We start from the raw sequence: 41,840 nt of genomic DNA on the forward strand, positions 1-41,840 counted from the left end.
CCTGGCGGACCCGGTCGGCCTGCTCGCGCAATTCTTCCTGGCTGAAGCCGTCGGCGGCCAGCGCGTAGATGGTGCCGTAGACATCGCCGAACTCGTCGTTGAAGAAAGGCCCGATCACGCCCTGCGGCAGCGTGGGCCGCATGTCGCCGATCTTCTTGCGCACCTGGTACCAGGCGTCCGGCACTTCCTTGGGCGGCGTGTTGTCCTTCAGCAGGAAGATGGTGAGCGACTCACCCGGCTTGGTGTACGAACGGATCTTGTCCGCGTGGTTCACCTCCTGCAGCGTCTTCTCGATCTTGTCGGTGACCTGGTCGGCCACCTGCTGGGCCGTGGCGCCCGGCCAGAAGGCCTGCACCACCATCGCCCGGAAGGTGAACGGCGGGTCCTCGTCCTGCCCGAGCTGGAAATAGGCGGCAAAGCCCATCAGCATCAGCACCACCATCAGGTAGCGCGTCAGCGCCGGGTGCTCCAGCGCCCACCGGGACAGGTTGAAGCCCGTGGATTCGTCGTCCTGGATCATGCGTGGCCCCGGTCAGTGCGAGGCTGCGGGCGCGGCCGGTGCAGGCGCAGCAGCGCGTGGCGGCTGATAGCGCTTGACCTTCTGCCCCGGCGACAGCGTGTGCACACCGGCCACCACCACTTCCTGGCCCTTGCTCAGGCCAGCGGCAATCACCACATCATTGCCATCGGCACCGGCGGGCTGCACGGGCACGGCATTGACCGTCATGCTGGAAGGGTCCAGCACCCAGACCACGGACTTGCCGCCCTGCTCGGTCAGCGCCGTCGTCGGCAGCTTGATCACGTCGTCCGCCGCCGGCAGGTCCAGCACCACCGTGGCGGTCTGTCCCAGCTTGGCCTCAACGCGGCCCAGGTCGGCCTTCACAAGAAACGTGCGCGTCACCGGATCGGCCGCCGCCGCGACCTCGCGCAATTGCACGGGCACCGCGTCGTCACGGCCCCAGAGACGAACCTTGAGCGCGCCGGGCCGGCTGGCCACGGCCCGCAGTTGGGCCACCCGGTCCTCGGGCACCGAGAACACCACGTCGCGCGGGCCATCCAGCGCCACGCGCAGCACCGGCTGGCCGGCTGGCAGCACCATGCCGGGTTCAGCCTCCACGCCGGTCACCACGCCGGCGACGTCGGCCACCAACTGCGCATAGGCGGCCTGGTTGACCTGGGCATCGGCCTGCGCCCGCGCCTGGTCGAGCTGGGCCTGGGCGGCCTTGAAGGCACTGTCACGCCGCTCCAGCTCGGCAGCCGAGATGAAGCCCTTTTGCTGCAACTCGACGAAGCGCTTGTAGTCAGCCCCGGCTTGATCGCGCCCGGTACGGGCGGCGGCCACGGCGGCCTCGGCAGCCCCACGGGCGAGGACCAGGTCCTTGCTGTCGATGCGCGCCAGCACCTGGCCCGCTTTCACGCTGTCGCCCAGGTTGACCTCGCGCTGCAGCAGCTTGCCCGGCACCCGGAAGGCCAGCCGCGACTCGATACGCGCCCGCACCTCGGCCGCATACTCATGGGACTGCGCGGCCATGCCCGACGCGACCACCACGGTCCGAACGGCCCGCAGGGGCTCGGGCTGGGCTGGCGGCTTGCCGCAAGCTGCCAGGATGGCGGCAGCCAGCAGGACCAGCACAATCTTGAAACTTTGCATGCGCGACCTTGTCGTCTCGCACCGGGCAGCGATGCCCCGGCGCGAAGCCCTGAAAAATAAATGACCGGCGGGTCAGTAATGTATTCAGCGCTCGCCGGCAGTGTCAAACCCCCAACCCGCGATGGCATCTGCAGCCCCGTGAGCGTCGACCACTACGAGAACTTTCCCGTCGCGTCGTGGCTGTGCCCGCCACAGCTGCGTCCCGCCGTGGTGGCGCTGTATCACTTTGCCCGCACTGCGGACGATATCGCCGACGAAGGCGACGCCAATGCAACAACAAGGCGGCAATTGTTGGCTGACTACCGGGCTGATCTGGCCCGGGTGTATGCCGGCCAGCCCCCGAGTGAGCGCTGGCGTGAGCGCGTCTTTGCTGCCGTGGCGCAGGAGCGGCACCGCCTTGACCCTGCCCTGCTGACCCTGCTGGTCGAAGCCTTCGAGCAGGATCTGGAGCCACCGCGCTACCAGGACCGCGCCCACCTGCTCGACTATTGCCGCCGCTCGGCCAACCCCGTGGGCCGTCAGTTGCTGGCGCTCTATGGGCAGACCGATCCCGACAGCCTCGCCCAGTCCGACGCGATCTGCAGCGCGCTGCAGCTCATCAACTTTTGGCAGGACTTCAGCCGCGACGGCCCGCGTGGCCGGCTCTATGTGCCGCAGTCCGACCTGGATGCCCATGGCGTGTCGGCCGACGACATCCTGGCCTGCCGCGACAGCCCCGCCGCGCGCGCCCTGACCCAGGCCCTGTGCCAGTGGGCCCGGGCGCTGATGCAACAGGGCGCACCGCTGGCGCTGCGCCTGCCGGGCCGTGCCGGCTGGGAATTGCGCTTGGTTGTGCAAGGTGGGCTGGCAATCCTGGCCAAAATCGAGGCCATGCACTTCGCCAGCCTGCTTCGCCGTCCGCGCCTCACCGCGTGGGATGCCCCCGCCCTGCTCTGGCGTGCCCTGAGGATGCGTGCATGACCCCGGAGCAGTACGTGCAGGAAAAGGCCGCCGCCAGCGGGTCGAGCTTTTATTACGCCTTCCTCTTCCTGCCACCGCCCAAGCGCGCAGCCATCACGGCCTTCTATGCGTTCTGCCGCGAGGTCGATGACGTGGTGGACGAAGCCAGCGACCTGGGCGTCGCCGCAACCAAGCTGGCCTGGTGGCGCCAGGAGGTGGCGCGCGGCTTTGCTGGCACGCCGCAGCACCCGGTGATGCAGGCCCTGATGCCGCAGGTGAGCCTGTACGGCCTGAAGGCCGAGCAGTTGCTGGCGGTGATCGAAGGCTGCGAGATGGACCTGCAGCAGACCCGCTACCTCGACTTCGCCGGCCTCGCCCGCTACTGCCATCTGGTGGCCGGTGTGGTGGGCGAGGTGGCCTGCCAGATCTTCGGCCAGCCCTCGGCGCAGACCTTCGCCTACGCCCACAAGCTGGGCCTGGCGATGCAGCTGACCAACATCATTCGCGATGTGGGCGACGACGCGCGGCGCGGCCGCATCTACCTGCCCGTGGATGAGCTGCAGCAGTTTGGCGTCAAGGCCAACGAGATCCTGCTGCGCACCGCGCCCTGGGGCTATAGCGACCGCTTCACCGCCCTGATGCGCTTCCAGGCGCAGCGTGCCCACGCACTGTTTGACGAGGCGCTGGCTCTGCTGCCCAAGGACGAGCGGCGCGACCAGAAGACCGGCCTGATGATGGCCCACATCTACCGCGCACTGCTGCGCGAAGTGGAGCGCGAGAACTTCCAGGTGCTGCACCAGCGCATTTCGCTCACGCCGCTGCGCAAGCTCTGGATCGCGATGAAGACGAATTGGACCGCGTGAAGGTCGCCGTCATCGGCGGCGGATGGGCGGGGCTTTCGGCAGCGGTCAGCCTCGCCGAAGCCGGTCACTCGGTCACCCTCTATGAAATGGCCCCGCAGCTTGGCGGCCGCGCCCGCAGCGTACCGGGCGAGCCGGTCTGCGACAACGGCCAGCACATCCTGATTGGCGCCTACGTCGAGACCCTGGCGTTGATGCGGCGCGTGGGCGTAGACGTCGAAGCCGCCCTGCTGCGCACACCGCTGCACCTGCCCTACCCCGGCGAGCCCGGCCTGCGTTTGCCCGGCGGGCAGCCGCTGGTGAGCTTCACGCGCGGGGTGCTGGCCAACAGCCAATGGCCGCTATCCGCGCGCCTGGCCTTGCTGGTGCGTGCCGGGCGCTGGCTGCTGCAAGGCTTCAAGGCGCCAGCTGACCAAACCGTGGCTGCGCTGGCTGCCGGCCTGCCGCCAGTGTTGGCACGCGACCTCGTCGAGCCACTTTGCGTGGCGGCGCTGAACACGCCCGCCCATCAGGCCAGTGCCCAGGTGTTTCTGCGCGTGCTGCGCGACGCCCTCTTCAGCGGCCCCGGCAGCGCCGACCTGCTGCTGCCCCGCCAACCGCTGTCAGACCTGCTGCCCGCCCCGGCGGAGCGCTGGCTGCTGGCGCGCGGTGCCACGGTACGCGCTGGCGCCCGGGTGCATGCGCTGGCGCGCCACCACGCGGCCTGGATGGTGGACGGTGAAGCGGCCGATGCCGTCGTGCTGGCCTGCAGCGCCCGGGAGGCTGCGCGGCTGACCGCCGACATCGCGCCCGCCTGGTCGGCTGAGGCAGCAGCGTTCGAGTACCAACCCATCGTCACCGTCACCTTGCAAAGCCCAGGCAGCCGCCTGGAAGCGCCCATGGTCGCGCTGCGCGAGGGCCCCGACGCACCCGCCCAGTTCGTGTTCGACCACGGGCAGCTCGGCCTCGCACCGGGGCGCTTTGCCTTTGTCGTCAGCGGTGCGGCGACCTGGGTGGCACGTGGTGACGTGGCCGAGCGGGTGCGCGATCAGGCCCTCGCCGCCCTGCCCTGGGCCGAGCCGCCGGTGATCGAGCGCGTGCTGATCGAGAAGCGCGCCACCTTTGCCTGCACACCCGGGCTGCGCCGGCCGCCAGCCGCCATCGCACCCGGCCTGGTAGCCGCAGGCGACTACGTGGCCGGCCCCTACCCCGCCACGCTGGAGGGCGCGGTGCGTGCCGGCCGCGCCGCGTCTCGCTTGGTGGCAAGCGCTTCCGTCATGCAAAATCGGTCGCCATGAAGGACAAACCGCCGCAGACACCCGCCATCCAGGTGCTGGAGCGCATGTTCTCGCTCTTGGACCTGCTCGCCAGTCATCAGGACCCCGTCTCGCTCAAAGCCTTGAGCGAAGCCACGGGCCTGCACCCGTCCACCGCCCACCGCATCCTGAACGACCTGACCATCGGCCGCTTCGTGGACCGCCCCGAGGCCGGCAGCTACCGGCTGGGCATGCGCCTGCTGGAGCTGGGCAACCTCGTCAAAGCACGGCTGGACGTGCGCGACGCCGCCCTACCGGCCATGCGCGAGCTGCACAAGTTCACCCACCAGCCGGTCAACCTCTCAGTGCGCCAGGGCGACGAGATCGTCTACATCGAGCGCACTTACTCTGAGCGCTCAGGCATGCAGGTGGTCCGCGCCGTGGGCGGCCGGGCGCCGCTGCATCTCACCTCGGTGGGCAAGCTCTTCCTCGCCAGCGACGACCCGCAACGCGTGCGCGCCTATGCCACGCGCACCGGCCTCGCCGGCCACACACGCAACAGCCTGACCGAACTCGGCAGCCTGGAGCGGGAGCTTGCACTGGTGCGCCAGCGCGGTGTAGCCCGCGACGACGAAGAGCTGGAACTGGGCGTGCGCTGCATGGCCGCCGGCATCTACGACGACCAGTCCAAGCTGGTAGCGGGCCTGTCCATCTCGGCGCCCGCCGATCGGCTGGAAGAAGCCTGGATCGCCCGCCTCAAGGAAACCGCCGCGCAGATCTCCAGCGCGCTCGGCTACCGGGGCTAAGTCAGCTATTGCCGGCGGGTTGCTGCAGCACCTGGGTGCTGAGCCACTTGCGAACGCGCTCGGCGTCAGCAATCCGCGAGGCCTTGCCGCTGGAATCCAGCAGCACCATGATCAGCTTGCGCCCGGCCACGCGCGCCTGCATCACCAGGCACTTGCCGGCCTCGTTGATGAAGCCGGTCTTTTGCAGGCCGATGTCCCACAGCGGGCTGCCGATCAGGCCATTGGTGCTGTGGAACTGCACCAGGCGCTTGCCCAGCGCCACACGCGCCTGCCGCGAGGTGGAGAAGTCGCGCAGCAGCGGCACTTCGCTCGCGGCCTGGACCAAGCGAGCCAGGTCCTGCGCGCTGGATTGGTTGCTGCTGGACAGCCCGGTGGGCTCGACGTAATGCGTGTCCAGCATGCCGAGCGCTGTCGCCTTGGCGTTCATGGCCTCGACGAAGGCCTGCAGGCCGCCGGGGTAGTGGCGGCCCAGCGCATTGGCCGCGCGGTTCTCGCTGGACATCAGGGCCAGGTGCAGCATCTCCTCACGCGTCAGCACGGTGCCGGGCTGCAGGCGGGAGCGGGTGTTCTTCTCGGTGTCGATGTCCTCGCGGCCGATGGTCAGCTTCTCGTCGAGCGGCAGGTCAGCCTCGACGACCACCAGGGCCGTCATCAGCTTGGTGATGGACGCGATGGGCAGCACGGCCTGCGGGTTCTTGGAGAACAGCACCTCGTCGGACTCCTGGTCCACGACGAGCGCCACGCTGGACTTGAGCGCGAGCGGGTCGTCCGCCGCGTGCAGGCCGTAGAGCTGGCCAAAGGTGGGCACGGCCGGCAGGGCCGCCGGCTTGCGCACGACCGAGCGCGTGGACTTGGCGGGCGCTTTGGCGGAGGCCTTGGCTGTCTTGGCCGCAGCCGGCGGCCGCTTGGCGGCGCTGGTTTCAGCCGCCAGCGCAGCTTGGCTCACGGCCAGGGCGGCACACAGGGCAATGAGGCGGGAAGCGCTGAAAACGGGTCTCACGGACATCCTCCGGGCAGGGCGCCAAGTCTACGTGAGGCCTGGCCGCCCATGCACGGGAATCAGTGACTTAGGCCCGCCTGTTCAAGCATTTCCTCGGGTTACCCCGGGGTTTCAGCCCTGGGCCAGGACCTTCTCGGCCTTGCTCTGCAGCTTGTTCAGGGCCGCGAGGTAGGCCTTGGCCGAGGCCACGACGATGTCGGGGTCAGCTCCCACGCCATTGACCACGCGCCCGGCGTGCTGGAGGCGCACAGTGACCTCGCCTTGCGACTCCGTGCTGCCCGAGGTGATGGCATTGACCGAGTACAGCAGCAACTCAGCGCCCGACTGCGCGACCGACTCGATGGCCCGTAGCGAAGCATCCACCGGGCCATTACCTTCGCTCTCGGCGCGGTGCTCCTGGCTGCCAATGGAGAAGCAGATCTCGGCGTGCGGGCGCTCGCCTGTCTCGCTGCGCTGAGACAGCGACAGCAGCCGGTAGTGCTCGACCTCGGCAGTGACGGACTCGTCCATCACCAGCGCAATGATGTCCTCATCAAAGATCTCGGCCTTGCGGTCGGCCAGGTCCTTGAAGCGCACGAAGGCGGCATTGACCTCGGTTTCCGAATCGAGCTCGATGCCCAACTCTTGCAGGCGCTGCTTGAAGGCGTTGCGGCCCGAGAGCTTGCCCAGCACGATCTTGTTGGCGGCCCAGCCCACGTCCTCGGCCCGCATGATTTCGTAGGTGTCACGCGCCTTGAGCACGCCGTCCTGGTGGATGCCGCTGGCGTGTGCAAAGGCATTGGCGCCCACCACCGCCTTGTTGGGCTGGACGACGAAGCCGGTGGTCTGCGACACGAGGCGCGAGGCCGGCACGATCTGAGTGGTGTCGATGCCGACATCCAGGCCGAAGTAGTCGCGCCGGGTGCGCACCGCCATCACGACCTCTTCGAGCGAGCAGTTGCCCGCACGCTCGCCCAGGCCATTGATCGTGCACTCGATCTGCCGCGCGCCGCCGATCTTGACGCCCGCCAGCGAGTTGGCCACGGCCATGCCCAAGTCGTTGTGGCAGTGCACGCTCCAGATGGCCTTGTCCGAGTTCGGGACCTTGCTGCGCAGGGTCTTGATGAACTCGCCATAGAGCTCAGGGATGCCGTAGCCGACGGTGTCCGGGATGTTGATGGTGCCAGCGCCCTCGCGGATCACGGCTTCGACCACGCGGGCCAGGAAGTCCATGTCGGAGCGGTAGCCGTCCTCGGGCGAGAACTCGATGTCGCCGCACAGATTGCGCGCAAAGCGCACCGCCTGCGTCGCCTGCTCCAGCACCTGCTCGCGCGTCATGCGCAGCTTCTTCTCCATATGGAGTTCACTGGTGGCGATGAAGGTGTGGATGCGCGAGCGGGGTGCGTCCTTGAGGGCTTCGGCGGCGCGGGCGATGTCGCGGTCATTGGCGCGGGCGAGCGAGCAGACGGTGCTGTCCTTGATGACGCCGGCGATGGCACGCACGGCCTCGAAGTCGCCATTGCTCGACGCCGCAAAGCCCGCCTCGATCACGTCCACGCGCATGCGCTCGAGCTGGCGCGCGATACGCAGCTTTTCTTCGCGGGTCATGGACGCGCCGGGCGATTGCTCGCCGTCACGCAAGGTGGTGTCAAAGATGATGAGTTTGTCGGTCATCGCACGGTCTCCAAATCGGCGCGCATTGTCGCGCGGGCGCGGGTCAAGGCAGAGCAAACGGCCTTGAGCGAGGCCTGGACGATGTTGGCGTCGATACCGACGCCGTGCAGGGTCTGCGCGCCCACACGCATCTCCAGGTAGGCCACGGCGCGCGCATCGGCCCCGCTGCCGATGGCGTGCTCGTGGTAGTCGAGCACGCGAACGGGGTCAGCCAGTGGCGCGGACAGGGCCTGCACGAAGGCGTCGATGGGGCCATTGCCTTCGCCCACCACACGGCGCATCTCGGCGCCCAGCTTGAGGTCAGCCTCCACCCGGGTGCGGCCATCCGGCTGAGCACTGAGGCGTGCCCACGGCGCGGGCGCCTGGAGCGCGAATTCCGCCTCGAAGAGCTGCCACAGGTCGGCGGCCGTCAGCTCCTTGCCGGCCTCGTCCATCACGCGCTGCACCACCTGGCTGAACTCGATCTGTAAGCGGCGCGGCAGCTCCAAGCCGTACTCGGTCTCGAGCAGGTAGGCGATGCCGCCCTTGCCCGACTGGCTGTTGACGCGGATCACCGCGTCGTAGCTGCGGCCGAGGTCCTTGGGGTCGATGGGGAGGTAGGGAATGGCCCAGACGTCACCCTCGCGCCGCGCGGCAAAGGCCTTCTTGATGGCGTCCTGGTGCGAGCCGGAGAAGGAGGTGTAGACCAGGTCGCCCGCATAGGGGTGGCGCGGGTGCACGGGCAGTTGGTTGCAGTGCTCGACACAGCGGCGCACCTCGTCGATGTCCGAGAAGTCGAGCCCCGGGTGCACGCCTTGGGTGTAGAGGTTGAGCGCGACGTTGACCAGGTCGAGATTGCCAGTGCGCTCGCCATTGCCGAAGAGGCAGCCTTCGACGCGATCGGCCCCGGCCTGCAAGGCCAGTTCGGCGGCCGCAACGCCGGTGCCGCGGTCGTTGTGCGGGTGGACGGAGACCACGGCGCCCGGGTGGCGATGCAGGCGGCGGCACATCCACTCGATCTGGTCGGCAAAGATGTTGGGCGTGGCGCCCTCCACCGTGGACGGGAGGTTGAGGATGATGGGGCGTCCCGGCCCCCAGGCCTCGATGGCCGTCTCGCAGGCCTGGAGCGACACCTCCAGCTCGGCCGACGAGAAGGTCTCGGGCGAGTACTGCAAGACCCACTCGGTCTCGGGGGCAGCGTCGGTAAGGCGGCGGATCTGAGCCACGTGCTGGCGCACGAGGGCCATCACGCCCGGCACATCGAGGCCGAAGACCACCTCGCGCCAGACCGGCGCCACGGCGTTGTAGACGTGGACGATGGCCCGCCGTGCGCCGCGCAGCGACTCGACGGTCCGGGCGACCAGTTCCTCGCGCGCTGGCGTCATCACCTGGATGGTGACGTCATCGGGGATGCGCCCCTCGTCAATCAAGCGGCGCACGAAGTCGAACTCGGTCTGCGACGAGGCCGGGAAGCCAACCTCGATCTCCTTGAAGCCGACCCGGACGAGCAGCTCGAAAAAGCGCAGCTTGCGGGCCGCGTCCATGGGCTCGATCAGGGCCTGATTGCCATCGCGCAGGTCGGTCGAGAGCCAGATCGGCGCGCGCTGGATCACGGCGTCGGGCCAGGTACGGTCGCGCAGGGCGACGGGCGGGAAAGGTCGGTACTTCTGCTGCGGATGTTTCAACATGGCTGGGGCTCCTGGTGGAAAGGACCCGCAGCGACTTGGAAAAACAAAACGGCCCGCTGCAGGTTGCATACGGGCCGTTGGGTCAGAAGGGGGAAATGCGTTTTGCGTGCGCGACTGACTAGCGAACCCGTGGGTTGGCTAGGCCTAGTAGTTGAAGAGCGCGTGCGCGGTGCATGAGGGTGGAATCTAGCAGAAGTTGTCAGCCGTCGTGCAAACCGCGTTCATCGGGCTCGTCGGTGGAGGTGGAAATCACCGAGACCGGCTTGCCCTTGGCCTTGCGGTAGGCGTAGATCACATAGCCCGAGACGCCGTAGGCGCAAAAGGCCACAAACAGCACCTGGGCCGGGTACATGGCGACGAGGCCGATGCACAGCATGATGCCCACCAGCACGATGAAGGGCACGCTGCGCTTGTCGAAAACCTTGAAGCTATAGAACGGCGCGTTGGTGACCATGGACAGGCCGGCGAACATCGTGATCGCATAGGCCGCCGCATTGGCCCAGCGCGCGGGCGCAACGCCCTGGCTTTCAGAGGCGTCGACCACGCTCCAGATCAGGCCAATCACCAAGGCCGCCGCCGCCGGGCTGGGCAGACCCTGGAAGTAGCGCTTGTCCACCACGCCGATGTTGACGTTGAAGCGGGCCAGCCGCAGCGCGGCGCCTGCGATGTAGACAAAGGCCGGGATCCAGCCCGGCTTGCCCATGTCCTTGAAGGCCCACATGTAGACGATGAGGGCAGGCGCGGCGCCAAAGGCCACCATGTCGGACAGCGAGTCCATCTGCTCGCCGAAGGCGGACTGGGTGTTGGTCATGCGCGCCACGCGGCCGTCGAGGCTGTCGAGCACGGCGGCCGCGAAGATAGCCATGCAGGCTGTCTCGAAGCGGCCATTCATCGCCATCACGATGGCATAGAAGGCGCTGAAGAGCGCGCCGAGCGTGATGGCGTTGGGCAGCGCGTAGATGCCCTTGCGGCGGGGGCGGACGCTGAGACTGATGTCGTCGTCCGGAGGTTCACGGTTCATGGGCGGCAGAATAGCGCAGCAGGCAAGAGAAAAGGCCGCGCCCCTGGCGGGTGCGCGGCCTTGACAGGGGCTTGAGCCGATCAGTTCTTGGACTTGTCGACCAGCTTGTTGGCCTTGATCCAGGGCATCATGGCGCGCAGCTTCTCGCCGACGACTTCGATGTCGTGCTCAGCGGTCAGGCGGCGGCGGCTGATCAGGGTCGGGGCGCCGGCCTTGTTCTCCAGGATGAAGGACTTGGCGTATTCGCCGGTCTGGATGTCCTTCAAGCACTGGCGCATGGCGTTCTTGGTGTCCTCGGTCACGACGCGCGGGCCGGTCACGTACTCACCGTACTCGGCGTTGTTCGAGATCGAGTAGTTCATGTTGCCGATGCCGCCTTCGTAGATCAGGTCGACGATCAGCTTGAGCTCGTGCAGGCACTCGAAGTAGGCCATCTCGGGGGCGTAGCCGGCTTCGACCAGGGTCTCGAAGCCCGCCTTGATCAGCTCAACGGTGCCGCCGCACAGCACGGCTTGTTCGCCGAACAGGTCGGTCTCGGTCTCTTCGCGGAACGAGGTCTCGATGATGCCGGCCTTGCCGCCGCCATTGGCAGCTGCGTAGGACAGGGCGAGGTCACGCGCCTTGCCGGTCTTGTCTTGGTAGATGGCGATCAGGTGGGGCACGCCGCCACCTTGGCGGTAGGTGCCGCGCACGGTGTGGCCAGGGGCCTTGGGAGCGACCATCCAGACGTCGATGTCAGCGCGGGGCTGGACTTGGCCGTAGTGGACGTTGAAGCCGTGCGCGAAAGCCAGCGATGCGCCGGGCTTGAGGTTGGGCGCAACTTCCTTGTTGTAGACATCGGCGATCTGCTCGTCGGGCAGCAGGATCATGACCACGTCGGCGGCCTTCACGGCCTCGGCGATCTCGGCGACCTTGAGGCCAGCGCCTTCAGCCTTGGCCCAGGACGCGCCACCCTTGCGCAGCGCGACGGTGACCTTGCAGCCGCTGTCGTTCAGGTTCTGCGCGTGGGCGTGGCCTTGCGAACCGTAGCCAATGATGGTGACGTTCTTGCCCTTGATGAGGCTCAGGTCCGCGTCTTTGTCGTAGTAAACATTCATGGTGGTGTGCTCCAGGGAGTGAGGTTCAGGGAACGCAATCGAGCTGATGCCGCCCCAAGCTGATTGCGTGCCCCCAGGGGGATGCCAGCCACAGGGCCGGCCGGGGCGGCTGGGTTAGACGCGCAGGATGCGCTCGCCGCGCCCAATGCCACTGGCACCGGTGCGGACGGTTTCGAGGATGGACGCGCGGTCAATCGCGTCGATGAAGGCGTCGAGCTTGCTGGAATCACCGGTGAGCTCGATGGTGTAGGACTTCTCGGTCACGTCGATGATGCGGCCGCGGAAGATGTCTGCCGTTCGCTTGACCTCTTCGCGCTCCTTGCCGACGGCGCGGACCTTGATGAGCATCAGCTCCCGCTCGGTGTAGCTGCCTTCCGTCAGGTCCACCACCTTGACCACCTCGATGAGGCGGTTCAGGTGCTTGGTGATCTGCTCAATGATCTCGTCAGACCCGGTGGTGACGATGGTCATCCGCGAAAGCGAAGCGTCCTCGGTGGGCGCGACGGTGAGGCTTTCGATGTTGTAGCCCCGGGCGGAGAACAGGCCCACGACGCGCGACAGCGCGCCGGGTTCGTTCTCAAGAAGCAAAGCAATGATGTGTCGCATGGTGGTTTCGTCCTTCGTCCGCATCAAGCTCGGGGGCGGTAACCCCCGGGATCTGGCGGCGTCGTTCGATAAAAGTCGAAGCGTCTTTGGGGTCGCTCGTCGAGACTGCTTGCCATCGCTTCATCAGGGGCGGTAACGCCTGATGAGCCCTTGGCTGGCAGCCTTCAGAGGTCTTCGGACCCCAGCAACATCTCCGAGATGCCCTTGCCCGCCTTGACCATCGGCCAGACGTTCTCGGTGGGATCGGTGCGGATGTCGAGGAAGACCGTCCGATCCTTGAGGCGCATGGCCTCGATCAGCGCCGGCTCGACATCGCTGGGCTTTTCGATCTTGAGGCCCACGTGGCCATAAGCCTCAGCGAGCTTCACGAAATCGGGCAAAGCATCCATGTAGCTGTGCGAGTAGCGGCCCTCGTAGTCGAGCTGCTGCCACTGGCGCACCATGCCCAGGTAGCGGTTGTTGAGCGCCAGGATCTTGACCGGCGTCTTGTATTGGAAGCAGGTCGACAGCTCCTGGATGCACATCTGGATGCTGCCCTCGCCGGTGACGCAGAACACGTCCGAGTCAGGCTTGGCCAGCTTGATGCCCATTGCGTAGGGCAAGCCCACGCCCATGGTGCCCAAGCCGCCGGAGTTGATCCAGCGACGTGGCTCATCAAACTTGTAGTACTGGGCCGCCCACATCTGGTGCTGGCCCACGTCCGACGTGATGTAGGCATCGCGGTCACGCGTCAGGCGCCACAGGGTGTCGACCACCATCTGCGGCTTGATGACCTCGTCCGAGCCCTTGAAGGACAAGCAGTCCTTGCGGCGCCACTCGTTGATCTGGCTCCACCAGGCGTTCACGGCGGCGGCATCGGGCTTGGCCTGCGCTTCCTTGATCTGGTGGATCAGTTCCTGCAGCACGTCCTTGACGTCGCCCACGATGGGGATGTCCACGCGCACGCGCTTGGAGATCGACGAGGGATCGATGTCCACATGGATGATCTTGCGTTCGACCGAGCCGAAATGCTTGGGATTGCCGATCACGCGGTCATCGAAGCGCGCGCCCACCGCCAGCAGCACGTCGCAGTGCTGCATGGTCATGTTGGCTTCGTAGGTGCCGTGCATGCCCAGCATGCCCAGGAAGCGCGGATCGGTGCCGGGCATGGCGCCCAGGCCCATCAAGGTGTTGGTGCAGGGGAAGCCCAGCAGGTCCACCAGCTCGCGCAGCTCGGCCGAGGCCTCGCCCAGGATCACACCGCCGCCGGTATAGATGTAAGGCCTCTTGGCTTGCAGCAGCAACTGCACGGCCTTGCGGATCTGGCCACTGTGGCCCTTCTTGGCGGGGTTGTAGGAGCGCATCTCGATGCGCTCGGGGTAGCTGAAGCTGGTGCGGGCCAGCGAGACATCCTTGGGGATGTCCACCACCACGGGCCCGGGCCGGCCGGTGCGCGCGATGTGGAAGGCCTTCTTCATGGTCAGCGCCAGGTCGCGCACGTCCTTGACCAGGAAGTTGTGCTTCACGATGGGGCGCGTGATGCCGACCGTGTCGCACTCCTGGAAGGCGTCGAGCCCGATGGCGGGTGTCGGCACCTGGCCGGTGATCACGACCATCGGGATCGAGTCCATGTAGGCGGTCGCGATGCCGGTGATGGCATTCGTGACGCCCGGGCCCGAGGTGACGAGCGCGACACCGACTTCGCCGGTCGCCCGAGCAAAGCCATCGGCGGCGTGCACGGCGGCCTGCTCATGCCGGACCAGCACATGCTGGATGCTGTCCTGCTTGTAGAGCGCGTCGTAGATGTAGAGCACCGCACCACCGGGGTAGCCCCAGAGGTGCTTGACACCCTCGGCCTGCAAGCAGCGGACGAGGATCTCCGAACCATTCAGGTCGGCGGGTGCTTGGGAATTGGGGGATTGGGAGGAAGCAGATTGCGCCGTTGCAGCGCGCTTCATTTCCGCGGCAGACATGTCCATGTTCGAACCTTTGTGAATTTCTCTAACGAAAAACCATTGGTGCCTCTCCTCGCGCCCTCTTGAGACGGATTCGAAGCCTGCGCGGTCAACATGCATGGAACCCGTGTCGGGCGCCATGTGGAGACCAAACTTCTTTGTGCGAAGCAGCATTATGCCGGCCAAACGCCCACCAGCCTTCGCCAGTGCCGAATGCAATAATCCCGCCGCCTCGCCAGCGCGACATTTGTTGTCCCGGCGCCTCACCGTCCCGCCCTTGGCCACCGACAAAGAGCTCAACGACTTCCTGAAGGACATTGATCGCCGCGCGTTCAAGCGCACGGCCTATCTTGTCCGGGATGACGATGCCGCACTCGACATCGTCCAGGACGCCATGATTCGCCTGGCCGAAAGCTACTTCGACCGTCCTGCCGAAGAGCTTCCGCTGATCTTCCAGCGCATCCTCTCCAACGCGACCATGGATTGGTTCCGTCGCCAGAAGGTGCGCCGGGCCGTCATGACCAATATGTCCGACTTCGAGTCGGACGAAGGCGAAGACTTCGACCTGCTCGAGGTGCTGGTTTCGCGCAACGAGGGCAATCTCAGTGAATCGGCCTCCGATCAGGCCTCCCGGGCACAAATATTGCTTCAGATCGAACAGGAGATCGAACAGCTCCCGGGACGTCAACGAGAAGCGTTCCTGCTGCGTTACTGGGAGGAATTGGATGTCGCGGAGACAGCCAGTGTCATGGGTTGTTCGGAAGGCAGTGTCAAAACCCACTGCTCCCGGGCCACTCAGTCGTTGGCGAAAGCCTTGAAGGCGAAGGGGATCACGCTATGAAGAAGTCTGTTGCATTCTCAGCCGAGCTGGAAGCCCGGATGGTCGCCTTTGGCCAGCGCATCGCCCGTCATCTTGACGACAGCAGCCAGGCGCTCCCCCATGACGTGACCGAACGCCTGCGCTTTGCCCGTGAGCAGGCACTTGCCCGCGCACGCGCTGCCCGTTTGGCCCAAGTGGCCGCTCCGGCGTGGCGCCCGGTCGCCGCCGGGGGGCATACCCTGGCGCTGCAAGGCGGCCCGGCCGATGGTGGCGGGCGCTTTGCCAAGTGGCTGTCGGCCCTGCCGCTGGCGCTGCTGGTCGTCGGCTTCCTGATGGCTCAGGAAGGCCTGCACCACCAGGAGATCGAAGCCGCCGCCGATGTGGACACCGCCTTGCTGAGCGACAGCGTGCCGCCCGAGGCCTACAGCGACCCCGGCTTCGCGGAATTCCTCCGAGATGAGAAAGAATGAGCGGATGCCTTTGACGCACCGCAGCCTGCGACTCCTGACGTTGGCGACTTCCCTGGCGGGGGTCGCCTTCGTCGTTTCTGCGCAGGTGCCTGAGGCGGCGTCAGCGCCGAGCGCGGATGCGGCCTCGGCCGTGATGCCCCCGGCTCCTGCACCCGCGCCGCTCCCGATCACCACCACACCGGTGCCCAAGGTGTCGCCGCTGGCGCCCACCCCAACCTGGGCCGAACTCAACGCACCGCAGCGCAGCCTGCTCGCCCAGCTCGACCTGGAGTCCGAGTGGGACCGCCTGCCGGCTGAGCGGCGGCGCAAGTGGCTGACCATTGCCAATCGGTTCCCGGCCCTGCCGGCCGAGCAGCAACTGCGCATTCAGGAGCGCGTACGCGCCTGGATCAAGCTCGATACACAGGAGCGGCAGCGCGCGCGCGCGGCCTTTCAGGCGGCGATCCAGCTGGATGCCGAGGAGCGGCGCAGCAAATGGGAGGCCTACCAGGCCTTGCCGGCCGAGAAGCGGTCGGAGCTGGCGGACAAAGCCGCAAAGAAGCAGGCACAGGCAGCCATCACCCCCGCTCCCAGCCCGAAGGGCCCGCTGGCCGCCGTGCCCAAGTCCAATATGGTTCCGGGGCCGGCCCGCGTCACCGCAGCGCTGGCCGTGGCGCCCACGCTTTTTCAGGCCAAGCCCGGCGTCAGCACGGTGCTGATGACCCGGCCCATCGCGCCGCCCAGCCACCAGTCGGCCGGTCAGTCCAAGGTGATTGCCGACCCGGCCCTGGTGGACCCCAAGACCCTGCTGCCGAAGTCGCTTCAATCCGTCGGGTCGGTCCAGTCGAAATGACCGCGCCCGCCGACACTGCGTTGCCGCCGGCGATGCTGCGCCGGCTTGCCGCCTTCTTGTACGAAGGCGTGTTGCTGTTCGGCGTGGTGTTCTTCGCCGGCTACCTGTTCTCGGTCAGCACCTCACAGCACCACGCGCTGCAGGGCCGGCATGCGCTGGGCGCCTTCCTGTTCGTGGTGATCGGGATCTACTTCGTGTGGTTCTGGTCGCGCGGCGGGCAGACCCTGGCGCTCAAGACCTGGCATCTGCGCGTGGCGACGCTGGATGGGCAGCCCGTCGGGCAGTGGCGCGCGCTGCTGCGCTACTTGCTGGCCTGGCTGTGGTTCCTGCCCGCGCTGGTCAGCGCCTGGGCGATGGAGATCCATTCGGGTGGCGCGCTCAGCGCCATCGTGCTGGGTGGCATGGTGGCCTATGCGATGCTGGCGAGATTGCACCCCCAGCGACTCCTGCTGCACGAGGCGCTGAGCGGCACCCGTGTCGTGAACCAATTCCCCACCCCGTGATGAGCGCCGATACCAACCCGCACAAAGGCCGCACCGGCCTGGACCGCATCATCCACGCCGCTGGCTACTCATGGTCGGGGCTCAAGGCCGCCTACCTGGGCGAGAGCGCCTTCCGGCAGGAGGTGTGGCTCTGTGTGCTGGCCACGCCGCTGGCCTTCTGGTTGGGGCGCGGCTGGGTGCAGATCAGCCTGCTGCTGGGCTCACTGGTGGCCGTGCTGGTGGTCGAGTTGCTCAACTCGGCCGTTGAAGCCGTGGTGGACCGTGTGTCCTTCGAGCTGCACGACCTGTCCAAGCGCGCCAAGGACATCGCCTCGGCGGCCGTGCTGCTGTCACTGCTGTTTGCTGCGGGCGTCTGGGGTGCTGCGCTCTGGCAGCACCTGGTCTGATTTAAACCGCCGCTTCGTCCGTCTCGCCGGTGCGGATGCGCACCACCTGCTCAACGGGCATGACGAAGATCTTGCCGTCACCGATCTTGCCGGTCTTGGCGGCGCGCAGGATGGCATCGATGCAGCGCTCGACGTCCTCGCTCTTCACCACCACCTCGACCTTCACCTTGGGCAGGAAGTCCACCACGTACTCGGCACCGCGGTAGAGCTCGGTATGGCCCTTCTGGCGGCCAAAGCCCTTGACCTCGGTGACCGTCAGGCCCGACACGCCCATCTCGGCCAGGGCCTCGCGCACTTCATCGAGCTTGAAGGGTTTGATGACGGCAACGATCTGCTTCATGGGGGTGTCTCCGGGGTGGTTGTCGGTGGAGTTTATTAGGCGCGGAACTTGGATGTGATCGGGTAGCGCCAGTCACGCCCGAATCCGCGGTGGGTCAGACGCACGCCCACGGGGGCCTGGCGGCGCTTGTACTCGTTGATCTTGATGAGGCGGGTGACCCGCTCGACATCGGCCGGCGCAAAGCCCGCCGCCACGATCTCGGCGATGGACTCGTCCTGCTCCATGTAGCGCGCCAGGATGGCGTCCAGCACCTCGTAGGGCGGCAGGCTGTCCTGGTCCTTCTGGTCGGGGCGCAGCTCGGCGGAAGGCGGGCGCGTGATGATGCGCTCCGGAATGATCTCGGCGCCCTGCTGGTTGCGCCAGGCGGCGAGCCGATAGACCAGGGTCTTGGCCACGTCCTTGATGACCGCGAAGCCGCCGGCCATGTCGCCATAGAGCGTGCAATAGCCGGTGGCCATCTCGCTCTTGTTGCCGGTGGTCAGCACGATGCTGCCGAACTTGTTCGACAGAGCCATCAGCAGGGTGCCACGGATGCGCGCCTGGATGTTCTCCTCGGTCGCATCGATGGGCCGGCCCTTGAACTCCTCGGCCAGCGTGGCGTTGAACGCGTCGAACATCGGCACGATGGACAGCTCGTCGTAGCGCACGCCCAGGCGCGCCGCCATGTCGCGCGCGTCGATCCAGGAGATATCGGCCGTGTAGGGCGAGGGCATCATCACCGCGCGCACCTTGTCTGCCCCCAGCGCATCGACCGCAATCGCCAACACCAGCGCTGAGTCGATGCCGCCCGAGAGGCCGATGAGGGCGCCGGGGAAGCCGTTCTTGCCCAGGTAGTCGCGCACGCCGGTCACCAGCGCGCCCCAGGCTTGGGCCTCGAATTCGGGCAGCGCCTGCACCTCGCCGCGCACGCCGCCGGCACTGACATCCAGCACCGCCAGCGCCTCTTCGAACATCGCCGCCCGCGCCGCCAAGCTGCCGTCGGCTTGCAAAGCAAAAGAGGCGCCGTCGAACACCATCTCGTCCTGCCCACCCACCAGGTGGGCGTAGAGCAGCGGCAAGCCCATGGCCCGCGCGCGGTCGGCCATGCGGGCCTCGCGCTCTTCGACCTTGCCGAGGTGGAAGGGCGACGCGTTCAGCACGCACAGCACCTCGGCCCCGGCGGCCTTGGCGGCGGCGGCGGGCTCGTCAAACCAGGCGTCCTCGCAGATCAGCAGGCCTAAGCGCACGCCGCCCACCTCGATGACCAAAGGCGCCAGGCCGGCGTCACGGCCCGAGGCGAAATAGCGCCGCTCATCAAACACCTGGTAGTTGGGCAGCTCGCGCTTGGCGTAGCGCCCCACCACGCGGCCACCACTCAGCACCGAGGCCACGTTCAGGCAGCCGGGCACCGACCAACTCCGCTCACGTGCGCCCTGGCCCAGCGCCACCGGGTGGCCCACCACCACGTGCAAGCCAGCGCAATCTGCCAGCGCGGCGGCAATGCGCTGCAGCTCGGCATCACAGGCAGCCAGGAAAGCAGGGCGCAGCAGCAGATCCTCGGGCGGGTAGCCGCACAGGCTCAACTCGGGCGTCAGCACACATTGGGCCCCCAGGGCGTGGGCCCTTCGCGCCTCGGTGATGATGAGGTCCGCATTGCCCGACAGGTCGCCCACGGTGACATTGAGCTGGGCAAGGGCAACTTTCACGGACGGCACAGGCATGGAATCGAGTACGGACGAGGGGGCCAGGGATGTTATCCGTGTGGACGAAGACCCGGCCGCGCTGTCGCCAGAAGCCTGGAACGCGCTGCTCGCCACCCAGGCCCGCCCCACGCCCTTCATGCGGCTGGAATACCTGCGCGCCCTGCACACCTCAGGCAGCGCCACGGCGGACACCGGCTGGGCGCCGCGCTTTGTGTCTCTGTGGCGTGAGGGCGAATTGCTGGGCGCCTGCCCGGCCTACCTGAAGTCGCATTCCTACGGCGAGTACGTGTTCGACTGGGCCTGGGCCGAGGCCTACCAGCGCCATGGCCTGGCCTACTACCCCAAGCTGCTGGTGGCCGTGCCCTTCACGCCCGTGCCCGGCAGCCGCCTGCTGGCGCGTGACGACGCAGCCCGCGCGCGCCTGGCGCTGGCCCTGCGCGAGCTGGCCGCCGACACCTCGTCCCTGCACGTGCTGCTGGGCGACGCCGCCGACCAGGCCGCGCTCGCCGCCGCTGGCTGCCTGGCCCGACAAGGCGTGCAGTTCCACTGGACGCAGGACCCCGACGACCCCGCGCCCGACTTCAGCGCCCTGCTCGCCCGGCTGCAACGCGACAAGCGCAAGAAGATCCAGCAGGAGCAGCGCCGTGTGCGCGAGGCCGGCATCCACTTCACGGCCCTGCAGGGCCCGGCCATCACGCCTGAGGACTGGGACTTCTTCTACCGCTGCTACCAGCTCACCTACCGCGCCCACCACTCACGGCCCTACCTCACGCGCGACTTCTTCGCCCGGATGGCGGCCGAGATGCCCGAGCACTGGCTGCTCTTCGTGGCCTGGCGCGGGGGTGAACGCGTCGCCGCCTCGCTGATCGCGCTCGACCCCGCGCGCCGGGCCGCCTTCGGGCGCTACTGGGGCGCCGTCGAACAGATTCCCTGCCTGCACTTCGACGCCTGCTACTACCAGCCGCTGGCCTGGTGCATCGCCCAGGGCTATGCGCGCTTCGAGGGCGGCGCTCAGGGCGAGCACAAGATGGCGCGCGGCCTATTGCCCACGCCCACCGCCTCCAGCCACTGGCTGGCCCACCCCGAGTTCAATGCGGCGGTCGCCGACTTCCTGGCCCGCGAGGGCGCGGCCATGGAGGGCTACCTGGATGAGCTGCGCGAGCACTCGCCCTTCAAATGAAAAACGCCGCAGGCTGCGGCGTTTTTCAGGTGGAGGTGGGCGTGCTTCAGCCGCGATCCTTCTGGTAGGCGGCCAGGCCTGACATCACCTCGGCCTTGGCATCCGCCACGTCACCCCAACCCTTGACCTTGACCCACTTGGTGGGCTCCAGGTCCTTGTAGTGCTCGAAGAAGTGCTGGATGGCCGCACGGCGGGCGGGATTCACGTCGTTGATCTTCTGCCAGTGGTCGTACATGGGCAGGATCTTGCTGACCGGCACGGCCAGCAGCTTGGCGTCGCCCCCGGCTTCGTCGTCCATCAGCAACACGCCCAGGGGCCGGCAGGTCACCACCACGCCGGGCGACAACGGGAAGGGCGTGATCACCAGCACGTCCACCGGGTCACCGTCGTCAGCGATGGTGCGCGGGACATAGCCGTAGTTGCACGGGTAATACATCGGCGTGGTCAGGAAGCGGTCCACAAAGATCGCGCCGCTCTCCTTGTCGACCTCGTACTTGACCGGGTCGGCATTCATCGGGATCTCGATGATCACGTTGAACTCATCGGGCGCCTTGGCGCCAGCGGAAACGTTGTGAAGGCTCATTCGCTGGTCTCGTTGGATTACGGAAAAACCCGCATTCTAGGTTTCCCCAGTTTCAGTCTTCTGACACTGGAAAACGCGGGCCTTTGACACGGTTTCTCCCAGGTACAGTGATCGAGGACCCCCCGAGCCGGTTTCAGCCGGTTACGGGATGAAGCACGCTAAACCCTCGTTAGGAGACCTCTTTCATGTCGACGGAAACGGCGCTGTATTTCGCGCTTGCCTGCGGCGTTGCCGCAGTGCTTTATGGCTTCATCCAGCGCAGCTGGATCTTGAGCCAGGACGCGGGCAATGCCCGCATGCAGGAGATTGCCTCTGCCATCCAGCAAGGTGCTGCCGCCTATCTGGGCCGGCAGTACCGCACCATCTCCATCGTGGGCGTGGTGCTGGCCATCGCCATCGCCGTGGTGCCCGGCCTCGGCATGATGACGGCCATTGGCTTCGTCGTCGGCGCAGTGCTCTCGGGCATCTGCGGCTTCATCGGCATGAACATCTCGGTGCGCGCCAATGTGCGCACCGCGCAGGCGGCCACCAAGGGCATCGGCCCGGCGCTGGACGTCGCCTTCAAGGGCGGTGCCATCACCGGCATGCTGGTGGTGGGCCTGGGCCTACTGGGTGTGGGCGGCTTCTACCTCGCCATCGGTGGCGGGCATGACAGCGGCGCCTTGAAGCCCATGCTCGGCCTGGCCTTCGGGTCCTCGCTGATCTCCATCTTTGCGCGCCTCGGCGGCGGCATCTTCACCAAGGGCGCCGACGTGGGCGCTGACCTGGTGGGCAAGGTCGAAGCCGGCATCCCCGAAGACGACCCCCGCAACCCCGCCGTGATCGCCGACAACGTGGGCGACAACGTCGGTGACTGCGCCGGCATGGCCGCCGACCTGTTCGAGACCTACGCCGTCACGCTGATCGCCGCCATGGCGCTGGGCGCCCTGATGATCACCGGCCCGGCCGCGCTGGCGGGCGTCGTCTACCCGCTGGTGCTGGGTGGCGTATCCATCATCGCGTCCATCATCGGCTGCTACTTCGTCAAGGCCAGCCCGGGCATGAAGAACGTGATGCCCGCGCTCTACAAGGGTCTGATCGTGGCTGGCGTGCTCAGCCTGATCGCCTTCTTCTTTGTCACCAAGGCCATGTTCCCTGGTGACATCGACCTCGCCGCTGGCGGCAAGACCACCTCGATGGCGCTCTTTGGCGCCTGCGTGATTGGCCTGCTGCTCACCGCCGCCATGGTCTGGATCACCGAGTACTACACCGGCACCCAGTACGGCCCCGTGCAGCACGTGGCCCAGGCCTCCACCACCGGCCACGGCACCAACATCATTGCCGGCCTCGGCGTGTCGATGAAGTCCACCGCCTGGCCGGTGCTCTTCGTCTGCGCGGCCATCTACTCGGCCTACGGCCTGGCTGGTCTCTACGGCATCGCCGTCGCTGCCACCTCCATGCTCAGCATGGCCGGCATCGTTGTGGCACTCGACGCCTACGGCCCCATCACCGACAACGCCGGTGGCATTGCCGAGATGTCCGACCTGCCTGACAGCGTGCGCGACATCACCGACCCGCTCGACGCCGTGGGCAACACCACCAAGGCCGTCACCAAGGGCTATGCCATCGGCTCCGCCGGCCTCGCGGCCCTGGTGCTGTTTGCCGACTACACCCACGCCCTCGAAGCGCGCGGTGCCCACCTGTCCTTTGATCTGTCTGACCACAAGGTCATCCTCGGCCTCTTCATCGGCGGCCTGATCCCCTACCTCTTCGCTGCCATGGCCATGGAAGCCGTGGGCCGCGCTGCGGGCTCGGTCGTCGTCGAAGTGCGCCGCCAGTTCAAGGAGATCAAGGGCATCATGGAAGGCACGGCCAAGCCCGAGTACGGCAAGGCTGTGGACATGCTGACCACCGCCGCGATCAAGGAAATGATCGTCCCCTCGCTGCTGCCCGTGGCTGCCCCCATCCTGGTGGGCCTGATCCTCGGCCCGGCCGCGCTGGGCGGCCTGCTGATGGGCACCATCGTCACCGGCCTCTTTGTCGGCATCTCGATGTGCACCGGCGGCGGCGCCTGGGACAACGCCAAGAAGCTGATCGAAGAAGGCTTCAAGGACGCCAACGGCGTGACCCACAACAAGGGCTCTGAGGCGCACAAGGCCGCCGTCACCGGCGACACCGTGGGCGACCCCTACAAGGACACCGCCGGCCCCGCCGTGAACCCGCTGATCAAGATCATCAACATCGTGGCGCTCTTGATCGTGCCCCTGCTGCCCCTGCCGACCACGGCCGTGCCCGCGCCCGACTCCGGCGCCATCACCGCGCCGGCCGCTGTGGTAGCCCCGGCCGCCAGCGCAGAGGTCGCGGCCCCCGCCGCTTCGGCCGCCTCGGCGCCCTGACCACCGGCAAGACCGCACAAAGCCTGACGGCTTTTACGCAATCAGCCCGCCTCGGCGGGCTGTTTTTATTTGAAGGCCCGCCAGCCTCGCCCGCACAATCGCAGCACCATGTCGAGCCCGGCTGACCGCAGCTCTATCAGCCCCCTCCAGCGCCCTTTGACGCGGCTGGAGCTGCAGCGCCGTCGCCAGCAGTTGCAAGAGCTGCTCGACTATCTGGACACCCTGGAGCAGGAGCACGGCGCCCTCCACCACCGCGCCAGCGCCTTTGCCGCGCGCTACGACGCGCAGCTGGCCAGCCTGTACGCCGAACTCGACGCCGTTGAAGGCGAACTGCACGCCGCCACCCGCGTGCTGGCCGAAGCCCTGCAGCGCCATGGCGTGCAGCTCCAGCCCCTGCAGCCGCCACCGCCCTCGCCCCGCGTCACCGCCGGCCCCGCCTTGATGCAGTTGCCCGAGCGCCCAGCCCTGCCCCAGGAGCCCGCAGCCGACACCGTCGAGCTGCCGCCGCCCACGCTCAAGACCCTGTACCGCCGCGCCGCCATGCGCCTGCACCCCGACCTCGCGCCCACCGACGCCGAGCGCACGGCCCGCGAGCAACAGATGATGGACGTGAACGAGGCCTACGCGAGCGAGAACCGCGCGCGGCTGGAAGCCTTGCTGCTGGCGGCGGGCGAATCACCCGAACGCGTGCTGGGGGGCACCGCCCCCGCGCTCAAGCACTGGCTGTCGCAGTGCGAGCAAATGGTCCAGGCCCGCACCCGCGTGGTCCAGGCCCAGCTGGCCTGGCTGCGCACCCAGGCGCTCACGCGCATGTGCGTGGCCGTGGAGCGCGCCGAGCTGACCGGCCTGCGCCCCCTGGACATCATGGCAGCCCGGCTGCGCACCCAGATCCAGGAACGCCGCCAGGAGCTCTACATCGGCCAACGCCTGCAGGCCGACGACCGGCTGGCGGTCGACTTCCTGCGGACGCGGTATTCGAGGATGACGGGGTATGGGTTGAGGTAGGGCGAGGCCCGGGCAGGCCTTCAGGGCACCTGCCGCTGGCTCAGGGCTGGTCGCCGTTGCTCACTTCCGGGTCAGAACTGGGGTACAGCGTCTCGACTTTGCCGGGATCCGAGAAGATCAACACCACCCCCTTGGTCACCTCGGTCCCCTTGGGAAACTGAACGGTAACCGTGCCATTGCTTGCGGCGGCAAAGTTGCCATCGGTCATCACCGGAGCATGGCCCAGGGTCTTGTAGGTGGCGCCGAGCAGCACCAAGTCCGAGCCATCTCCCTGGACGAAATCGCAATAGCCCTGGCTGATGGAGACGCTGAGCGGCAGCGTTGCCGGCTGCTTGCACTCCGGATCGGTGAAGTAGCTGCAACTGGCCATCACGCCATTGGTGGCCACACTGGCCTGGACGTAGTAGGTCGTCACGTAGTCGGTCATGCTTACTCTCCTCGCGGGTTGTCGGGGCTGTGGACCCTATCACCGCGTTTGAGTGCACAGCACACCGCACTTCGAGCTAGCCAGCCAACTGCGGGCATCTTCCACACTCGGCGTCAAATGCTTGGCAGCTTCGCAACGCTGCAGTTCGCGCCAGTAGGCGGTGATGACGTAGTCCACGCGTACTGCCGCCTGCAAGCGTTGAGTGTCTTCCAAGGCCAGTTCGCAGGTGCTCTGGAGCTTCGCCGGCTCTGCATAACTGAGCAAATCCAAATCAATCCGTGCCAGGCTGCGCGCCGACGTCATCTGGCCCGGATTCGCATCCAGCTCCTGGTTGAGGCGCAAGCGCAAGCTACGCAAGTCCTCCATGGCTCGTTCGCGCGCGGCACCTTGAGCCAGGCGGACTTTCAGCCGCGCCGCGCGAATGTGGTCGTGCACGCGTCGCGCAGATGCGCTTGCCTCAAACGCGGCGAGGTCGTGAACCAGCCGTTCCAGCTCTTTCAACAGCGCTGGCGCATCAAGTGGACTAACCTCCAACGCCATATGCCGCGCCTGTAGCAGCGTGATCTGCCAGCTTCGGTTGCTGACGTCGGACTCAATCAGTCCACGCAGCATGGTGGTGGCGCGCTCGACCTCCTGCCTGGCATCGACAACCAAGCCCGCCTCAAGCAAAGCCTCGGCGAGCCAGTTACGGGAGATGGCTTCGTTGTACCGCGCACTGGCCGTCGGTGGCTTGCCCATCGAGGCTCTGCTCAACTCCGCAATGGACTGCTGCCAAGCTTCAATGGCTTCATTTAGGTGTCCGCCATAGAGCTGGCTTTGACCCAACCAGCTCAACGAGCTGGCTAGATCGGTCCCGAGTGACGCCTGTTGTTCCGCCCCCATACCCGCCATAGCACGTCGCTTCATGGCCACAGACGCTTTGAATGACTCCACCGCCTCGGGCAAGCGCCCTTGCCTGAGTGCCAAGCTACCCAGTGCACTCCGGGCAGAGGAAACCTCGACCACCGCCTGCGCATCATCAGGCCGCAGCGAAAGCAGGCGCTCCGCCGACGCCAGGTAGCGTTTCCAGTTCTGGCCAACGGGCTCCATCTTGCGTGCCACATAAGCCGCTTGCCCCGCCCAGAAGTGCGCGGCGCCCTGCGCCTTGTACCAATCCACCACCATGTCGGGTGACGGTGCATCGCCTTCCAGCAGGGCCTGGGCGGGCCGCAGCGCGTCGAGCGCGGCATCGAGTTCGCGGCGCGTCACGCGCACCTCCCCAATCACCGTCAAGGCCTTGGCCCGGTTCAGCCTTTCACTGGCATGCGTCGGCGCCTCGGCCGTGAGGTGCTTGAGCGCGCGGCCGCCGATGCTGTCGAGCAGGTCGAGCTTGCCGATGGGGCGGAGCTTGTCGGCAAAGTCGCCGAGCATGTAGGCCAACAGGTCGTCGGACTGTTGGCGGCGCTCCTCGGCCTGGTGCTCGGCGCGTTCGGCGCGGTGGGCTTCGAGGACGCTGAAGATGGTGAGGCTGACCAGGGCGAGCAGGGCCACACTGGTGGCAGCCACGGCGGCGCGGTGGCGGCGCACGAAGCGGCTGGCCACGTACCAGCGGCTGTCGGGGCGGGCGCTGATGGGCTCGTGGGCGAGCCAGTGCTGCAGGTCGTCGGCCAGGGCCTGGGCGTTGGGGTAGCGCTCGGTGGGCGCCTTCTTGAGGGCCTTGGCGAGGATGGTGTCGAGGTCGCCGCGCAGGCGCTTGGCCTCAGCACGCAGCGGGCCTTCCGGGTGCTGGGCGGCGGCTTCGGAGAGGCGCTTGGGTGTCAGCTCGACCAGGGCCTTGAGGCGGTCAAGCTGCTTTTGCGTGGCGTCGGCCGTGGGGTGGCGGCCGCCGAGCAGCACGTAGAGCAGCACACCCAGCGCGTAGACGTCGGTGGCGGTGGTCACTTCCAGCAGCTGCACCTGTTCGGGGGCGGCGTACTGGGGCGTGAAGGCGCTGCCGACGCGCTGGGTCAGCTCCGTCATGCGCGTGGCGTCGGGGTTGCCGGCGTCGTCCAGCAGCTTGGCGATACCGAAGTCGAGCAGCTTCACCTGCCCGTCGGCATTGACGAGGATGTTGGTGGGCTTGAGGTCGCGGTGCAGGATAAGGCGCGAGTGCGCATGCGCCACGGCCGAGAGCACGTCGAGGAAGAGCCGCACCCGGGCCTCAACACCGAGCTGGTGCTGCTCGCAATAGCGGTCGATGGGCTGGCCATCGACGTACTCCAGCACCAGGTAGGGCTGCTGGCCCTCGAAGACGCCGGCATCCAGCAGCCGCGCAATATGCGGGTGCGAGAGCCGGGCGAGGATCTGGCCCTCACGCGCGAAGCGGCTGCCGGCGTGGTCGCCGCCGAGCGTCCCGAAGCGCGCCCCGGCGCCGAAGAGCGCGGTCTTGAGGAACTTGACGGCCACCTGGCCTTCAAAGCGCCCGTCGGCCCGGCGGGCCAGCCAGACGGCACCCATGCCGCCCTGGCCCAGCTCGCGCTCCAGCACATAAGGGCCGAGGGCCTGGCCGGCGAGGTCGGGGCCGGCGGCATCAAGCTCCTGCATGGCGCCTTGCAAGGCCTCGGCGGCTGGCTGGGCCAAAAAGCCCTCGGCCTGCAGGGAGGCGTCCTGGGCCAGCATCTGGGTCAGGTCCTGGGCCAAGGCCGGGTCGGCGGCGCGCAGCTCGGCCAGGCGGGCAAGGCGGGCAGTGGGCTCCAGGTCGAGCAGCTCGTCCAGCAAGGGGCTTAGCTGCAACCAGCGCGCGCGGCCGAGGGTGTCGAGCGTCATCGTGCGATCAAGCCCTGATCAGCGTTTGAGCGCGCCGGCCAGGAAGATCCGGGCCTTTTGCCAGTCGCGCTGGACGGTGCGCTCGGTCACGCCCAGGGCGGCGGCGATCTCGGGCTCGGCGAGGCCGGCGAAGTAGCGCATCTCCACCACCTGGGCGAGGCGGGGCTCCAGCTGGGCAAGCTCGTCCAGCGCCTCGTGAACGTGGAGGATGTCGTCGTCCTGGCCGGGGATGGACTCGGCGATGTTGGTATTGAGGGTGAGCACGTCCTGCCCGCCGCCGCGCCGTTCGGCCTGGCGGGCGCGCACCAGGTCGATGACGACGGCGCGCATGGCGCTGGCGGCGTAGGCAAAGAAGCGCCCCCTGTCGGGGAAGACCTTGCCCTCGGCCCCCGACACCCGGATCCAGGCCTCGTGCACCAGGGCGGTGGTGTTGAGCAGGGTGTGGTCGCCCGAGCGGCGCATGTGGCTGCGGGCCAGGCGGCGCAGGTCGGCATAGAGGGCCGCCAGCAGGGCGTCGGACGCAGCCCGGTCGCCGCCATTGGCGGCCTGCAGCAGCTGGGTGATGTCAGACATGCAACGAAGGTCCCTCAAAAAAACTTTGGGCCGTCATGTCGGGATCGGCGCGGCGCTTCCGTTTTGGATAGATGGAAGCCCTTCATTGTCCGGCGCCGGGAGGACGACATCAGTCGTGGCGATGGGAGATGCCGGGTTTCCACCCCAATTTTTCGCAGGCCCACCACACCCATGAGCTTCGAACCCACCCCTTCCTCGTCTGCGGCCACGCTCCCGCCCGCAGCTGCCCACGGCTTGGATGTGCCCGACTCGGGCTTCACGCCACTGGCGTGGGTGGAGTCGCCGGGTGACCTGGGGCTGCGCGTCTCGCGCCTGCTCGGCCGCAGCCGCCGCCAGGGCGACCGGGTCTCGGTGCTGTGGCTGCGCCTGGAAATGGGCGAGGCTGGCACGCCGCCGGTGACGCCAGCGCTGCGCGCCTACCTGATGCGCACCTTCGGGGCGCGGCTGTTCCGCAGCGTGCGCAGCACCGACGAGGTGGTCCAGATCGGCACCCATGAATACGCGCTGCTGCTGACGGCCAACAAGGCCGAGTCCGCCGTGGTGGAGAAGCGCCTGCGCCACCAGTGGCTGGAGCGTGACCCGCTGGAGGGGTCGGGCGTACGCGGCCGGGTGTCCCTCGGCGCCGCGTCCTTCCCGGAAGACGGGCGCAGCGGCGTGGAGCTGGCCCTGGCCGCCAAGGCTGGCCTGCAGCCGCTGACGGGCACACTTTAAAAAACCCGCTGCCCTGCCACCCAAACGCCGAAGCCTCCCTACATCGCTCTCGGCGGGCAAGGTGGCGGGCCTATGGCTGGCTGGGGGGTCGGCTAGACCTCCAGCCACTCCTTGCGCACCCGGCTGTCGGCGCGCAGCTCGGCGGGCGAGCCTTCAAACACGATGCGGCCGTGGCCCATCACGTAGCAGCGCTCCGAGATGTCGAGCGCGATGGCGAGCTTTTGCTCGATGAGCAGCACGGCCAGGCCACGCTCGCGCAGCGCCTTCAGGTAGTCGGCCACCAGCTCGACGATCTTGGGCGCCAGGCCCTCGGTGGGCTCGTCGATGAGGATGAGGTCAGGGTCGCCCATCAGGGTGCGGCACAGGGTGAGCATCTGCTGCTCGCCGCCCGAGAGCACGCCGGCCTCGGTGTGCTGGCGCTCCAGCAGGCGGGGGAAGAGGCGGTACATGTCCTCAAAGCTCCAGCGGCCGGGGCCACGGCGGCCGGGCTTCTGGCCGAGCATCAGGTTCTGGTGCACGGTGAGCTTGGGGAAGATGTCGCGGTTCTCAGGCACGTAGCCGAGCCCCAGGCGGGCGATCTCATAGGGCTTGCGGCCAGCCAGGTCGGTGTCGCCCCAGCGCAGGCCGCCCTGCACGTCCACCAGGCCCATGATGGCCTTGGCGGTGGTGGAACGGCCCGAGCCATTGCGCCCCAGCAGAGCCACGATCTCGCCGGGCCGCACGACCATGTCCACGCCGTGCAGCACATGGCTCTTGCCGTAGAAGGCGTGCAGGCCTTTGAGCTGAAGTTCACGCGTCATGTCTGCCCCTCGTCCGCCCGCAGGTCGGCCGATCCCCCGGGGGGATGTCGGTCTGGCTTGGGGCGGCCCTGCGCTCGTCCCGACTCATGTCTGGCCCCCATGCTGCGCCAGCACCGAGCCGAGGTAGGCCTCCTGCACCCGCGCATCGGCGCGCACGGCCTCGGGGGTGTCAAAGGCGATGACCTCGCCGTAGACGAGCACGGCAATCTTGTCGGCCAGGCCGAACACCACGCCCATATCGTGCTCGACGGTGAGCAGGGTGCGGCCCTCGGTAACGGTGCGGATCAGGTGCATGAAGCGGCGCGTCTCACTCTGGCTCATGCCGGCGGTGGGCTCGTCCAGCAGCACCACGTTGGCACCGCCGGCGATGGTGATGCCGATCTCCAGCGCGCGGGCCTCGGCATAGGTGAGGTTGACGGCCAGCACGTCGCGCCGCTTGTCGAGCTTGATCAGCTCCATGATCTCGTCGGCGCGGTCGTTGGCGTCGTCGAGGTCGGCCAGGAACTTCCAGAACGCGTAGCGGTGCCCCAGGCTCCAGAGCACCGCGCAGCGCAGGTTCTCGAACACCGAGAGATGGGTGAAGAGGTTGGAGACCTGGAAGCTGCGCGAGAGCCCGAGCCGATTGATGGCATAGGGCTTGGCGCCGTCGATGCGGCGGCCGTTCAGCAGGATCTCGCCACTGGTGGGCGCAAAGCGCCCGCTGATGAGGTTGAAGAGCGTGGACTTGCCGGCGCCATTGGGGCCAATGATGGCCACGCGCTCGCCCGGCTGCACGGCCAGGCTGGCGCCGCGGATGATGGCCGTCTTGCCAAAGGCCTTGTGCAGTTGGCGCAGTTCGAGTGCGGGGGTGGGGGCGGGCGTGCTCACAGCGCGGCCTCCCTGCGTTTGATTTCTTTGTCGATCTCTTCCTGAGCTTCGTCCCAGTCCGCTTTGAAGCGGCGGCGGGAGATCTCGAAAGCACCCACGCCAACGCCCAGCAGCATCGCGGCGCCCAGCCACACGTCCACCGAGCTGGTGTCGAGCACCGCGCCCATGAAGCGCAACTCATTGCCCATCGCCGCGTCGAGCTGGCGGTGGTAGAGCATCTCGATCATGCAGGCCACGCCCACCAGGGCCGTGGCGAGGCTGCCGGCCAGGGCCAGGTAGCCGGCCCAGAAGGCGCGCAGCTTGCCAAACGCGGCCACACGCAGATTCATCATCAGCAGGCTGGCCACGCCGCCGGGGGCGTACATCACCATCACCAAAAAGATCAGCCCCAGGTAGAGCAGCCAGGCGCGCGTCAGCTCGGACAGGATGCCGAGGCCCACCACCATCAACACCGCACCGATGACGGGCCCGAAGAAGAAGGTGGCCCCGCCCAGGAAGGTGAACAGCAGGAAGGCGCCTGAGCGCGTGGCGCTCACGACCTCGGCGGTGACGATCTCGGTATTGAGCGCCCACAGCCCGCCCGACACGCCGGCAAAGAAGCCCGAAATCATGAAGGCCAGGTAGCGCACCCACTGGGTGTCGTAGCCGATGAACTCGACCCGCTCGGGGTTGTCGCGCACGGCATTGAGCATGCGGCCAAGCGGCGTGCGTGTCAGTGCAAACAGCGCCGCCGTGCAGACAAAGCAGTAGACGGCGATCAGGTAGTAAAGCTGGATCTGCGGGCCGAAGCTGATGCCCAGCACCGGCGCGCCGATCACCCGGTTGGACGAGATGCCGCCCTCGCCGCCAAAGAACTCGGGCAGCATCAGCGACATCGACCACATCAGCTCACCCAGGCCCAGCGTGATCATGGCAAAGGGCACGCCCGACTTCTTGGTGGACACAAAGCCCAGCAGCGCTGCGCTGGCCAGGCCCGCCACGCCGCCCACCAGCGGCACCAGGCTGACAGGCAGGCCCAGCTGCCCGGCACCGACCTGGTTAAGCGTGTGGATGGCGAGGTAGGCCCCCATGCCGCTGTACACCGCGTGCCCAAAGCTCAGCATGCCGCCCTGCCCCAGCAGCACGTTGTAGGCCAGGCAGGCAATGATGCCGATGCCGACCTGGCTGAGCAGGGTCTGGCCCAGGCCGCTGCTCCAGACCCGCGGGGCCACGAACAGCAGCAGTGCGTACAGGCCCCACAGCAGCCAGCGGGCGCCGTTGTAGGGTTTGAAGCGGTAATAGCTACGCGGAGTCGTCATTCGTCGCGCGTGCCGAGCAGGCCCCGGGGCCGGAAGATCAGGATCAGCACCATCAGCAGATAGGGCAGGATGGGCGCCACCTGCGCCAGGCTCAGGCGCAGCAGCGGGTAGCCCAGGGTCTCGGGCGTGATGCGCCAGCCCCAGCTGGTGAACAGCGTGGCCAGCGAACCATCGACCGTGAGCGGCAGGGTCTGCAGCAAGCCGATGAGCAGCGAGCCCACAAAGGCCCCGGCCAGCGAGCCCACGCCGCCCACCACGACGACCACAAAGATGATGCTGCCGACGATGACGGCCATATTGGGCTCGGTCACGAAGGTGATGCCGCCGATGACCCCCGCCAGCGCCGCCAGCGCACAGCCAGCGCCGAAGACCAGCATCATCACGCGCGGCACGTTGTGCCCGAGGGCCTCGACCATCTCGGCATGCGTGAGCGCCGCCTGGATGACCAGCCCCACCCGTGTGCGCGTGAGCAGCAGCCACAGCGCCAGCAGCATCAGCAAGGCCACGGCCATCATGAAGGCCCGCGTGAGCGGGAAGGTCGAGCAGGCCACCGCCGCCGCACACACCTCGGCCGGCGCTTTGCCCAGCACCAGGCTCATGCCCTGCCCCGCTGTGGACACCACGGTAAAGGCCGAGCCCTGCAAACCTGCCGGCGGCGAGAACGGCACCGCCGTGCGCCCCCACACCAACTGCACCACCTCCAGCACCACATAGGACAGGCCGAAGGTGATCAAGAGCTCGGCCACATTGCCGAACTTGTGCACCCGCCGCAGCACCAGCCGCTCAAAGCCCGCACCAGCGGCCCCCACGATCAGCGGCGCCAGCAGCAAAGCCGGCCAAAAGCCCACCACGCCCGTCACCGCATAGGCCACGTAGGCGCCCAGCATGTAGAAGCTGGCATGAGCAAAGTTGAGCACGCCCATCATGCTGAAGATGAGCGTCAGGCCCGAGCTCAGCATGAAGAGCAACAGGCCTGAGGAGAGGCCGTTGAGGAGGTTGATGAAGAGTTGGTCCACGTCGTCGAGCGTGCGCGCTCTGTCTTCTTTGGCTTCCCGGGCCGAGCGCCGGGCCGCCCCAAGCCGGCCCACTTGGACGCGCCTGCGGCTCAAGGCCGCAGACGTGTCCGTCCCCTCGGGGGACCGATCAGGCTCGCGCGCGTTCAGCGCCGCGACCTGAGCGAGGGGCCAACACTACGGTCTCTTCATTTGGCAAGAAGTGGGCGTGCTCGCGACATACGCCGGGTACTCCTTCACCGGCACCAGCGTCATGCCCGTGTTCTCAGGGCTGTACGGGTACTTGGCATCGGCCTTCTGCCAGACCGACACGTAGAGCGGCTGCTGAAGCTGGTGGTCGGTCTTGCGCATCTGCACTTCGCCGTTGAAGCTCTTGGCCGTCAGGCCCTCCAGCGCGGCGGCCACCTTGACGGGGTCGGTGGACTTGGCCTTGGCCATGGCGGTGGTGAGCGTGGCGTAGATGTGGATGATGGCGCCGGTGTAGAAGTCGTCCTTGAACTTGGCGCGGTAGGCGTCCATGTCCTTCTGCATCTCGCCGCCCATGTTGTAGTGGTTGTAGGCCACCTGGAAGACGCGGCCGGCACCGGTCTGGCCCAGTGCCGTGGGCGTGCCCGAGACGCCGGTGTAGTAGGTGAAGAACTTGGCGTTGAGGCCGGCCTCATTGGCGGCCTTGATGAGCAAGGTGAGGTCAGAGCCCCAGTTGCCGGTGATCACCGAGTCGGCGCCGCTGGCCTTGATCTTGGCGACGTAGGGCGCGAAGTCGCGCACCTGGGCCAGGGGGTGGAGGTCTTCACCCACGAACTGGATGTCGGGGCGGCGGCGGCCCAGGATTTCTTTGGCGTACTTGGCGACCTGGTGGCCGTGCGCGTAGTTCTGGTTCAGCAGGAAGACCTTCTTCACGTCGGGCAGGCCCTGGATGTAGGAGCCCAGGGCTTCCATCTTCATCGAGGTGTCGGCATCAAAGCGGAAGTGCCAGTAGTTGCACTTGCTGTTGGTGAGGTCGGGGTCCACCGCCGAATAGTTGAGGTAGACGATCTCCTTGCCCGGGTTGCGCTCGTTGTGCTTGGCCACGGCGTCGGACAGCGCCAGCGCCACGCTGGAGCCATTGCCCTGCATCACGTAGCGGATGCCTTGGTCGGCGGCGGCCTTGAGGTGGTTGAGCGTCTCGGCGGGGCTGAGCTTGTTGTCAAAGGTGACGATCTCGAACTTCACGCCGGCCGGGTTGCTCTTGTTGAACTTGTCGGCATAGAACTGGAAGCTCTTGACCTGGTTCTGGCCGATGGGGCCCATCAGGCCCGAGAGCGCGTCGATGTAGGCGAGCTTGACGGTTTGGCCCTTCTGCGCGTGCGCAGCAGCCATTGAAAGCGCCAGCGATGCGGCAAGGGCCAGGCGGCCGAGGGTGCGGGGGGTGGCAATCATGGCTTGTCTCCTTGATGTGCGGGATGGGTCCCGGGGCGCGAACGGCCACGGTAGCCCAGCAAGCTTTCTGAAGGGCTGGGGGTTTCCCTGCGCGAATCTGTCACGCAGGGGACTGAGCGAGAACGTGGTCCTTGAGCTGATCGCGCAGCTTGAGCTTCTGGATCTTGCCGGTGGCGGTGTGCGGCAGCTCGGCCACGAAGACCACGTCGTCGGGGATCTGCCACTTGGCGATGCGGCCCTCGTAGAAGGCGAGCAGCTCCTCGCGGGTGACCGCAGCGTCGGGCTTCTTGACCACCACGAGCAGCGGCCGCTCGTCCCACTTGGGGTGCTTGGCGGCGATGACGGCGGCCTCATGCACGGCCGGGTGGGCCATGGCGATGTTTTCGAGGTCGATGGAGCTGATCCACTCGCCGCCGGACTTGATCACGTCCTTGCTGCGGTCGGTGATCTGCATGAAGCCATGGGCATCGATGGTGGCCACGTCCCCCGTGGGGAACCAACCCGGCTCACCGTCGACGCTGACCAGGGGCGAGGCGGGCATGCCGTAGTAGCGGTCGATCACCCAGCCGCCCCGCACGACGAGGTTGCCGGCGCTCTGCCCGTCCCAGGGCAAGGCGTGACCGTCGTCGTCGATGATGGTCATGTCGATGCCGTAGATGACGTGGCCCTGCTTCTCCAGCAGCTTGCGCTGCTCGTCGGGCGGCAGCTTGAGCTGCTGGGTGCCGAGCTTGGAGAGCGTCCCCAGCGGCGAGAGCTCGGTCATGCCCCAGGCATGGATGACCTCGACGCCGAAGTCCTGCTGCAAGGTCGTCATCATGGCCGGCGGGCAGGCAGAGCCGCCGATCACGGTGCGCTTGAAGCTGCTGAACTTGAGCCCCTGCGACTTGACATAGGTGATGAGGCCCAGCCACACCGTGGGCACGCCGGCGCTGAAGGTGACGCCTTCGCTCTCGAACAGCTCGTAGAGGCTCTTGCCGTCGAGGTGTGGGCCGGGCAGCACCAGCTTGGCACCCACCAGCGCGCAGGAGTAAGGCAGGCCCCAGGCGTTGACGTGGAACATCGGCACCACGGGCAGGATGGTGTCGCGGGCCGAGCAGTTCATCGCATCGGGCAGGGCCGAGGCATAGGCGTGCAGCAGCGTGGAGCGGTGGCTGTAAACGGCGCCTTTGGGGTTGCCGGTGGTGCCCGAGGTGTAGCAAATGCTGGAGGCCGTGTTCTCGTCCAACTGTGGCCAGCTGTAGGCGCCGTCTTCAGCGTCCACCAACTCGTCGAAGCACAGCAGATTGGGCAGGCTGGTGCTGGCCGGCATGTGCGAGCGACCCACCATCAGCACGAAGTGCCGCACGCTCGTCAGCTGCGGCGCGAGCTTCTCGACCAAGGGCAGGAAGTTCAGGTCAAAGCACAGCACCGCGTCCTGCGCGTCGTTGGCGATCCAGGCGATCTGCTCGGGGAAGAGGCGCGGGTTGATGGTGTGGCAGACGAGCCCTGAGCCCGAGCTGCCGTAATAGATCTCCAGGTGGCGGTAGCCGTTCCAGGCCAGCGTGGCGATGCGGTCGCCGGGCGCGCAGCCCAGCCGGGCCAAGGCCTGCGCGAGCTGGCGCGAACGCCGCGCCACGGCGGCCCAGGTCGAGCGGTGGACATCGCCCTCGACCCGTTTGCTGACGATCTCCACATTCGGGAAGTGCCGCGCCGCGTGCTGCAGCAGCGACGAGATCAGCAGCGGCTGCTGCATCATCTGACCCATCAACGACATGGTGTGCTCCTCGGCAAGGGGGGTCGGCGAGTCTACCCACGCGGACCAGGGCCAAAGTCAAGTTCCTACACTGGCGCGATGACCCCGATTGACGCCGGCCCAAGCGCCCCCTGGCCCAACCGTTTTGCCACGCTGGGCCCGCGCTTCTACACAGCGCTCTCACCCACCGGCCTGCCCGACCCCCACTGGGTGGCCACCAGCCCGAGTACCGCCGCCCTGCTCGGTTGGCCGGCCGACTGGGCCGAGCGCCCGGACTGGCAGGCCCTGCAGGTGCTGGCCGGCAACGCCGCCTGGCCGGGCATGCAGCCGCTGGCCAGCGTCTACAGCGGCCACCAGTTCGGTGTCTGGGCCGGGCAGCTGGGGGATGGGCGCGCCCACCTGCTGGGCGAGGTGGCCACGCCGACGGGGTCGATGGAGATCCAGATCAAAGGCGCCGGGCTCACACCCTACTCGCGCATGGGCGACGGCCGTGCGGTGCTGCGCTCATCGATCCGGGAGTTCCTGTGCTCGGAGGCCATGGCGGCGCTGGGCATCCCGACGACGCGGGCGCTGTGCGTCATCGGGTCGGCCCTGCCGGTGCGGCGCGAGCGCATCGAGACCGGCGCAGTGGTCACGCGGGTGGCGCCGTCCTTCCTGCGCTTTGGGCACTTCGAGCACTTCGCCCACCACGGCGAGCACGAGCAGCTGCGCGAGCTGCTGGACCACACGCTGCATGAGCACGCGCCGCACTGCCTGCAGGCCCCCGAGCCCGCCGTGGCCCTGCTGCAGCAGGTGGCCGAGCAGACGGCCGAGCTGATGGCGCGCTGGCAGGCCGTGGGCTTTTGCCATGGGGTGATGAACACCGACAACATGAGCCTGCTGGGCCTCACGCTGGACTACGGGCCCTTCGGCTTCCTGGACGGTTTCGACCCCGGCCACATCTGCAACCACAGCGACGAGCGCGGCCGCTACGCCTATGCGCGCCAGCCTTCGGTCGCGTTCTGGAACCTGCATGCGCTGGCCCAGGCCCTGGTGCCGCTGCTGGACGGTGACCGGGAGGCCGCCGGAGAGCGGCTGCTGGACGCCGTCGAGGCCTTCAAGCCCGCGTTCAAGGGCGCCATGCTGCGGCAGATGGGCGCCAAGCTCGGCATCAGCCATGCAGAGGACGGCGACCAGGCCTTGATCGACGAGCTGCTGCAGCTGATGGCCGCCGCGCGGGCCGACTTCACACGCGGCTTCCGCAGCCTGGCCCGGGGCGACGGCGAGATCCGCGACCACGTGCTGGACCGCGAAGCCTTTGACGCCTGGCACGCGCGCTGGCAGGCCCGCATCACCCGCGAGCCCGAGCCGCAGGCCCTGATGCTGCGCAGCAACCCTGCCGTGGTGCTGCGCAACCACCTGGCCGAGACAGCCATCCGTGCGGCCGAGGGCGGTGACTTCAGCGAAGTGCAGCGTTTGCTGAAAGTTTTGAGCACGCCCTTCGACGAACCCGAGCGAGCCTCGGATGCCGCCCTGCCCCCGGACTGGGCGCAGCATCTCGAAGTCTCGTGTTCATCCTGAGGACCCCAACATGCCCTACCCCGTGCAAAAGACCGACGCCGAGTGGCGCGAGCAGCTCGACCCGACGCAGTACCAAGTGACGCGCCACGCCGCGACCGAGCGCGCCTTCACCGGCAAGTACTGGGACCACTGGCAAGACGGCAAGTACAACTGCGTGTGCTGCGGCACCACGCTCTTCGAGGCCGAGACCAAGTTCGACGCCGGCTGCGGCTGGCCCAGCTACTCGGCCGCGGCTGACGCCGAGGTGGTCGAGCGCGTGGTCGATCGCAGCCACGGCATGGTGCGTGTCGAGGTGCGCTGCAAGCGCTGCGGCGCCCACCTGGGTCACGTTTTCCCGGATGGCCCAGCCCCCACGGGCGAGCGTTTCTGCATCAATTCGGCGGCGATAGACTTTGCGCCCCGCTGACCCACCAGGTACGCCGCCTTGAAGCTGCTGCTCGACTTTCTGCCGTTGATCTTTTTCTTCGGCACCTACAAGTACGCCGAGACCCATGCGGCGTGGGCGGCTGCCTTCGCCACTGAGCACTTCGGCTTCCTGGTCTCGGGCGGCAAGGTGGGGGTGGACGAAGGCCCGGTGATGCTGGCGACGCTGGTGGTGATTGCTGCCACGCTGCTGCAGGTGCTGGTCGTCAAGCTGCAAGGCCGCAAGGTGGACCTGATGCTCTGGGTCAGCCTGGTGCTCGTCGTCACGCTCGGCGGCGCCACGGTCTGGTTCCACAGCAAGACCTTCATCATGTGGAAGCCCACCGGCCTCTACTGGGGCATGGCCCTGGTGTTCTGGGGCTCGGCCACCTTCTTCGGCAAGAACCTGATCCAAAGCATGCTGGGCGCCGAGCTGGAGCTGCCGCCCAAGGTCTGGAGCCAGCTCAACCGCGCCTGGGTGCTGTTCTTTGGCGCCATGGGGGTGCTGAATCTCTACGTGGCTTACAACTTCAGCGAGTCCACCTGGGTCAGCTTCAAGGCCTGGGGCGCCACCGGGCTGCTGCTGGTGTTCACCCTGGCCCAGGGCATGTACCTGAGCCGCCACCTGCCGCCGCAGGACTCCAAGACCGAAGAGGCCGAGAAGGCATGACCCTTGGCACGGTGATCGAAACGCGGCTGCGCGCAGAATTCGCTCCGCTCGAACTGACCGTCCGCGACGACAGCGCCGATCACGCCGGGCATGCCGGCGCCCGCGAGGGTGGTCACTTTCACGTGACTGTCGTGAGCAGCCGCTTTACCGGGCTGCAACGGGTCGCCCGACATCGCCTCGTCTATCATTGCCTTTCCGACCTGATGCAGCGGGGGATCCACGCCTTGAGCCTGGACACCCGAACCCCCGACGAGCACTGATCTCTCCGCGCCTTTGCTGCGCATTCCGTTCGTCAGACACCCCTCTACCGACATGAAGAAGCTTGTGCTTGCTGCGGCCGTCGCCGCCCTGCTCCCCGTGGCTGCCATCGCGCAGAACATCACCACCGTCAATGGCAAGCCCGTGCCCAAGGCGCGCCTTGAGGCCCTGATGTCCCAGGTCACCAAGAACGGCCAGCCCCGCACGCCGGAGCTGGAGGCCAAGGTCAAGGACGAAGTCGTCCGCCGCGAGATCGTCATGCAGGAAGCCGAGCGTGCCGGCATCCCGCAGTCGGCCGACTACAAGACCCAGATGGAACTGGCCCGCCAGGCCATCCTGGAGCGCGGCCTGCTGGAGCAAGTGCGCGCCAAGAACCCCGTGACCGACGAACTCGCCAAGGCCGAGTACGACAAGTTCAAGGCTGCCAACAGCGGCCAGGAATACCGCGCCCGCCACATCCTCGTTGAGACCGAAGACCAAGCCAAGGACCTGATCAAGCAGATCAAGGCCGGCGGCAGCTTCGAAGAGCTGGCCAAGAAGAACTCCAAGGACACCGGCTCCGCAGCCAATGGCGGTGACCTCGACTTCGCCAACCCCAAGAACTTCGTCCCCGAGTTCAGCCAGGCCATGGTCGCCCTGCAAAAGGGCCAAATGACCGAAGAGCCGGTGAAGAGCCAGTTCGGCTATCACATCATCAAGCTCGAAGACACGCGCGAGTCCACCTTCCCGGCCTTTGACGACGTGAAGGCCCAGGTCAAGCAGCGCCTGGAGCAGCAGAAGATGCAGGACTACATGGTCGACCTGATCAAGCGTGCCAAGACGGACTATCAGTTCAGCCAGTGATCCTCGGACACTGACACCACTGCAAGACCCGCCCTGGCGGGTCTTGTTGTTTCTGGGTTCCAATTCAGCACGCCATCCGCGAACACCATGTCCGACGACCTCAGCACCCGACTCGTCCACGCCACCGGCCCCGAGCCCCAGTTCGGCGGCGTGCACGCGCCCATCCACCCCTCCGTGCAGTACGCCTATGGTGACGTGCAGGACCTCATCGCCGTCTTCCAGGGCAAGGCCAAGGGCGCCTTCAACTACGCCCGCCAGGGAACGCCCACCACGGCCGCGCTGGAGGGCCTGGTGACCGAGCTGGAAGGCGGCATCGGCACCGTCAGCTTTGCCACCGGCATGGCGGCGCTGTCGGCCATCTTCCTCACACTGCTCAAGGCCGGCGACCACCTCATCACCAGCAGCCGCGTGTTCGGCAACACCAACAGCTTCTTCGGCACGCTGCAGGACCTGGGCGTGGCCGTGACCAAGGTGGATGCGGGCAACGTGGCCGCCGTCGAGGCGGCGCTGCGGCCCGAGACGCGCATGGTCTTCGTCGAGACCATCGCCAACCCCAGCACCCGCATCCCCGACCTGGCCGGCATCGGCGCGCTGTGCCAGGCGCGCGGCTTGCTCTATGTGGTGGACAACACCGTCACCTCACCGGCGCTGCTGCAGCCCAAGCGCTTTGGCGCGGGCCTGGTGATGAACTCGCTGACCAAAACCCTCTCGGGCCACGGCGAGGCCTTGGGCGGTGCGGTGACCGACACCGGCTGCTTCGACTGGTCGGGCTACCCCAACATCTTCAGCGGCTACCGCAGCGGCGACCCGCGCGGCTGGGGCCTGCAGCAGATCCGCAAGAAGGGCCTGCGCGACATGGGCGGCACGCTGTCCAGCGAGGCAGCGCACCGCATCCTCGTCGGCGCCGAGACCCTGCCCCTACGCCTGGCGCGCAGCAGCGACACAGCCCTGGCACTGGCCCGCCATCTTGAGAAGCACCCGGCCATTGCCGCCGTCCACTACCCGATGCTGGAAAGCCACCCCGAGCACGCCCGCGCGCGCGACTGGTTCGGCGGTTGCGGCTCCTGGATGATGGCCTTCGAGCTGCGCGACCCCGAGCAACTGGTGCCCGTCATCAACCGCCTGCGCCTGCCTTTGAAGGCCACGGGCTTGGCCGACACGCGCACGCTGATCATCCCGGTGGCGCCGACCATCTTCTGGGAGATGGGGCGTGCTGGGCGTGAGGCGATGGGGATTGCCGAGGGGCTGGTGCGGCTGTCTGTGGGGCTGGAAAGTGCGAGCGATTTGATCGCCGATTTCGATCAAGCATTGGGTTGAAGCAAGGCGGCGTGCGGGGCCGGGGTGGGGTTCAGGGGGCTTGCCCTTCGGGTGCCCTGCGCTGCGCGAACTTGGGCCGCGCCGCAAAACTCCCTGCGTTCGCTGCGCTCACTCCGGTCAAACAGTTGCGGCGAGTCAGTTGTTGAAGCGCGCGAGTACGCGCGCCGGCCCAAGTCCTGTGCTGCTCGGCTTCGCCCAAAGTCCCCCCACCCCGACCCCACCCACCGCCTTGCCGGCACGACTGGGTTTGCTCGACCGCGACACCAGGCCGCTTGCAACGGGGTGTCGGGGCTGCGTGCGGCGCAACTTCTGAAACGTCGAGGAGCGCAAGGCATTTGGCCCGCGCGCGTACTCGCGCGCTTCAACAACTGACTTGCCGCACCTTGTTTGAGCGGAACGAACGCAGTGAGTGAAGCGAGTTGTGCGGCGGGCCAAATGCCTGAGCACCGCAGAGCAGCCGCAGCGCAGCGAAGGCCGTTTCAGCGGCGCGCCGTACGCAGCCCCGGCGACCCGTTGTCGCA

General features: G+C 67.3%; 40 protein-coding genes (1 of these 40 running past the window's edge). 19 read left to right on the forward strand and 21 right to left on the reverse strand.

What is annotated here, in order from left to right; genetic code table 11:
* Both ABDJ85_RS15410 and ABDJ85_RS15415 read right to left on the reverse strand, forming a co-directional pair.
* Positions 1 to 520 carry the 5' portion of an efflux RND transporter permease subunit gene (locus tag ABDJ85_RS15410; RefSeq protein WP_347705669.1) on the reverse strand. The gene continues 2,786 nt to the left of window position 1, outside the view, so the window shows 520 of its 3,306 coding nt (coding positions 1-520); it begins with the start codon at positions 518 to 520; its stop codon lies beyond the left edge, outside the window.
* Between the two features lie 12 nt (positions 521 to 532).
* A complete protein-coding gene (locus tag ABDJ85_RS15415) occupies positions 533 to 1,651 on the reverse strand; it encodes an efflux RND transporter periplasmic adaptor subunit (RefSeq protein ID WP_347705670.1) in 1,119 nt (372 codons plus the stop codon).
* Between the two features lie 78 nt (positions 1,652 to 1,729).
* Here ABDJ85_RS15415 and hpnC point away from each other — a divergent pair, with 78 nt between their 5' ends.
* The 4 genes from hpnC to ABDJ85_RS15435 are packed head-to-tail and all read left to right on the forward strand — an operon-like array spanning position 1,730 to position 5,491.
* Positions 1,730 to 2,611, forward strand: coding sequence for a squalene synthase HpnC (gene hpnC / locus ABDJ85_RS15420; RefSeq protein ID WP_347705671.1), 882 nt, complete (start codon positions 1,730 to 1,732; stop codon positions 2,609 to 2,611).
* Entirely contained in the window at positions 2,608 to 3,453 is an 846-nt protein-coding gene (gene hpnD, locus ABDJ85_RS15425) for a presqualene diphosphate synthase HpnD (RefSeq protein WP_347705672.1), read from the forward strand. The genes hpnC and hpnD overlap by 4 nt, the downstream gene beginning before the upstream one ends.
* Positions 3,450 to 4,727, forward strand: a complete 1,278-nt coding sequence (hpnE, locus tag ABDJ85_RS15430) for a hydroxysqualene dehydroxylase HpnE (RefSeq protein WP_347705673.1) — start codon at positions 3,450 to 3,452, stop codon at positions 4,725 to 4,727. The genes hpnD and hpnE overlap by 4 nt, the downstream gene beginning before the upstream one ends.
* The gene (locus tag ABDJ85_RS15435; protein ID WP_347705674.1) at positions 4,724 to 5,491 is read left to right on the forward strand and encodes an IclR family transcriptional regulator; all 768 of its coding nucleotides are present in this window, start codon (positions 4,724 to 4,726) and stop codon (positions 5,489 to 5,491) included. Before hpnE ends, ABDJ85_RS15435 begins: the two co-directional genes overlap by 4 nt.
* A 1-nt stretch (position 5,492) precedes the next feature.
* On the opposite strand, the gene pbpG is transcribed toward ABDJ85_RS15435, so the two are convergent.
* The 7 genes from pbpG to ABDJ85_RS15470 form a co-directional block, all read right to left on the reverse strand.
* Entirely contained in the window at positions 5,493 to 6,497 is a 1,005-nt protein-coding gene (pbpG, locus tag ABDJ85_RS15440; protein ID WP_347705675.1) for a D-alanyl-D-alanine endopeptidase, read from the reverse strand.
* 105 nt (positions 6,498 to 6,602) lie between these two features.
* Positions 6,603 to 8,144: a 2-isopropylmalate synthase gene (locus tag ABDJ85_RS15445; RefSeq protein WP_347705676.1), complete on the reverse strand. Its 1,542-nt coding sequence runs from the start codon at positions 8,142 to 8,144 to the stop codon at positions 6,603 to 6,605.
* Positions 8,141 to 9,811, reverse strand: coding sequence for a 2-isopropylmalate synthase (leuA, locus tag ABDJ85_RS15450; RefSeq protein ID WP_347705677.1), 1,671 nt, complete (start codon positions 9,809 to 9,811; stop codon positions 8,141 to 8,143). The genes ABDJ85_RS15445 and leuA overlap by 4 nt, the downstream gene beginning before the upstream one ends.
* Positions 9,812 to 10,010: 199 nt before the next feature.
* On the reverse strand, positions 10,011 to 10,832 hold the full coding sequence (gene pssA, locus ABDJ85_RS15455) for a CDP-diacylglycerol--serine O-phosphatidyltransferase (protein ID WP_347705678.1): 822 nt from the start codon (positions 10,830 to 10,832) through the stop codon (positions 10,011 to 10,013).
* Between the two features lie 80 nt (positions 10,833 to 10,912).
* A complete protein-coding gene (gene ilvC / locus ABDJ85_RS15460) occupies positions 10,913 to 11,929 on the reverse strand; it encodes a ketol-acid reductoisomerase (RefSeq protein WP_347705679.1) in 1,017 nt (338 codons plus the stop codon).
* A gap of 114 nt (positions 11,930 to 12,043) precedes the next feature.
* Positions 12,044 to 12,535, reverse strand: a complete 492-nt coding sequence (gene ilvN / locus ABDJ85_RS15465) for an acetolactate synthase small subunit (protein ID WP_347705680.1) — start codon at positions 12,533 to 12,535, stop codon at positions 12,044 to 12,046.
* Between the two features lie 164 nt (positions 12,536 to 12,699).
* Positions 12,700 to 14,493 (reverse strand): acetolactate synthase 3 catalytic subunit, encoded by a 1,794-nt coding sequence (locus ABDJ85_RS15470; protein ID WP_347705681.1) that lies wholly within the window; start codon positions 14,491 to 14,493, stop codon positions 12,700 to 12,702.
* 253 nt (positions 14,494 to 14,746) lie between these two features.
* On the opposite strand from ABDJ85_RS15470, the gene ABDJ85_RS15475 reads away from it, so the two are divergent.
* Genes ABDJ85_RS15475 through ABDJ85_RS15495 form a run of 5 tightly spaced genes read left to right on the forward strand, consistent with a single transcriptional unit; the run spans position 14,747 to position 17,480 of the window.
* Positions 14,747 to 15,310 (forward strand): RNA polymerase sigma factor, encoded by a 564-nt coding sequence (locus ABDJ85_RS15475; protein WP_347705682.1) that lies wholly within the window; start codon positions 14,747 to 14,749, stop codon positions 15,308 to 15,310.
* Positions 15,307 to 15,759, forward strand: a complete 453-nt coding sequence (locus ABDJ85_RS15480; RefSeq protein WP_347705683.1) for a DUF3619 family protein — start codon at positions 15,307 to 15,309, stop codon at positions 15,757 to 15,759. The genes ABDJ85_RS15475 and ABDJ85_RS15480 overlap by 4 nt, the downstream gene beginning before the upstream one ends.
* Before the next feature lie 4 nt (positions 15,760 to 15,763).
* On the forward strand, positions 15,764 to 16,591 hold the full coding sequence (locus ABDJ85_RS15485) for a DUF3106 domain-containing protein (protein WP_347705684.1): 828 nt from the start codon (positions 15,764 to 15,766) through the stop codon (positions 16,589 to 16,591).
* Positions 16,588 to 17,094: an RDD family protein gene (locus ABDJ85_RS15490; protein WP_347705685.1), complete on the forward strand. Its 507-nt coding sequence runs from the start codon at positions 16,588 to 16,590 to the stop codon at positions 17,092 to 17,094. The genes ABDJ85_RS15485 and ABDJ85_RS15490 overlap by 4 nt, the downstream gene beginning before the upstream one ends.
* Entirely contained in the window at positions 17,094 to 17,480 is a 387-nt protein-coding gene (locus ABDJ85_RS15495) for a diacylglycerol kinase (RefSeq protein WP_347705686.1), read from the forward strand. The genes ABDJ85_RS15490 and ABDJ85_RS15495 overlap by 1 nt, the downstream gene beginning before the upstream one ends.
* A 1-nt stretch (position 17,481) precedes the next feature.
* Here the strand turns inward: ABDJ85_RS15495 and ABDJ85_RS15500 are convergent, their stop codons facing one another.
* Both ABDJ85_RS15500 and ABDJ85_RS15505 read right to left on the reverse strand, forming a co-directional pair.
* On the reverse strand, positions 17,482 to 17,820 hold the full coding sequence (locus ABDJ85_RS15500) for a P-II family nitrogen regulator (protein ID WP_347705687.1): 339 nt from the start codon (positions 17,818 to 17,820) through the stop codon (positions 17,482 to 17,484).
* 35 nt (positions 17,821 to 17,855) lie between these two features.
* Positions 17,856 to 19,520: an NAD+ synthase gene (locus tag ABDJ85_RS15505; protein ID WP_347705688.1), complete on the reverse strand. Its 1,665-nt coding sequence runs from the start codon at positions 19,518 to 19,520 to the stop codon at positions 17,856 to 17,858.
* Here ABDJ85_RS15505 and ABDJ85_RS15510 point away from each other — a divergent pair.
* Positions 19,519 to 20,682 (forward strand): GNAT family N-acetyltransferase, encoded by a 1,164-nt coding sequence (locus tag ABDJ85_RS15510; protein ID WP_347705689.1) that lies wholly within the window; start codon positions 19,519 to 19,521, stop codon positions 20,680 to 20,682. The genes ABDJ85_RS15505 and ABDJ85_RS15510 overlap by 2 nt on opposite strands.
* A gap of 46 nt (positions 20,683 to 20,728) precedes the next feature.
* On the opposite strand, the gene ppa is transcribed toward ABDJ85_RS15510, so the two are convergent.
* Positions 20,729 to 21,265, reverse strand: coding sequence for an inorganic diphosphatase (gene ppa, locus ABDJ85_RS15515; RefSeq protein WP_347705690.1), 537 nt, complete (start codon positions 21,263 to 21,265; stop codon positions 20,729 to 20,731).
* 185 nt (positions 21,266 to 21,450) lie between these two features.
* Between ppa and ABDJ85_RS15520 the strand changes: the two genes are divergently transcribed.
* Together ABDJ85_RS15520 and ABDJ85_RS15525 are read left to right on the forward strand one after the other, a co-directional pair.
* Positions 21,451 to 23,640, forward strand: coding sequence for a sodium-translocating pyrophosphatase (locus tag ABDJ85_RS15520; protein WP_347705691.1), 2,190 nt, complete (start codon positions 21,451 to 21,453; stop codon positions 23,638 to 23,640).
* A 108-nt stretch (positions 23,641 to 23,748) separates the two neighbouring features.
* Entirely contained in the window at positions 23,749 to 24,645 is an 897-nt protein-coding gene (locus ABDJ85_RS15525) for a J domain-containing protein (RefSeq protein ID WP_347705692.1), read from the forward strand.
* A gap of 40 nt (positions 24,646 to 24,685) precedes the next feature.
* Here ABDJ85_RS15525 and ABDJ85_RS15530 read toward each other — a convergent pair whose 3' ends face one another.
* Genes ABDJ85_RS15530 through ABDJ85_RS15540 form a run of 3 tightly spaced genes read right to left on the reverse strand, consistent with a single transcriptional unit; the run spans position 24,686 to position 28,429 of the window.
* Positions 24,686 to 25,072 (reverse strand): hypothetical protein, encoded by a 387-nt coding sequence (locus ABDJ85_RS15530; protein ID WP_347705693.1) that lies wholly within the window; start codon positions 25,070 to 25,072, stop codon positions 24,686 to 24,688.
* A 39-nt stretch (positions 25,073 to 25,111) separates the two neighbouring features.
* Complete coding sequence (locus ABDJ85_RS15535; RefSeq protein ID WP_347705694.1) at positions 25,112 to 27,856, reverse strand: protein kinase domain-containing protein; 2,745 nt, start codon at positions 27,854 to 27,856, stop codon at positions 25,112 to 25,114.
* Between the two features lie 18 nt (positions 27,857 to 27,874).
* On the reverse strand, positions 27,875 to 28,429 hold the full coding sequence (locus tag ABDJ85_RS15540) for an ECF-type sigma factor (RefSeq protein ID WP_347705695.1): 555 nt from the start codon (positions 28,427 to 28,429) through the stop codon (positions 27,875 to 27,877).
* A 171-nt stretch (positions 28,430 to 28,600) separates the two neighbouring features.
* Between ABDJ85_RS15540 and ABDJ85_RS15545 the strand changes: the two genes are divergently transcribed.
* A complete protein-coding gene (locus ABDJ85_RS15545) occupies positions 28,601 to 29,140 on the forward strand; it encodes a GGDEF domain-containing protein (protein ID WP_347705696.1) in 540 nt (179 codons plus the stop codon).
* Between the two features lie 92 nt (positions 29,141 to 29,232).
* On the opposite strand, the gene ABDJ85_RS15550 is transcribed toward ABDJ85_RS15545, so the two are convergent.
* The 6 genes from ABDJ85_RS15550 to ABDJ85_RS15575 all read right to left on the reverse strand — a co-directional run bounded on the left by ABDJ85_RS15550 (position 29,233) and on the right by ABDJ85_RS15575 (position 36,290).
* The gene (locus ABDJ85_RS15550) at positions 29,233 to 29,940 is read right to left on the reverse strand and encodes an ABC transporter ATP-binding protein (RefSeq protein WP_347705697.1); all 708 of its coding nucleotides are present in this window, start codon (positions 29,938 to 29,940) and stop codon (positions 29,233 to 29,235) included.
* An 84-nt stretch (positions 29,941 to 30,024) separates the two neighbouring features.
* On the reverse strand, positions 30,025 to 30,807 hold the full coding sequence (locus ABDJ85_RS15555) for an ABC transporter ATP-binding protein (RefSeq protein WP_347705698.1): 783 nt from the start codon (positions 30,805 to 30,807) through the stop codon (positions 30,025 to 30,027).
* Positions 30,804 to 32,105, reverse strand: coding sequence for a branched-chain amino acid ABC transporter permease (locus ABDJ85_RS15560; RefSeq protein ID WP_347705699.1), 1,302 nt, complete (start codon positions 32,103 to 32,105; stop codon positions 30,804 to 30,806). Before ABDJ85_RS15560 ends, ABDJ85_RS15555 begins: the two co-directional genes overlap by 4 nt.
* Complete coding sequence (locus ABDJ85_RS15565) at positions 32,102 to 33,064, reverse strand: branched-chain amino acid ABC transporter permease (protein ID WP_430765559.1); 963 nt, start codon at positions 33,062 to 33,064, stop codon at positions 32,102 to 32,104. Before ABDJ85_RS15565 ends, ABDJ85_RS15560 begins: the two co-directional genes overlap by 4 nt.
* Positions 33,065 to 33,295: 231 nt before the next feature.
* A complete protein-coding gene (locus ABDJ85_RS15570; RefSeq protein WP_347705701.1) occupies positions 33,296 to 34,537 on the reverse strand; it encodes a branched-chain amino acid ABC transporter substrate-binding protein in 1,242 nt (413 codons plus the stop codon).
* A 100-nt stretch (positions 34,538 to 34,637) separates the two neighbouring features.
* Positions 34,638 to 36,290, reverse strand: a complete 1,653-nt coding sequence (locus ABDJ85_RS15575) for a 3-(methylthio)propionyl-CoA ligase (RefSeq protein ID WP_347705702.1) — start codon at positions 36,288 to 36,290, stop codon at positions 34,638 to 34,640.
* Positions 36,291 to 36,368: 78 nt separating this feature from the next.
* Between ABDJ85_RS15575 and ABDJ85_RS15580 the strand changes: the two genes are divergently transcribed.
* The 6 genes from ABDJ85_RS15580 to ABDJ85_RS15605 all read left to right on the forward strand — a co-directional run bounded on the left by ABDJ85_RS15580 (position 36,369) and on the right by ABDJ85_RS15605 (position 41,319).
* Positions 36,369 to 37,829 carry a protein adenylyltransferase SelO gene (locus ABDJ85_RS15580; protein WP_347705703.1) on the forward strand — a complete coding sequence of 487 codons (1,461 nt, stop codon included), beginning with the start codon at positions 36,369 to 36,371 and terminating at the stop codon, positions 37,827 to 37,829.
* Positions 37,830 to 37,839: 10 nt separating this feature from the next.
* Positions 37,840 to 38,235 (forward strand): peptide-methionine (R)-S-oxide reductase MsrB, encoded by a 396-nt coding sequence (msrB, locus tag ABDJ85_RS15585; protein WP_347705704.1) that lies wholly within the window; start codon positions 37,840 to 37,842, stop codon positions 38,233 to 38,235.
* Between the two features lie 18 nt (positions 38,236 to 38,253).
* On the forward strand, positions 38,254 to 38,901 hold the full coding sequence (locus ABDJ85_RS15590; protein WP_347705705.1) for a septation protein A: 648 nt from the start codon (positions 38,254 to 38,256) through the stop codon (positions 38,899 to 38,901).
* The gene (locus ABDJ85_RS15595; RefSeq protein WP_347705706.1) at positions 38,898 to 39,161 is read left to right on the forward strand and encodes a BolA family protein; all 264 of its coding nucleotides are present in this window, start codon (positions 38,898 to 38,900) and stop codon (positions 39,159 to 39,161) included. Before ABDJ85_RS15590 ends, ABDJ85_RS15595 begins: the two co-directional genes overlap by 4 nt.
* A gap of 52 nt (positions 39,162 to 39,213) precedes the next feature.
* Positions 39,214 to 40,002, forward strand: coding sequence for a peptidylprolyl isomerase (locus ABDJ85_RS15600; RefSeq protein ID WP_347705707.1), 789 nt, complete (start codon positions 39,214 to 39,216; stop codon positions 40,000 to 40,002).
* A gap of 87 nt (positions 40,003 to 40,089) precedes the next feature.
* Entirely contained in the window at positions 40,090 to 41,319 is a 1,230-nt protein-coding gene (locus tag ABDJ85_RS15605; RefSeq protein ID WP_347705708.1) for a cystathionine gamma-synthase family protein, read from the forward strand.
* The last annotated feature ends 521 nt before the right edge of the window (positions 41,320 to 41,840 follow it).

The sequence above is a fragment of the Roseateles paludis genome, from assembly GCF_039872745.1.
GTDB classification, from domain to species: domain Bacteria; phylum Pseudomonadota; class Gammaproteobacteria; order Burkholderiales; family Burkholderiaceae_C; genus Pelomonas; species Pelomonas paludis.

Excerpts from the sequence above, each read along its gene's own strand:
- ABDJ85_RS15415 (WP_347705670.1), bottom strand. The coding sequence starts at position 1,651 with ATGCAAAGTTTCAAGATTGTGCTGGTCCTGCTGGCTGCCGCCATCCTG.
- hpnC (WP_347705671.1), top strand. The coding sequence starts at position 1,730 with ATGTATTCAGCGCTCGCCGGCAGTGTCAAACCCCCAACCCGCGATGGC.
- hpnD (WP_347705672.1), top strand. The coding sequence starts at position 2,608 with ATGACCCCGGAGCAGTACGTGCAGGAAAAGGCCGCCGCCAGCGGGTCG.
- ABDJ85_RS15435 (WP_347705674.1), top strand. The coding sequence starts at position 4,724 with ATGAAGGACAAACCGCCGCAGACACCCGCCATCCAGGTGCTGGAGCGC.
- pbpG (WP_347705675.1), bottom strand. The coding sequence starts at position 6,497 with ATGTCCGTGAGACCCGTTTTCAGCGCTTCCCGCCTCATTGCCCTGTGT.
- ABDJ85_RS15445 (WP_347705676.1), bottom strand. The coding sequence starts at position 8,144 with ATGACCGACAAACTCATCATCTTTGACACCACCTTGCGTGACGGCGAG.
- leuA (WP_347705677.1), bottom strand. The coding sequence starts at position 9,811 with ATGTTGAAACATCCGCAGCAGAAGTACCGACCTTTCCCGCCCGTCGCC.
- pssA (WP_347705678.1), bottom strand. The coding sequence starts at position 10,832 with ATGAACCGTGAACCTCCGGACGACGACATCAGTCTCAGCGTCCGCCCC.
- ilvC (WP_347705679.1), bottom strand. The coding sequence starts at position 11,929 with ATGAATGTTTACTACGACAAAGACGCGGACCTGAGCCTCATCAAGGGC.
- ilvN (WP_347705680.1), bottom strand. The coding sequence starts at position 12,535 with ATGCGACACATCATTGCTTTGCTTCTTGAGAACGAACCCGGCGCGCTG.
- ABDJ85_RS15470 (WP_347705681.1), bottom strand. The coding sequence starts at position 14,493 with ATGGACATGTCTGCCGCGGAAATGAAGCGCGCTGCAACGGCGCAATCT.
- ABDJ85_RS15480 (WP_347705683.1), top strand. The coding sequence starts at position 15,307 with ATGAAGAAGTCTGTTGCATTCTCAGCCGAGCTGGAAGCCCGGATGGTC.
- ABDJ85_RS15485 (WP_347705684.1), top strand. The coding sequence starts at position 15,764 with ATGCCTTTGACGCACCGCAGCCTGCGACTCCTGACGTTGGCGACTTCC.
- ABDJ85_RS15490 (WP_347705685.1), top strand. The coding sequence starts at position 16,588 with ATGACCGCGCCCGCCGACACTGCGTTGCCGCCGGCGATGCTGCGCCGG.
- ABDJ85_RS15495 (WP_347705686.1), top strand. The coding sequence starts at position 17,094 with ATGAGCGCCGATACCAACCCGCACAAAGGCCGCACCGGCCTGGACCGC.
- ABDJ85_RS15500 (WP_347705687.1), bottom strand. The coding sequence starts at position 17,820 with ATGAAGCAGATCGTTGCCGTCATCAAACCCTTCAAGCTCGATGAAGTG.
- ABDJ85_RS15510 (WP_347705689.1), top strand. The coding sequence starts at position 19,519 with ATGGAATCGAGTACGGACGAGGGGGCCAGGGATGTTATCCGTGTGGAC.
- ABDJ85_RS15505 (WP_347705688.1), bottom strand. The coding sequence starts at position 19,520 with ATGCCTGTGCCGTCCGTGAAAGTTGCCCTTGCCCAGCTCAATGTCACC.
- ppa (WP_347705690.1), bottom strand. The coding sequence starts at position 21,265 with ATGAGCCTTCACAACGTTTCCGCTGGCGCCAAGGCGCCCGATGAGTTC.
- ABDJ85_RS15520 (WP_347705691.1), top strand. The coding sequence starts at position 21,451 with ATGTCGACGGAAACGGCGCTGTATTTCGCGCTTGCCTGCGGCGTTGCC.
- ABDJ85_RS15525 (WP_347705692.1), top strand. The coding sequence starts at position 23,749 with ATGTCGAGCCCGGCTGACCGCAGCTCTATCAGCCCCCTCCAGCGCCCT.
- ABDJ85_RS15530 (WP_347705693.1), bottom strand. The coding sequence starts at position 25,072 with ATGACCGACTACGTGACGACCTACTACGTCCAGGCCAGTGTGGCCACC.
- ABDJ85_RS15535 (WP_347705694.1), bottom strand. The coding sequence starts at position 27,856 with ATGACGCTCGACACCCTCGGCCGCGCGCGCTGGTTGCAGCTAAGCCCC.
- ABDJ85_RS15540 (WP_347705695.1), bottom strand. The coding sequence starts at position 28,429 with ATGTCTGACATCACCCAGCTGCTGCAGGCCGCCAATGGCGGCGACCGG.
- ABDJ85_RS15545 (WP_347705696.1), top strand. The coding sequence starts at position 28,601 with ATGAGCTTCGAACCCACCCCTTCCTCGTCTGCGGCCACGCTCCCGCCC.
- ABDJ85_RS15550 (WP_347705697.1), bottom strand. The coding sequence starts at position 29,940 with ATGACGCGTGAACTTCAGCTCAAAGGCCTGCACGCCTTCTACGGCAAG.
- ABDJ85_RS15560 (WP_347705699.1), bottom strand. The coding sequence starts at position 32,105 with ATGACGACTCCGCGTAGCTATTACCGCTTCAAACCCTACAACGGCGCC.
- ABDJ85_RS15565 (WP_430765559.1), bottom strand. The coding sequence starts at position 33,064 with ATGCTGAGCTCGGGCCTGACGCTCATCTTCAGCATGATGGGCGTGCTC.
- ABDJ85_RS15570 (WP_347705701.1), bottom strand. The coding sequence starts at position 34,537 with ATGATTGCCACCCCCCGCACCCTCGGCCGCCTGGCCCTTGCCGCATCG.
- ABDJ85_RS15575 (WP_347705702.1), bottom strand. The coding sequence starts at position 36,290 with ATGTCGTTGATGGGTCAGATGATGCAGCAGCCGCTGCTGATCTCGTCG.
- ABDJ85_RS15580 (WP_347705703.1), top strand. The coding sequence starts at position 36,369 with ATGACCCCGATTGACGCCGGCCCAAGCGCCCCCTGGCCCAACCGTTTT.
- msrB (WP_347705704.1), top strand. The coding sequence starts at position 37,840 with ATGCCCTACCCCGTGCAAAAGACCGACGCCGAGTGGCGCGAGCAGCTC.
- ABDJ85_RS15595 (WP_347705706.1), top strand. The coding sequence starts at position 38,898 with ATGACCCTTGGCACGGTGATCGAAACGCGGCTGCGCGCAGAATTCGCT.
- ABDJ85_RS15600 (WP_347705707.1), top strand. The coding sequence starts at position 39,214 with ATGAAGAAGCTTGTGCTTGCTGCGGCCGTCGCCGCCCTGCTCCCCGTG.
- ABDJ85_RS15605 (WP_347705708.1), top strand. The coding sequence starts at position 40,090 with ATGTCCGACGACCTCAGCACCCGACTCGTCCACGCCACCGGCCCCGAG.